This is a genomic window from uncultured Aliiroseovarius sp., from assembly GCF_947492455.1.
In the GTDB taxonomy this organism is placed as follows: Bacteria; Pseudomonadota; Alphaproteobacteria; order Rhodobacterales; family Rhodobacteraceae; genus Aliiroseovarius.
The window spans coordinates 575,469-632,463 of the sequence record NZ_CANLNB010000003.1 but is presented as its reverse complement, the minus strand read 5'-3'; the positions used below and the strand labels follow the sequence as shown (position 1 = coordinate 632,463).

At 59.9% G+C, this 56,995-nt stretch carries 54 protein-coding genes, 2 tRNA genes and 1 pseudogene (2 of these 57 only partly in view); 29 read left to right on the top strand and 28 right to left on the bottom strand.

Annotated features, from left to right (window positions below; genetic code table 11):
- The 8 genes from Q0677_RS09765 to Q0677_RS09730 form a co-directional block, all read right to left on the bottom strand.
- Nucleotides 1-824 carry the 5' portion of a thiamine pyrophosphate-dependent dehydrogenase E1 component subunit alpha gene (locus Q0677_RS09765; protein WP_298909047.1) on the bottom strand. The gene continues 103 nt to the left of window position 1, outside the view, so the window shows 824 of its 927 coding nt (coding positions 1-824); it begins with the start codon at nt 822-824; its stop codon lies beyond the left edge, outside the window.
- Between the two features lie 940 nt (nt 825-1,764).
- Nucleotides 1,765-3,603: a BCCT family transporter gene (locus tag Q0677_RS09760; protein ID WP_298909045.1), complete on the bottom strand. Its 1,839-nt coding sequence runs from the start codon at nt 3,601-3,603 to the stop codon at nt 1,765-1,767.
- Nucleotides 3,604-4,108: 505 nt separating this feature from the next.
- Nucleotides 4,109-5,116 (bottom strand): Ldh family oxidoreductase, encoded by a 1,008-nt coding sequence (locus Q0677_RS09755; protein WP_298909043.1) that lies wholly within the window; start codon nt 5,114-5,116, stop codon nt 4,109-4,111.
- A 61-nt stretch (nt 5,117-5,177) separates the two neighbouring features.
- The gene (locus Q0677_RS09750; protein WP_298909042.1) at nt 5,178-5,828 is read right to left on the bottom strand and encodes a DUF3726 domain-containing protein; all 651 of its coding nucleotides are present in this window, start codon (nt 5,826-5,828) and stop codon (nt 5,178-5,180) included.
- A complete protein-coding gene (locus Q0677_RS09745; protein ID WP_298909041.1) occupies nt 5,825-7,528 on the bottom strand; it encodes a hypothetical protein in 1,704 nt (567 codons plus the stop codon). Before Q0677_RS09745 ends, Q0677_RS09750 begins: the two co-directional genes overlap by 4 nt.
- Before the next feature lie 105 nt (nt 7,529-7,633).
- Nucleotides 7,634-9,178, bottom strand: a complete 1,545-nt coding sequence (locus tag Q0677_RS09740) for a BCCT family transporter (RefSeq protein ID WP_298909039.1) — start codon at nt 9,176-9,178, stop codon at nt 7,634-7,636.
- A 64-nt stretch (nt 9,179-9,242) separates the two neighbouring features.
- Complete coding sequence (locus Q0677_RS09735) at nt 9,243-10,223, bottom strand: membrane dipeptidase (RefSeq protein ID WP_298909038.1); 981 nt, start codon at nt 10,221-10,223, stop codon at nt 9,243-9,245.
- Nucleotides 10,223-11,671, bottom strand: coding sequence for an aldehyde dehydrogenase family protein (locus Q0677_RS09730; protein WP_298909037.1), 1,449 nt, complete (start codon nt 11,669-11,671; stop codon nt 10,223-10,225). The genes Q0677_RS09735 and Q0677_RS09730 overlap by 1 nt, the downstream gene beginning before the upstream one ends.
- Before the next feature lie 111 nt (nt 11,672-11,782).
- Here Q0677_RS09730 and Q0677_RS09725 point away from each other — a divergent pair, with 111 nt between their 5' ends.
- Together Q0677_RS09725 and Q0677_RS09720 are read left to right on the top strand one after the other, a co-directional pair.
- The gene (locus tag Q0677_RS09725; RefSeq protein ID WP_298909035.1) at nt 11,783-12,691 is read left to right on the top strand and encodes a LysR family transcriptional regulator; all 909 of its coding nucleotides are present in this window, start codon (nt 11,783-11,785) and stop codon (nt 12,689-12,691) included.
- Nucleotides 12,688-13,701, top strand: coding sequence for a helix-turn-helix domain-containing protein (locus Q0677_RS09720; RefSeq protein ID WP_298909032.1), 1,014 nt, complete (start codon nt 12,688-12,690; stop codon nt 13,699-13,701). The genes Q0677_RS09725 and Q0677_RS09720 overlap by 4 nt, the downstream gene beginning before the upstream one ends.
- A 10-nt stretch (nt 13,702-13,711) precedes the next feature.
- Here the strand turns inward: Q0677_RS09720 and Q0677_RS09715 are convergent, their stop codons facing one another.
- From Q0677_RS09715 to Q0677_RS09690, 6 genes are all read right to left on the bottom strand, one after another.
- A complete protein-coding gene (locus Q0677_RS09715) occupies nt 13,712-14,263 on the bottom strand; it encodes a sarcosine oxidase subunit gamma (RefSeq protein ID WP_298909029.1) in 552 nt (183 codons plus the stop codon).
- Complete coding sequence (locus Q0677_RS09710) at nt 14,256-17,210, bottom strand: sarcosine oxidase subunit alpha family protein (protein WP_298909026.1); 2,955 nt, start codon at nt 17,208-17,210, stop codon at nt 14,256-14,258. The genes Q0677_RS09715 and Q0677_RS09710 overlap by 8 nt, the downstream gene beginning before the upstream one ends.
- Entirely contained in the window at nt 17,207-17,503 is a 297-nt protein-coding gene (locus Q0677_RS09705; RefSeq protein WP_282064642.1) for a sarcosine oxidase subunit delta, read from the bottom strand. The genes Q0677_RS09710 and Q0677_RS09705 overlap by 4 nt, the downstream gene beginning before the upstream one ends.
- A 12-nt stretch (nt 17,504-17,515) precedes the next feature.
- Nucleotides 17,516-18,766 (bottom strand): sarcosine oxidase subunit beta family protein, encoded by a 1,251-nt coding sequence (locus tag Q0677_RS09700; RefSeq protein WP_298909021.1) that lies wholly within the window; start codon nt 18,764-18,766, stop codon nt 17,516-17,518.
- 223 nt (nt 18,767-18,989) lie between these two features.
- Nucleotides 18,990-19,781: a carbon-nitrogen hydrolase family protein gene (locus Q0677_RS09695; RefSeq protein ID WP_298909019.1), complete on the bottom strand. Its 792-nt coding sequence runs from the start codon at nt 19,779-19,781 to the stop codon at nt 18,990-18,992.
- Nucleotides 19,782-19,784: 3 nt separating this feature from the next.
- Nucleotides 19,785-20,942, bottom strand: a complete 1,158-nt coding sequence (locus Q0677_RS09690; RefSeq protein ID WP_298909016.1) for a Xaa-Pro peptidase family protein — start codon at nt 20,940-20,942, stop codon at nt 19,785-19,787.
- A 144-nt stretch (nt 20,943-21,086) separates the two neighbouring features.
- Between Q0677_RS09690 and Q0677_RS09685 the strand changes: the two genes are divergently transcribed.
- Nucleotides 21,087-21,830, top strand: a complete 744-nt coding sequence (locus Q0677_RS09685) for a GntR family transcriptional regulator (protein WP_298909013.1) — start codon at nt 21,087-21,089, stop codon at nt 21,828-21,830.
- 65 nt (nt 21,831-21,895) lie between these two features.
- A pseudogene (locus tag Q0677_RS09680) lies at nt 21,896-22,232 on the top strand (IS3 family transposase); the annotation flags it as partial.
- Between the two features lie 159 nt (nt 22,233-22,391).
- On the opposite strand, the gene Q0677_RS09675 reads toward Q0677_RS09680, so the two are convergent.
- A tRNA-Ser gene (locus tag Q0677_RS09675) sits at nt 22,392-22,481 on the bottom strand.
- A 198-nt stretch (nt 22,482-22,679) separates the two neighbouring features.
- On the opposite strand from Q0677_RS09675, the gene Q0677_RS09670 reads away from it, so the two are divergent.
- The 16 genes from Q0677_RS09670 to Q0677_RS09595 all read left to right on the top strand — a co-directional run bounded on the left by Q0677_RS09670 (nt 22,680) and on the right by Q0677_RS09595 (nt 37,790).
- Nucleotides 22,680-23,612: an SPOR domain-containing protein gene (locus Q0677_RS09670; RefSeq protein WP_298909010.1), complete on the top strand. Its 933-nt coding sequence runs from the start codon at nt 22,680-22,682 to the stop codon at nt 23,610-23,612.
- 61 nt (nt 23,613-23,673) lie between these two features.
- Nucleotides 23,674-24,873: a D-alanyl-D-alanine carboxypeptidase family protein gene (locus Q0677_RS09665; RefSeq protein WP_298909007.1), complete on the top strand. Its 1,200-nt coding sequence runs from the start codon at nt 23,674-23,676 to the stop codon at nt 24,871-24,873.
- 6 nt (nt 24,874-24,879) lie between these two features.
- A complete protein-coding gene (tmk, locus tag Q0677_RS09660; protein WP_298909004.1) occupies nt 24,880-25,509 on the top strand; it encodes a dTMP kinase in 630 nt (209 codons plus the stop codon).
- Nucleotides 25,506-26,633 carry a DNA polymerase III subunit delta' gene (locus Q0677_RS09655; protein WP_298909001.1) on the top strand — a complete coding sequence of 376 codons (1,128 nt, stop codon included), beginning with the start codon at nt 25,506-25,508 and terminating at the stop codon, nt 26,631-26,633. The genes tmk and Q0677_RS09655 overlap by 4 nt, the downstream gene beginning before the upstream one ends.
- A gap of 16 nt (nt 26,634-26,649) precedes the next feature.
- Entirely contained in the window at nt 26,650-27,453 is an 804-nt protein-coding gene (locus Q0677_RS09650; RefSeq protein WP_298908999.1) for a TatD family hydrolase, read from the top strand.
- Complete coding sequence (locus Q0677_RS09645) at nt 27,450-28,265, top strand: MBL fold metallo-hydrolase (protein ID WP_298908997.1); 816 nt, start codon at nt 27,450-27,452, stop codon at nt 28,263-28,265. Before Q0677_RS09650 ends, Q0677_RS09645 begins: the two co-directional genes overlap by 4 nt.
- Nucleotides 28,262-29,197, top strand: coding sequence for an AEC family transporter (locus Q0677_RS09640; protein WP_298908994.1), 936 nt, complete (start codon nt 28,262-28,264; stop codon nt 29,195-29,197). Before Q0677_RS09645 ends, Q0677_RS09640 begins: the two co-directional genes overlap by 4 nt.
- Nucleotides 29,198-29,374: 177 nt before the next feature.
- On the top strand, nt 29,375-30,577 hold the full coding sequence (gene pcaF, locus Q0677_RS09635; protein WP_298908991.1) for a 3-oxoadipyl-CoA thiolase: 1,203 nt from the start codon (nt 29,375-29,377) through the stop codon (nt 30,575-30,577).
- Between the two features lie 2 nt (nt 30,578-30,579).
- Nucleotides 30,580-31,557 (top strand): 1,2-phenylacetyl-CoA epoxidase subunit PaaA, encoded by a 978-nt coding sequence (paaA, locus tag Q0677_RS09630; RefSeq protein ID WP_133487937.1) that lies wholly within the window; start codon nt 30,580-30,582, stop codon nt 31,555-31,557.
- An 11-nt stretch (nt 31,558-31,568) separates the two neighbouring features.
- Nucleotides 31,569-31,853 carry a 1,2-phenylacetyl-CoA epoxidase subunit PaaB gene (paaB, locus tag Q0677_RS09625; RefSeq protein WP_108856777.1) on the top strand — a complete coding sequence of 95 codons (285 nt, stop codon included), beginning with the start codon at nt 31,569-31,571 and terminating at the stop codon, nt 31,851-31,853.
- Nucleotides 31,853-32,611, top strand: a complete 759-nt coding sequence (paaC, locus tag Q0677_RS09620; RefSeq protein ID WP_282182917.1) for a 1,2-phenylacetyl-CoA epoxidase subunit PaaC — start codon at nt 31,853-31,855, stop codon at nt 32,609-32,611. Before paaB ends, paaC begins: the two co-directional genes overlap by 1 nt.
- A 1-nt stretch (nt 32,612) precedes the next feature.
- Nucleotides 32,613-33,074: a 1,2-phenylacetyl-CoA epoxidase subunit PaaD gene (paaD, locus tag Q0677_RS09615; protein ID WP_298908985.1), complete on the top strand. Its 462-nt coding sequence runs from the start codon at nt 32,613-32,615 to the stop codon at nt 33,072-33,074.
- Nucleotides 33,075-33,093: 19 nt separating this feature from the next.
- Complete coding sequence (locus tag Q0677_RS09610) at nt 33,094-34,158, top strand: 2Fe-2S iron-sulfur cluster-binding protein (RefSeq protein ID WP_282182915.1); 1,065 nt, start codon at nt 33,094-33,096, stop codon at nt 34,156-34,158.
- A 10-nt stretch (nt 34,159-34,168) separates the two neighbouring features.
- On the top strand, nt 34,169-34,927 hold the full coding sequence (locus tag Q0677_RS09605; RefSeq protein ID WP_298908980.1) for a Phenylacetic acid catabolic protein: 759 nt from the start codon (nt 34,169-34,171) through the stop codon (nt 34,925-34,927).
- Nucleotides 34,928-34,963: 36 nt separating this feature from the next.
- A complete protein-coding gene (gene paaZ, locus Q0677_RS09600; protein WP_298908978.1) occupies nt 34,964-36,991 on the top strand; it encodes a phenylacetic acid degradation bifunctional protein PaaZ in 2,028 nt (675 codons plus the stop codon).
- Between the two features lie 7 nt (nt 36,992-36,998).
- Nucleotides 36,999-37,790, top strand: a complete 792-nt coding sequence (locus tag Q0677_RS09595) for a PaaX family transcriptional regulator (RefSeq protein WP_298908977.1) — start codon at nt 36,999-37,001, stop codon at nt 37,788-37,790.
- 55 nt (nt 37,791-37,845) lie between these two features.
- Here Q0677_RS09595 and rpoH read toward each other — a convergent pair whose 3' ends face one another.
- The 3 genes from rpoH to Q0677_RS09580 all read right to left on the bottom strand — a co-directional run bounded on the left by rpoH (nt 37,846) and on the right by Q0677_RS09580 (nt 41,436).
- The gene (gene rpoH / locus Q0677_RS09590; RefSeq protein ID WP_298908974.1) at nt 37,846-38,742 is read right to left on the bottom strand and encodes an RNA polymerase sigma factor RpoH; all 897 of its coding nucleotides are present in this window, start codon (nt 38,740-38,742) and stop codon (nt 37,846-37,848) included.
- Between the two features lie 182 nt (nt 38,743-38,924).
- Nucleotides 38,925-40,370, bottom strand: coding sequence for a cardiolipin synthase (cls, locus tag Q0677_RS09585; protein ID WP_298908971.1), 1,446 nt, complete (start codon nt 40,368-40,370; stop codon nt 38,925-38,927).
- Between the two features lie 31 nt (nt 40,371-40,401).
- A complete protein-coding gene (locus Q0677_RS09580; RefSeq protein ID WP_298908968.1) occupies nt 40,402-41,436 on the bottom strand; it encodes an RluA family pseudouridine synthase in 1,035 nt (344 codons plus the stop codon).
- Here Q0677_RS09580 and Q0677_RS09575 point away from each other — a divergent pair.
- A complete protein-coding gene (locus Q0677_RS09575; protein ID WP_298908965.1) occupies nt 41,435-41,764 on the top strand; it encodes a DUF6476 family protein in 330 nt (109 codons plus the stop codon). The genes Q0677_RS09580 and Q0677_RS09575 overlap by 2 nt on opposite strands.
- A gap of 25 nt (nt 41,765-41,789) precedes the next feature.
- Here the strand turns inward: Q0677_RS09575 and Q0677_RS09570 are convergent.
- Nucleotides 41,790-41,866: transfer RNA gene (locus Q0677_RS09570), tRNA-His, on the bottom strand.
- A gap of 106 nt (nt 41,867-41,972) precedes the next feature.
- Here Q0677_RS09570 and Q0677_RS09565 point away from each other — a divergent pair.
- The gene (locus Q0677_RS09565; protein ID WP_298908963.1) at nt 41,973-42,182 is read left to right on the top strand and encodes a DUF6324 family protein; all 210 of its coding nucleotides are present in this window, start codon (nt 41,973-41,975) and stop codon (nt 42,180-42,182) included.
- Nucleotides 42,183-42,188: 6 nt separating this feature from the next.
- On the opposite strand, the gene Q0677_RS09560 is transcribed toward Q0677_RS09565, so the two are convergent.
- The 4 genes from Q0677_RS09560 to Q0677_RS09545 form a co-directional block, all read right to left on the bottom strand.
- Nucleotides 42,189-42,647, bottom strand: coding sequence for an MmcB family DNA repair protein (locus Q0677_RS09560; RefSeq protein ID WP_298908960.1), 459 nt, complete (start codon nt 42,645-42,647; stop codon nt 42,189-42,191).
- A 292-nt stretch (nt 42,648-42,939) separates the two neighbouring features.
- Nucleotides 42,940-43,431, bottom strand: a complete 492-nt coding sequence (gene coaD / locus Q0677_RS09555; protein ID WP_298908957.1) for a pantetheine-phosphate adenylyltransferase — start codon at nt 43,429-43,431, stop codon at nt 42,940-42,942.
- A 205-nt stretch (nt 43,432-43,636) separates the two neighbouring features.
- Nucleotides 43,637-44,071 carry a CBS domain-containing protein gene (locus Q0677_RS09550; RefSeq protein ID WP_298908954.1) on the bottom strand — a complete coding sequence of 145 codons (435 nt, stop codon included), beginning with the start codon at nt 44,069-44,071 and terminating at the stop codon, nt 43,637-43,639.
- 92 nt (nt 44,072-44,163) lie between these two features.
- Nucleotides 44,164-45,084: a LysR family transcriptional regulator gene (locus Q0677_RS09545; RefSeq protein ID WP_298908953.1), complete on the bottom strand. Its 921-nt coding sequence runs from the start codon at nt 45,082-45,084 to the stop codon at nt 44,164-44,166.
- Between the two features lie 162 nt (nt 45,085-45,246).
- On the opposite strand from Q0677_RS09545, the gene Q0677_RS09540 reads away from it, so the two are divergent.
- The 7 genes from Q0677_RS09540 (at nt 45,247) to Q0677_RS09510 (ending at nt 52,175) form a co-directional block, all read left to right on the top strand.
- Nucleotides 45,247-46,746, top strand: a complete 1,500-nt coding sequence (locus Q0677_RS09540) for a CoA-acylating methylmalonate-semialdehyde dehydrogenase (RefSeq protein ID WP_133487965.1) — start codon at nt 45,247-45,249, stop codon at nt 46,744-46,746.
- Between the two features lie 133 nt (nt 46,747-46,879).
- The gene (locus Q0677_RS09535; RefSeq protein ID WP_298908946.1) at nt 46,880-48,013 is read left to right on the top strand and encodes a carboxylate-amine ligase; all 1,134 of its coding nucleotides are present in this window, start codon (nt 46,880-46,882) and stop codon (nt 48,011-48,013) included.
- A 141-nt stretch (nt 48,014-48,154) separates the two neighbouring features.
- Nucleotides 48,155-49,306, top strand: a complete 1,152-nt coding sequence (locus tag Q0677_RS09530; RefSeq protein ID WP_282182902.1) for an acyl-CoA dehydrogenase family protein — start codon at nt 48,155-48,157, stop codon at nt 49,304-49,306.
- Nucleotides 49,306-50,334: an enoyl-CoA hydratase/isomerase family protein gene (locus Q0677_RS09525; RefSeq protein WP_298908944.1), complete on the top strand. Its 1,029-nt coding sequence runs from the start codon at nt 49,306-49,308 to the stop codon at nt 50,332-50,334. The genes Q0677_RS09530 and Q0677_RS09525 overlap by 1 nt, the downstream gene beginning before the upstream one ends.
- Before the next feature lie 10 nt (nt 50,335-50,344).
- Nucleotides 50,345-51,217, top strand: a complete 873-nt coding sequence (gene mmsB / locus Q0677_RS09520) for a 3-hydroxyisobutyrate dehydrogenase (RefSeq protein ID WP_298908941.1) — start codon at nt 50,345-50,347, stop codon at nt 51,215-51,217.
- A gap of 25 nt (nt 51,218-51,242) precedes the next feature.
- Nucleotides 51,243-51,902 (top strand): Crp/Fnr family transcriptional regulator, encoded by a 660-nt coding sequence (locus tag Q0677_RS09515; protein ID WP_298908938.1) that lies wholly within the window; start codon nt 51,243-51,245, stop codon nt 51,900-51,902.
- A gap of 78 nt (nt 51,903-51,980) precedes the next feature.
- Complete coding sequence (locus Q0677_RS09510) at nt 51,981-52,175, top strand: DUF2892 domain-containing protein (protein ID WP_298908935.1); 195 nt, start codon at nt 51,981-51,983, stop codon at nt 52,173-52,175.
- Nucleotides 52,176-52,277: 102 nt separating this feature from the next.
- Here Q0677_RS09510 and Q0677_RS09505 read toward each other — a convergent pair whose 3' ends face one another.
- The 5 genes from Q0677_RS09505 to Q0677_RS09485 form a co-directional block, all read right to left on the bottom strand.
- The gene (locus tag Q0677_RS09505) at nt 52,278-53,687 is read right to left on the bottom strand and encodes a TRAP transporter large permease (protein WP_133487980.1); all 1,410 of its coding nucleotides are present in this window, start codon (nt 53,685-53,687) and stop codon (nt 52,278-52,280) included.
- On the bottom strand, nt 53,687-54,352 hold the full coding sequence (locus Q0677_RS09500; RefSeq protein ID WP_298908930.1) for a TRAP transporter small permease: 666 nt from the start codon (nt 54,350-54,352) through the stop codon (nt 53,687-53,689). The genes Q0677_RS09505 and Q0677_RS09500 overlap by 1 nt, the downstream gene beginning before the upstream one ends.
- A gap of 107 nt (nt 54,353-54,459) precedes the next feature.
- Entirely contained in the window at nt 54,460-55,461 is a 1,002-nt protein-coding gene (locus Q0677_RS09495; RefSeq protein WP_298908927.1) for a DctP family TRAP transporter solute-binding subunit, read from the bottom strand.
- Nucleotides 55,462-55,696: 235 nt separating this feature from the next.
- Complete coding sequence (locus Q0677_RS09490; RefSeq protein ID WP_298908924.1) at nt 55,697-56,938, bottom strand: sigma-54 dependent transcriptional regulator; 1,242 nt, start codon at nt 56,936-56,938, stop codon at nt 55,697-55,699.
- Nucleotides 56,935-56,995: the end of an ATP-binding protein gene (locus tag Q0677_RS09485; RefSeq protein ID WP_298908921.1), read on the bottom strand. It continues 1,682 nt past the right edge of the window; only the last 61 of its 1,743 coding nucleotides appear in the window; the start codon falls outside the window, past its right edge; the stop codon is at nt 56,935-56,937. The genes Q0677_RS09490 and Q0677_RS09485 overlap by 4 nt, the downstream gene beginning before the upstream one ends.

The window sequence follows — 56,995 nt, the reverse complement described above, 5'->3', positions numbered from 1 at the left end:
CGATACACGGTCAAGGGATCTCTTTTCTGCAGCTCGGCCACGAAATCCTCGTCGCGCGTGTCGTCTCCTTTGGAATGCGGGCCAAGGCGGACGGTTTCCAGATGCAGCCACGCCGGACGGCCGGTGGCGCGGATCTGGTCCACGATCGGGTTGACCGTTGCAAAGATCTCGTCCGCATCCGTGCTGGCCAGATGGTGACAGTCGATCCCAAAAGCCCGCGCTCGGTCAGTGATGGAACCCGCGACGCCCAGCTCTTTCGGAGTTGTTTGGGCAATGCCGTTGTCCTCGACCACAAAGAGGACGGGCGCCGACAAAAGCGAAGCGAAATTCAACGCCTCATAGACCGAGCCTTCGCCCATCGTGCCGTCGCCCATGAAGATGCAGCTGATCGCGCCCTTATCCTTTTCAGCGAGCGCCGCGCCAACAGCCGCCGCCGCGAAACCGCCCTGTATGCCGGAGGAGTAGAAGTTGCGCCAGTGCAGATGCTGTGAGCCACCACGGCCACCACAAGCCCCGGTGCGGCGGCCCAGAATTTCAGAAAACAGGCGATAGCTTTGGCCGCAATAGGACAGGAAATGCCCGTGACACCGGTGGTTGGACCAGACCATGTCGCGGTCCAGCTTCAGCGCTTCCATAATTGCCACCGCATTGGCTTCCTGCCCCTGCGAGGTATGGGTCGTGCCCGCCAGCATGTTGTTGGTAAACAGCTCTAACAATTTCTGTTCAAACCGGCGGATCAAATACAGCTGCCGGTAAAACCGATCTTCGCGCGACAAATCCGCGCCCAACACATCGGCATCAATTTCTTGTAAATCGTGACTCATCTCAAACCCCGCGCTCAACAGCACGGTCCACCTTTCCCAACTAACCCCCTCGCGGCCTGTAAAATCTAGCGGCCTGCGTTGTGTTCTCAAATGATGCAGGTGGCGCCGAAAACTGGCGTCAGCATCGTAAATCTAATCGATCCGAAAGGATCAGCCTTCAATTCCCTACCAATCAGGGCTTCCAATCCCTTGTTGCCTTGATCCTAGAGGTCTTCGACCTTTTCAGAAATCAGCCGACAAATAAAGGGCTGAGGCCGGATTGCCCGAACGCCGCTCTACGGCAACTCCAACGTCATTAGCTGATCTGCGGTGCGTTCAGCTTCGATCTGAAACGCGAGGTCATCGCATGAAACTGCTTCTCATCGTTGCATAAATTCATGGCATTAACGAACACTCCTAATATCAATCAATAAGTGCGTAGTACAAAATGCAACCGCAGAAACCGGCCAAATATGCGCCAGTTCATCAGCGTTGACCACGATTCACCACTATTCTGCGCCAAAAAGCAATTGAAACCTGCTTTTCAGCTGAAATCGCCGGTGTTTGGGGGAGATACAGTGAAACGCTGCTGCTAGACGGTCTCGAACAAGGCCGGTAGCACTGCCCTGTAGTCCATGTAGATACGAGGTCAAGCGGCAAGAGCCGAGGCGCGGTTCATCTCGAAACTTGGTCTGGCGTAGAAGCCGTGCTTAGAGTTGAAGGGGGTGTATCAGAAGCATGACCGCACCCTAAAATTATCACAGTCAGCTCAAATCAGTCCTTGCGAAACAGGAGCCGACCACACGGGATAAAGCCATACTTGAAAGGTGAGGGCTTAGTCATGGCGCGAGGCGAACGCACTATGTCAGGTCTTTTTCCTCTGACACAGCCATTTAGTCTTCCAGCGTCACCAGTACGGCAGCGGCGTTAATACACCGCTGCCGATATTTCCTTCTAGGGATTACTCCGCAGCTTGTTGTGCTGCGTGTTTGTCCCGTTTCCCATCGCGGTAAAGCGCTTTGGCCAGAGAGGCCATCATCAGGCCCATGACCATGGTGAAGGGAAGCGCCCCGATGATCATCGCGTTTTTCAGCGCATCCATCGGATTGTTGTCGCCCGCTGCCATCAGCAGTGTGCCGATTACGGCCGTCAGGATCACGCCCCAAACGATACGGTGCTTGATGCCAGTTTCCTGGCTACCACCCGACATGATGGTGTTCATGACAAGGATACCACTATCGGCCGAGGTGACCAGGAAGGTCATGATCAGTACGACACACATCACTGTCAAACCTGCCAGCAATGGACCGTCGATCATCTGGCCCAAGGTCACAAACAGCTTGGCTGTGTTTGAAGCACCGACAATGGCCCCTTCTGCTCCACCTGTCAGCTCCAGATCAATGGCTGTGCCGCCAAGGATGGTCATCCATGCAAAACAGACCAGCGACGGCGCAATTACGCAACCCACGATGAACTCGCGCACGGTGCGTCCGCGGGAAATGCGGGCCAGGAACAGGCCGACGAACGGCGAGAACGCAATCCACCAGGCCCAGTAGAAGGTGGTCCAACCGGCCTGCCAGCCAAACTGACGCCCCTGGTTTCCTACTTCGTAGACAGCTGCCAGCGTGGCATCATCCAACTCGGCGGCAGCTCCTTCCAGACCCGACTTGAAGGTCTCGAAACCATCCGATCCGGCCCATGCGCCCCAGGCGTTGGTTGCCCCCGAGAAGAGCTCATCCGCCAGCGGTTTGGCCGTTTCCGGGATCGCAGAGGCAAAATCGGCTGCCGACTGTGGACCCCAGGCCCCGAAGCTCAGGCTGACGAAGTGGATCAAGTAGTCAACCAAGGCCGAGGCATAGGTGCTCATCGCGAAGAAGAACGAACCGAAGGTGACAAAAGTCAAAAGCAGGATGATCGACAGAACCAGGTTCAGGTTCGACAGGTATTTCACCCCGCGACCCACGCCGGAAACGGCGGAAATGATCGACAGACCCATGATAGTGACTAGACCAGCAATCAATCCGACTTTACCCGGAGCCGGAGCATCACCGGACATATCCATCATCCATTCCATTCCGGAAATTGCGTAGACACCGTCGATGAACTGGCTGACGCCAAATCCAATCGTCACGGATACACCCAAGATGGTGGCGACAACACCTAGAACGTCAACCACGTGACCGAAGAAGCCGTTCACGAACTTACCAAACAGCGGTGTTAGGGCCGATCGGATCGTTAGCGGCATGTCCCGAGTATAGGCGTAGTAAGCCAGCGACAGGCCCGTCACCACATAGATCGCCCAAGCGTGAAAACCATAGTGCAGGAACGTATAGCGATAGCCCGACTGAACCGCGGCTTCAGTGTTACCGGCAACATCACCGGCCAGAACTACTGGATTGGATCCCCAAAGTCCAAGAGGCTCGGCAGTAGCGAAGACCATCAGGCCCACACCCAGACCAGCCCCGAACATCATCGAGAACCACGAAAAGTCCGAGAACTCCTTGCCTTCTCCCGGGCGTCCCATAACGCGTCTGCCGGTTTGCGGCAAAATGGCAATAACTGCCAGGAAAAAGGCAAAGAGTCCTACAATGACGATGTAGAAGCTGTTGAAGCTTTCCAAAAGTTTCCAGTTGAGGCTACCCAATGTAGAATTGGCATTGGCTGGCCAGACAAGAGCCCAAATAACCAAGAGCACCATGATGCCCTTACTGATCAGGGCAATGGGCAGGCTGTTGTCCTTATAGAACCCAGAATCCTGCGTCTTGATGTTGAGCTCCGTAAACGGAGGTTTGACAGACATATTTTTGTTCTCCCAGTTGGTTTCGTTTACTCACAGCAAACTTCTCCCCTGAAACCGCTAGATGCTCTGGTTCGCACCTTCTCCAACCAACAGTTCAAGGGTGCGTATCAGTCTGCCGCACCATACGGCTCTGAATGGTCTAAGTGCGACGCGGTTCCGGGCGTTTACGTCATGAAGCGCGCTTTCTAACGTCATCGAAAGAGGCCCAAGATACTCCCGTGTAATGCCAAGCAAACGCCACCCAGTTTCAGCTGCAACCGCAAGCCTGCATTCCTTCAAACTCACAAGGGTGGGCACCTCGCCTTCCCGTCTCCATTTCGGGCCAGCAGAAGCTTTTTGTATTGCTTGTCGGGACGCCAAGCGGCCTACACCAAACCACCCCCAACCCTGATCTACACAAACGTGGATACTCGCACCTCCTTCTAACAATTCCCTCTTGTCTCGTTTGAGCCAGTAGGAGAGGCAATCATCGAAAGACTGCCCCATCCTGCTCGGTGGCATTAGATCAGAGCAGCCCGCGCACTTTCTCAAGCAGCGCGGCGTTCACGGCCACGCCCTCTTTCGCGGCGCGGATGCGGGCGGCTTGACGGCCATCACCCGGCAGGCGCGCGCCGTCTTGGTCCCGGAACGAGGCGATCAGGTCTGCCAGTTTCTCTTGGAACAGACCGCCCGACGTCGCTTCTGGATCAATCGCGATGAAAAACTGACCTGTTTTGGGCGGACCACCCGCGGTGCCCGAGAACGGGCTGGCGACCGACCCCAACGTGGCGCCTGCCATGGCGGCGGCCATCAGTTCCACGGTCAGGGCAATGCCCACGCCTTTGTAACCGCCCGACGGTACCATCGAGCCCTTCAACCCGGCCTCGGGATCGGTGGTGGGCTGACCGTCTGCGTCCAGCACCCAGCCTTCCGGAACCGGTTTACCTTCGCGGGCGTGCTTCATAACTTCGCTTTTCGCAATCGTGCTGGCCGACTGGTCGATCAAGAGGGCCGCGTTGCCATCCGCATCCGGGGCCGAGATCGAGAACGGGTTGGTGCCAACAACCGGCTTCGCGCCACCCGAGGGTGCAATCGACGCAGGTGCGTTGGTGAAGCCGATGCCCATCAGGCCAGCCTGTGCCAGGCGCTGCGTGTGCACACCCAGAACGCCGCAGTTGTAGGAATTGTTCACAGCCAGAACCGCCACGCCCATCTCTTTCGCCAGCGGGATCAGCTTTTCAAAGCCAAGATCGATGGCGGTGTGGGCAAAGCCCGTTGCGGCGTCCACGGTCACCACGGCCGGGCGCGGCTGGTCAACGACGGGCTTGGCCTGTCCGTCCACTTTGCCGCATTCGACATGCTGAGCGTAGATCGGGATATAGGCCAGCCCGTGCGAGGCAACGCCGTCGGCCTCGGTCATCGCGGTGGCGACCGCCAAGGGGCGCGCGTTTTCTTCCGAGGTGCCAGCCTTGACCAGCGCGTCAAAAGCAAGGGTTTCGATTTCCGAGAGCGAGAGTGTTTCAGTGGCGGTCATCTTTGTTCTTTCTTTTCTATTGGTCGCGTGATGGGGGCAGCATTCTGCCCCCAAACAGATATCAATCGTTGTCGCTGACCCCGGCACCCGCACCGCGCAGGCGGCTTTCTTCGGTGGCGGGGGCGAAGGTGCGGTGGGCGAAGCTACCCAGCTGTTCCCAGCTGCTCTCACAGACCTCGGCACGCATCACCGGTTCGCGCTTGCCGGTCATTTCCGCCGGGGCCGAGAAGACCAACTGACTGGCGTGTTTGGCGCGCAGCGCGTCGGCTTCACCCTGAACGCACAGCTGTTTGCCATCGGTGGCAACCCGCGCTCCGTCCCATTCGGCAGCCACGGGCACGCCAAGACGCAGTGCGGCACCGCCCATGAAGGGCACGGCCAGCAAAGGTAGGCTGACGTTCTGCATGGTGATCGTGCCGCGTTCCAACAAACGCACGGCGCAATCGGACAGCGAGGCGCCTGCGATCAGCGGGCTCATCCGACGGGTCGGTGCGTGCCAGATATCGGCACTTAGCGATACGGGCGACACGTCAATTGGCGGGATCTGGTCGTTCATCTCGAGCAGTTCGGCTAGCATCTCTGTGCCGGGAAAGCCGAAGGCCGACAGCCAGCGCGTGCCTTTTGCAGCCTCTTCCGACAGCCCCCACGACAGCCCAGCACCGCGTGCGGCGCGTTTGCTCATGGCTTCGATTTCATTCAGCGAGTGGCTCATGCGACGCCCTCCTCAAGCTTGATTTCAGCGTCGGGGAAGACCCAGAAATCGGCATTGTCTTCGGTCAGTTCGGTGGGCAGCGGCGCGTTGCCATACATGCAGATCCGCACCCAGCGATCCGAGCGCGGGTCAAACTGTGTGGCCCCAAAGAAGGCCAGCTTGCAGCGCAGCATGTCGATGGGCAACACCTGATCCGAAATCGTGTTGTCGCGGATCTCTGCATAGGGTGCGCGGCCAACGATCTGGGCGCGGCGCAGCACGTGGCGGTGCTCGGGGTGACGCAGAAGGAAGTCGGCAACCTGTGCCTCGTCCGGCCAATGGGTCAAAGCGTTGAACAGTTGCGCGGCGTCCCGACCGGGGGCCAGCGGCTGCTCGTATTCCTCGATCGGCTCTTCGAAACGCTCACCCAGACGGGGTTCAAGCTTTTCTTCCGACACATACCACGCGCGGGCGCGGTTTTCCGGCGCCTGCCAGTTGGTGTCGATGGCCCAGGAATACACATCGGTCAGCAGCGCGCGCAGATCCCCCACGGTCATCGCGCCCGCAATGCGGAAGGTGGCGGTATTGTCGGCGGCCATATCTTGGGTGTAGCCATCCACCAGCGCACCGTAGGGTTCCAAGATCAGCGAGGCGATCCATTCCTGCCCTTCCAGCGACAGGTTCTCTTCCGCCCAGCGATACAACGCATCCCACGGCTGGTTCGCGGTCAGGTCGGCGCTGGCCAAATAGCCATCCACTTTGGCCACGTCGGCACGCAGATCCTTCAGCTTCTCGATCTGGATCGGATGCTCGGAATGCCACTGATCAATGGTGATCTTGCTGCGCGCGATCAGCGATTGAAACAGGGCGATCTCGTCTGCACTGGCCTTCACCAGCTTGCGCACCGCCTGAATGGCGTTTTCACGGGCGGCAACCCAGTTGTTGAACAGGACGGGATGGTTCAGCAGGAAGGGCGCCATGCCCAGACCGGTCGAGTTACCGATCCCCATCGCGCGTCCGATCTCGGGCGACAGTTGGGCAGCAGTGCCGCCGTTCGCTGCAGCGCGACGGTCGGCCATGTGCTGCACCAGATCCAGCACGAACCAGCGGGTCAGATAGACCGACAGCATCTCGACCTGGAAGGGCGCGCGGAATTCGGGGCGGTCGGCGATCATCTCGCGGTCGGCGGCACCCAGCTTGCCTGATCCGTAAACCGCAGTGGTGCGCATCAGGTATCCAACGGCCTTGATCTGGTCGATGTCGGGCTGGTTGCCCGCGGCAAGGCTGGACACCACGTGCTCCCACAGGCGCACCGAACGGTTGGCGCGCGACACGGACAGTTCTGTCCCGCTAACACGGCCCGCTTCCTGAACCGGGATGTTGTGCGACAGGCGTTCGATGTCGTCTGCGGTGGGCACGCCATCGAACAGCGTGAAAGTTGCATCCCATGCGTCGGCAATCACCCGGTCCGAGCGTTTCTCGGGCGGCAGGTCATGGGCATAGGCGATCAGCGAATAGGCGCGGTCGGGGCCATAGGCGGTATAGACCGCATGGCCTTCGCCTGCGTCGTTCACGTTGAAGGCGGTTTTCTCGAACCGCCAGCCTTCGCGGGCCAGACGGCGGGTCAGCACGCGCATGAAGGACAGGCGTGATTGGTGGATGGAACCGAGGCGCGCAAGGCGCATGACCAGTTCGGGATCACGGCGGTGTATCGTGTTCATTCTTTTGGCCTTTGCAGTCAGGACAATAGAGCATTTCGGGGCTTTCGTCGAACAGGGCCCGATAATGCGCGGGGGTCAGGGGCGCCCAAAGGCGCCCCGTCTTGCTTAGTTTTCTTTGCCTTTTGCCAGCGTGATGCGCAGGGCATCCCACAGCGATGGCAGCAGAAGCAGCGACACCGGAACGGCAGTCACAACGATGAAGCTTTGCAATTTGGATACGCCGCCCGAGCCGACCGAGATCAAAATCACGGCCATGACGCCCATCGCGATGCCCCAGAAGACGCGGACAAACACGGGCGGGTTGTCGCCGTCGCTCATCGTGGCCGAGATCACATAGCTCATCGAGTCTCCGGTCGTGGCCACGAAGATCGTGGTCAGGATCAGGAACAGAAGCGAGACAAGGAAGCCCAGCGGCAAGTTCGAGGTGATCGCCAGCAGGGCCGCCGGCAGGTTGAACCCTTCAAAGGCTTTCGAGATCGTGCCGGTTTCTGCCAGCTCCATCGAGATGCCGGTGCCGCCGATGATGGTGAACCAGAAGTTGGTCACGATCGGAGCAACAATCGACAGCATGATGATGATCGAGCGGATCGAACGGCCACGCGATACGCGGGCGATGAACATCGCCATCAGTGGGCCATAGCCCATGAACCAGCCCCAGAAGAACACGGTCCACCAGCCCAGCCAGCCGGGTGCTCCGAACAGACCAGCGTCACCACGATACAGTGCCATCTGGAAGAAGTTGCCGATGTAGGTGCCGAAACCCGAGAAGAACGAGCCGAAGATGAAGCCAGTCGGACCTGCAATCAGGACGAAGATCAGCAGCACAGCGGCCAAGATCACGTTGATCTTCGACAGCAGCTGAATACCACGCGACAGACCGGTCATGGCCGAGATCGTGTAGATGCCAACAAGACCTGCAATCACCAGAAACTGCGTGGCAAAGCCGTTCGGAATGCCGAAGAGGTCATCCAGACCGTAAGCAACCTGCAGACCCAGAAAGCCGATCGGGCCGACGGTACCAGCCACAACGGCGATGATCGACGACGCATCTGCGATCAGGCCAATTGGGCCGTGGATTTTGTCGCCAAAGACCGGATACAGCAGCGTGCGCGGGGCAAGTGGCAGACCTTTTTCATAGTGGTAATGCATCAGCATCACGGTCGACAGCGAGCCAAGGATGGCCCACGCCAAGAAGCCCCAGTGCATGAAGCTTTGTGCAATCGCACCGTTCACGGCATTGGCAGTTCCGCCTTCAGCGCCAAACAAGGGCGGCGAGGATAGGAAGTGCGCAATCGGCTCGCCTGCGGCCCAGAACACGCCACCACCGGCCAGAAGCGTACACATGATCATCGAGCCCCACTGGAACATGGTGAACTCGGGCGCAGCAAGGCCGCCCATGATCGCGCGGCCACCGGGCAGTACGCACAGCACAAGGCCGATCAGGAAGGTCGCCAGAAGCAGTACCTGCCAATAAAGGCCGAAATAAGTGGCCGAGACATTGAAGCCCCAGTCCACAGCTGCCGACAGCGCGTCAAGATTGACCAGTGCTGCCAGACAGAAAAGGGCGATGAACCCGCCCGAGATCAGGAACAACGGCTTGTTTACGCCGCTGCTTTTCTGATCTGTCACTCCCATAGATGCTTCAGACATCTATCTCTCCCTAAGATATGGCCCCTCCTGTTCGCTCGAGGCCAAGTTTCACTTCCCCGGCCCCTTAACGTCCTGTCTGAGGGCCAAAATTCTCTGCAAAAAAGCGGTACCAATTACGTCCCATGATGCCGGCAACCTCGCCGTCATTCATGCCCACGGCTTTCAAGCCGTTTTCGATGTTGCCGAAATGGCGGTTGTCTTCGAACCAGTTGGGCATCGGCGGGAAACCGGGCGCGGATTTGGAGCCCTCGCCATAGTCGATTTCCTTGGTCCAACGCCCCACGCGCATCCATTCAACGATGCTGTCGGGTTGGTCCTGACAAAGATCCGTGCCGATCCCCAGATGCTCGACCCCATAGGTGTCTGCCGTGCGGGCAATCATCTCGCAGAAGCTTTCCAGCGTGCAGTCGGATTTGTCTTTCAGGTGATGTGGATAGACCGAAAAGCCGAGCATCCCACCATTTTCGGTCACCGCACGGATCACCGCGTCGCGCTTGTTGCGCAGGGCGGGCGACCAGTCATACGGATTTGCGTGAGTGATGGCGATGGGACGCTCGGACAGCTCGGCGGCCTCGATGGTCGAGCGATCCGCTGAATGGCTCATATCGACCACAAGGCCCACGCGGTTCATCTCTTTGATGACCTGTTTGCCCATGCGGGTGATGCCCATGTCCTCGGCCTCGTAACAGCCGGTCGCCAGAAGCGACTGGTTGTTATAGGTCAACTGCATGAAGCGCGCGCCAAGGGTGTGGACGATCTCGACCAGACCGATGTCATCTTCGATCGGCGACGGATTCTGGAAGCCAAAGAACACCGCCGTGCGCCCGGTTTCGCGGGCCACGTCGATGTCGCTGGCCCAAAGGCCCTTCATGATCAGATCCGGATACTGTTCGAACCAGCGGTTCCACTTTTCAAAGTTCAGAACCGTTTCGCGAAAGTTCTCGTGGTACGAGATGGTGACGTGGATTGCATCCACGCCCCCTTCACGAAGTTGGCGAAAGATCTTCTCGGACCAGTTGGCGTATTGAAGACCGTCGATACGCATCAGACAGGGCCTGCGCTGATGTACGCGGTCTTGACGGTGGTATAGAACTCGGCGGCTGCCTTGCCCTGCTCACGCGGACCGTACGAGCTGTCGCCACGGCCGCCGAACGGCACGTGATAGTCGGTACCTGCGGTCGGCAGGTTCACGGTGACAACACCGGTCTGGGCGTTGCGGCGGAAATGCGTGGCGCGGGCCAGCGATTTCGTCACGATGCCCGAGGTCAGGCCGAAGTTGGTGTCGTTGACGGTGGCTAGGGCCTCGTCATAGCTGCCAACCTTGATGACGGCGGTCAGGGGCGCGAACATTTCTTCGCGGTTGATGCGCATGTCGTTGGTGGTGTTCAGGAACACGCCCGGCGACATGTAGAAACCTTGATGCGGCATCTCAAGACGCGCGCCACCGCAAGCCAGTTCAGCGCCTTCCGACTTGCCCAGATCCACATAGGCCAGGTTTTCGTTCAGCTGCTGCTCGCTGACAACGGGACCCATCTGGGTGCCCTCTTCCAGCGCGTGGCCGACTTTCATGGCCTGTGCACCGGCCACCAGCTTTTCAACGAAGGCGTCGTGGATGGCTTCGTGGACAACAAGGCGCGAGGACGCGGTGCATTTCTGACCGGTGCCACCGAAGGCGCCACCAAGGGCCAGCGTCACGGCCAGATCCAGATCGGCGTCGTCCATCACAGCCAAGGCGTTCTTCGAGCCCATCTCCATCTGAACCTTGGTCAGGTTCTGAATGGCAGCCGAGGCAATCCCCTTGCCCACCGGAACCGACCCGGTGAAGGAAATGGCGTTTACCTTCGGGCTTTCCACAAGACGCTGGCCGATTTCGCGACCTGCGCCCATGACCAAGCTGAACAGACCTTTCGGGATGTCCTGACGGTTGATGATTTCAGCCAGCGCAACAGCCGAGGCGGGCGTTACGTTGGCGGGTTTCCAGACCACGGCGTTGCCGTAGCACAGAGCAGGCGCGATTTTCCACGACGCGGTCGCAGTCGGGAAGTTCCAGGGCGAGATGATGGCGACGGTGCCGACAGCTTCGCGACGGACATCAATTTCAATGTCCGGACGAACCGAATCCGCGTTCTCGCCGATCTGACGCAGGCATTCGGCCGCGTAGTAGGTGAAGAATTGACCGGCGCGGTAGACCTCGCCTTTGCCTTCCGCGAAGGGCTTACCTTCTTCACGGGCCAGAAGCGTGCCCAGCTCTTCGCAGCGGGCAATCAGTTCGTTGCCGATGGCGTTCAGAACCGCCTGCTTGCGCTCCATGCCGTAAGCGGCCCATTCGCGCTGTGCCACTTTGGCTTGGTCCAGCGTGGCCTCCAGCTGGTCGCTGCTGGCCTGCGCAAACACGCCAACCAGATCGGTCAGGTCCGACGGGTTACGGTTTTCAATTTCGCTTACGCCTGTCAGCCATTCGCCAGCAATCAGGTTCTTTTGGATATCGGTCATGGAAGTGTCGCCTCACACAAAGTCAGTTTCCTTGGGTATGGACTTTTTAATTCACTTCAATCAAACTCAAATTCCTGAAGGTTATTTCAGGTCAATTGAAATGAGATCGCTATGGCGCTGAAAATTGAAATGCTGCGTGGCTTTGCCACCGTCGCCCGCAGCGGCAATCTAAGCGACGCGGCCCAGGCGCTGGGGCGCACGCCCTCGGCCGTGTCGATGATGTTGAAACAGCTAGAGACCCATCTGGGCGAGCCGCTGTTTGAAACCGACCGCAAAAGCAAACTGACCGCGCTGGGAAGCTTCGTCTTGGAACAAGCCGAGCGCGAACTTCAGCAGTTCGACAATACGGTGAAAGCGATCGAAGGCTTTGCCAAAGCCACCCACGGCCATGTGCGCATCGCCACTGTCCCTTCGGTTGCCGGCACGATTATCCCGCAGGTTTTTTCCCGCCATATCAACGACTACGGTAATGTAGACATCGAACTGCGGGATATGGATTCAAGCTCGATCCTGCACGAGCTGTCGCGTGACCGGATCGACATCGGCATCGCAACGATTGGCCAGCAAAGCGTAGGGCTGCACAGTCAGCACCTTCTGTCCGACACGTTTGGAGTCATCTGCGCGCCGTCCCATACCTTGGCGCAGGACACGGGCCCGGTCACGTGGGACGCGTTAGCGAACGAGCGTCTTATCGCGAACTCGCTTTCTGCCGGGATTAGCGCCGAAGCCTCGATCCTGCTGCATGAAAAGGCACTTCTCTCGGCGCACAACCTGACCTCGATCATGGCGATGGTGCAGGCCAATATTGGAATCACAATTCTACCCGAAATGGCGGTCAGAGCCTCAAATTCAGCCGGATTGATCTTCCGTCCGCTCGCCGAACCGCACGCAAAACGCGAAATTCACCTGCTGCGCCGGGCTGATTCGACCCAATCCCCCGCCGCACGCCTGCTGGAACGCCACATTTGTGAAATCGCTGCCGAGATCTCGCAAGATACAGTGATGGGAATACCCGCATGACCGATGCACCCACCTCCCAGCTGCCTCTGACGTTGGGCATTCTGATCTTTCCCGGCTTTCCGATGGCCTGCCTGACCTCGTGCATCGAACCCTTGCGCGCCGCCAATGAGATCTCGGGGCAAGAGGCGTTTCGCTGGAAGGTGATCGCCGAAGGCAGCGCCCCGGTCGACTCGTCAGCCGGCGTCAGTTTTGCCCCAGATTGCACACTGTCTGAAGCCGGAGAGCTGGATCTTCTGCTGTTCACCGCCGGCCCCAATGCCCGCTTTGCTGCACCATCGCGCGCCAATGCCGCCCTTCAACGGTACCAGCGCAGCAAAACACGGTTGGGAGCGATCAGTGGCGGGGTGTTCGCGCTGGCCCATACCGGCCTGACGCGTGATAACCCGCTGTCGGTGCATTGGTGCTACGAGGCTGCGTTTCAAGCCGAATTCCCAGACATCCCGGCGCAAAGCACGGTGATCTGCGAAGATGGGGACTATACAACCATTTCCGGCGCATCTGCTGCCTTCGACCACATGTTGTCGCTGATCGAGGCACGGCTGGGCGGCGACATCATGGCCGAGGTCGCCTGCTGGTTCCAGCACCCCTATATCCGCAGCGCCGCCGCCACGCAGAAGACACCGGCACACGATACGGCGAAAAGTCAGGACTTGCTGCCCAAACAGGTCGAACGCGCGATCGAGCATTTCGCCGAGCATATCGAAAGTCCGATCCAGATCAGCAGAGTGGCCGAAGCAGTGGGCGTTTCGACCCGCTCGCTGGAACGCAGCTTCAAGGAAGCTACGGGGCAGAGCCCGCTGAAGTACTACCGGAAAATGCGGATGAATCAGGCGCGCCAGCTGGTGCTGTATTCCAACACACCCGTGACCGAGGTCGCGTTCATGGTCGGCTATGCCACCCCCGGCGCGTTTCTGCGGCACTACCGCGAAAGCTTCGGGATGACACCGATTGCAGACCGGCGGGCGAAGAACTCGATGCGGGTCAAGGGCAGCGACGCGCTGCCCTCGTGATCTGTGTGACCTAGGCGATCGAACGGGCCGCCGCCACCAATGCATGATGCAATGACGCCGCCGACGAGCGCGGGGCGATCACGGCTATGCGGTCGTCCGCCAGTCGCCACAGGAAGGCGCCCAGATGTTCGACCGTTCCGCGGATGACGTCTCCGGGTGCCATTGTGCGTACCGGAGCGTTGGACAGACGTTCGAACAGGTCGCACAGCACCGCGCCCGACACGTCGAACCGGCACCAACCATCGGTCTGTTCTACGACCGATGCCGTGTCCCCGACCATCTGTTTCAGCTCAGTAGCCAGCAACTCGTACTCGTCGTGATTGGCCGAGATCATCCACTGATCCGGACCAGTCCAGAAGGCGGTGAAGTCGCCTTGGGTTGCGGACTTCCCGACGCTCGGCAAGCCCAGCGGCAAAGCTTTTTGTGCCGCCTCCAGCTGCCCCTCACGCGCAGCGACGGACGCCAACGCCTGATCCACAACCTCGGTGATGGTCAGCGTTCCGATCTGGTCTACACGCGGCGTATCCGCGCCCAGCGGGGTGATGGGTTTCAACTTATGCACGGAGCTTCTTTCCTTCCGGATCGACGAAATGCGGGCTGACGATTTCGACCAGAATTTCTTGACCTTCCAGTGGGTTAACCAACCGCAACTGCTCGCCCATCCGCTCAAAACCCGACTTCACAAAGCCAAGCCCAATCGAGCTTTCAAGGATCGGCGAATAGGCGGCCGAGGTGACATAGCCCTGATCGTGGGCTGCATCGACGGGCCCCGAAGCATTCATCAGATGCCCGCCCGCCGGAACAGTTTTCGACGCATCCACCGGGCGCAGACCCACAAGATTCAGCGCGTCCTCGGCGTTCATCCCATCGCGCCGCGACAGCACATTGCCGATGCAATCCTTTTTGGTCGACACCATGCGACCCAGCCCAAGGTTCAGCGCGGTGGTGGTGCCGTTCAACTCGTTCCCTGCCGCGTGACCCTTCTCGATCCGCATGACGCCCAGCGCCTCGGTGCCGTAAGGCACGACGTCGAACTCCTCGCCTGCCGCCATCATTTCGCGCATCAGCGCGTCGCCATAGCGGGTGGGGACGGCGATCTCATAGGCCAGCTCGCCCGAGAACGAGATCCGGAACAACCGCGCGCGGCAACCGCCACAGACGGTGATTTCCGCGCAGCCCATGAAGGGGAAGGCCTCGTTCGAGATGTCGAACTCGGGGTCCACGATCTTTTGCAACAGCTTGCGCGCATTGGGGCCAGCGACCGCGTATTGCGCCCAAGCTTCGGTGGTGGAGATCAATTGGACGTCCAGATCCGGCCACAGGCATTGGCGGGCAAATTCCATGTTGCGATAGACCAGAACCGCGTTGGCCGTTGTGGTGGTGACGACGAAGTGGTCCTCGGCCAGACGCGCGGCGGTACCGTCGTCATAGGCCACACCATCCTCGCGCAGCATCAGGCCATAACGCACCTTGCCTACGGGCAGTTTCGCAAAGCCATTGGCGTAGATCTTGTTCAGGAACTCGGCAGCATCCGCGCCCTGCACGTCGATCTTGCCCAGCGTGGTCACGTCGCAAATGCCCACGGAGTTACGCGTTGCCAGAACCTCGCGGTCGACGGATTGACGCCAGTGGGTTTCCCCCGCCTTTGGGAACCACTGCGCGCGCAGCCAGTTGCCGACTTCGACGAAGACGGCACCCTGTTCCTCGGCCCATTTATGGCTGGGGGTCAGGCGGGTCGGGTGGAACTCTTTCCCCACCGCCCGGCCTGCCAGTGCACCCATCGACACGGGCGTATAGGGCGGGCGGAAAATGGTGGTGCCAGTGTCGGGGATCGACTTGCCTGTCAGCTCGGCCATCACCGCCAGCGCGCCAACGTTCGAGGTCTTGCCCTGATCGGTCGCCATGCCCAGCGTGGTGTAACGTTTCAGGTGCTCCACGGATGTGAAGTTTTCCTGATGCGCCAGTTTCACGTCCTTGACGGTCACGTCGTTCTGGAAATCCAGCCACGCGCGTTTCGCGCCCGAAACATGCCAGAACGGGGTGAGCGATACGGGCGCGTCCTCGGCTTTGGGCAGGTCACCCACCTTGGCCTCGATGCCCAGTTCAGAGAGCACCTCAACCGCCTTCGCCGCCCCTCCGGTCAGAGCCGCATGGGTCGACATCTCGCCCATTGCAGAGCCAGCAACGCTTTGGCCCGAGGGCAAGCCCTGCCCCGGCACAAAGGCATGGATGTCATCATTCCAAACCGGGCGACCGCGCTGATGGCAGGTCAGGCCGAGGTTCGGGTTCCAACCGCCCGACATCGCAAGCGCACCACATTGGATCACGCGGGTCTGGCGATTTGCCAGACGAACGGTGACCGAGGTCAAACCCAGACGACCCTTGGTGTCGATGATTTGTGCGCCGGCCAGCACCTCGGTGCCGTCAATCGCGGGCGCATCGGGGCGGATATCCACCACGGCGGGCACCTCGACCCCTTTGGCGATCAGGTCGCGGGCGGTTTGGTGCGCGTCGTCATTGTTGGCAAAGATCACCACCGACTGCGCGGGCGTGGCCGCGTAGCGGTTGGCATAGGCGCGGGTGGCGCCTGCCAGCATCACGCCGGGGCGGTCATTGTTTTCAAACCCGATGGGGCGTTCGATTGCCCCGGTCGTGACCAGTGCGCGTTTGGAATAGATCCGCCAGAGCGTCTGGCGCGGCTTGTCTGCCTCCGGGGCGATCAGGTGATCCGCGTCGCGCTCGACCGCACCATAGACGCCGTGGTCATATGCCCCGAAGACGGTGGTGCGTGGCATCACACGAACGTTTGGCAGAGACGCCAGTTCCGCTTGCGCCTGACCGACCCATTCCGCACCGGACTGATCCGACAGCAACCCGGTTTCTGACAACAACCGCCCGCCCAGACGGAAATCCTCGTCCGCAAGGATCACCTGCGCGCCTGCACGGCCTGCGGTCAACGCGGCGGCCAAACCCGTAGGGCCAGCGCCGATCACCAGAAGGTCACAATGCAGGAAACCCTTGTCATAAGCGTCGGGGTCGCCCTCGCCTGTCAGGCTGCCAAGACCGGCGGCCTTGCGGATGATCGGCTCGTAGAGCTTTTCCCAGAACGCCCGCGGCCACATGAAGGTCTTGTAGTAAAACCCAGCGCTTAGGAAAGTCGAGAAGCGATCATTGATCGCCATCATATCGCGTTCCAGAGACGGCCAGCGGTTTTGCGAGTTGGCGACGAACCCGTCATAGATCTCGGCCACGGTGGCGCGGGTGTTGGGTTCCTGACGTCCACCCGAGCGCAACTCGACCAGCGCGTTGGGTTCCTCGGACCCGGCGGTCAGCACGCCGCGCGGGCGGTGATACTTGAACGAGCGCCCCATCAGGCGCACGCCATTTGCCAAGAGCGCCGAGGCCAGCGTGTCACCCGCATGGCCCTGATAGCTTTTGCCATCAAAACTGAAATTCAGCGTGGCGGACCGATCAATCAGCCCGCCGGAAAGGCGGTTTGCCTGTGTCATTGCATTACCTCGGCCGCCCGGTTTGCGCGGGCCACATCACGGGCCAATTCGACCTTGGTGATCTCATGCGTGGTGGTGTCGCGGGTGACGACCAGCCACGAGCGGTCGCCCTGTTCGTGGAACCACAGCTCGCGGTGCAGACCCGCCGGGTTGTCGCGCAGATGCAGATAGTCGTGGAATTCACGCAGGGCGTTTTCCGACAGCCAATAGGGACGGTTGATCAGGCCCGCGTCGCCCAGATAGGTGAACTCTTGCGCGTCGCGCGGCCCAAGAAGCGGATGGTTGATAATCATCGGTTCTGTTCCTCAGTGCAGGTTCGGTTGGGCGCCTTGGCCCTTTTCGTCGATCATGTGCCCGGTCATGAACCGGTCCAGCCGATAGGCTTTTGCGGTCTCATGCGGACGGTCGGTTTTCAGAAGATGGGCAAAGCAGAAGCCCGCAGCAGGCGTGGCTTTGAAACCGCCATAGCACCAGCCGCCGTTGAAATAGAGACCCTCGATATGGGTCTTGTCGATGAAGGGCGAGCCGTCCATCGACATGTCCATGATACCGCCCCAGCTGCGCAAAAGCCGCGCGCGTCCAAGGCCGGGGATCAGCGACATGCCGCTTTCGATCACGTCCTCGACCACCGGCAGGTTTCCGCGCTGGGCGTAGGAATTGTAGCCGTCGATATCGCCACCAAAGACCAGCCCGCCCTTGTCGGACTGACTGCAATAGAAATGCCCCGCGCCATAGGTAATCACGCCCGGAATGAAGGGCTTCAGCCCCTCGGACACGAAAGCCTGCAAGACGTGGCTTTCAATGGGCAAACGCATCCCCGCCATTGCCATCACGCGGCTAGAGCTGCCCGCGACCGAGACACCCACCTTCTTAGCGCCGATAAACCCGCGCGAGGTCTCGACGCCCAGCACTTTGCCGTTTTCGATACGGAATCCAGTGACTTCGCAATTCTGGATGATGTCTACGCCGCGCTGGTCCGCGCCGCGTGCATAGCCCCAAGCGACTGCATCATGGCGCACAGTGCCGCCACGCCGGTGCAACAACCCACCCTTGATCGGGAAGCGGGCATTGTCGAAATTCAGGAACGGATACATGGCGCGCACGCCATCCGTGTCCAGCAGCTCGGCATCTGACCCGTTCAGGATCATCGCATTCCCGCGCCGCCGCGCCGCATCCCGCTGCGCGTCCGTATGCACAAGGTTCAGAATGCCGCGCTGGCTGACCATCGCGTTATAGTTCAGGTCTTGCTCGAGACCCTCCCACAGCTTCAGCGAAAACTCATAGAACGGTTCGTTCCCATCCAGCAGATAGTTCGAACGGATGATGGTCGTATTCCGGCCCACATTGCCGCCACCAATCCAGCCTTTTTCCAGAACCGCGATCCGCGCGCCCTGAAACTCTTTCGCCAGATAATAGGCCGTGGCCAACCCATGCCCGCCGCCGCCAATGATCACATAGTCATAGGCTTCCTTTGGATCGGGATCACGCCATTGCGGCCCCCAACCTTTGTGCCCGGTCAGGCTTTCCTTGATCAGTCTCAAAGCAGAATAGCGCATGAGGGCTCCTGTTCTTCCTTCCCCTATGAAGGTCGAGAATGCCACCAAGCACCATTTCGTTTTTGGACAAGATTGACGCCAGAATCGACAAGGGGAGCCTCTTTTTCAGTATCGGCTTGGTTGGTGAGGCGAAATTGCGCGCTGCCAGACGAACTCGAACGCGTCTTAGCTGGGCCGGCAAGACTGTCTCTTATGCCGTACAGAGACAGCCTTTTCACCCAGGTCAGGCGACCCAGGGCAAACTGAGCCTGTCGGTATGATAGGGCAACCGTGCCCGAGCCATAGAAACGGCAGACTTGTTCAGCTGAGCATGCGCAAGCTTTGCTGATGGTCCGATGCGGGCGAGCTCACTGCCATCGGGTGCAATGATGCAGCTGCCCCCGAAGTAATCGACACCGTTTTCCTGCTCGCAGTAGTTCGCATAACAAAGATACACGCCGTTTTCGAAAGCGCGTGTCGGCACGACGCATTCCGACACGACGCCCCATTGCGCCGCAAGGGCCGTCGGCACCACAACAAGGTCCGCGCCAGACAATGCCACGTGGCGCAGGTTTTCAGGAAATTCGACGTCATAACAAACGAGGATCGCCAAAGTGAATGCGCCAAGTTGAAACAGTTCACAGCCCCTGCCCGGCGCAAAGTGATCCCCCTCGAAACCCGGTGGCAGTAAGAGTTTGCGATGCCGACCGATGGTGATCCCGTTCTTGTCGATGCACTGCGCCGAATTGAACAGGGTGTCGCCTTGGCGTTCCGCAAAACCATAAATAATTGAAGTACTATGCTGCTGCGCCAGATTTGCAATTGCCGTAGCAAATGACCCGTCTGGAGTTTCGGCACAGTCTGACACCCGGCGGCCAATATTATAACCGCACTGAAACAACTCTGGCAGGACAACCAGATCAAGCGGCACGCCGTCATGCTCGGCTAGGATGTCCGACAGCCACGACAGGCGCGCCTGCGGGCCATCCAGACCCGCCGGGCATTGGGCAACCGCAACTTCAAGAGCGTCAGACATCTCTCACGCCTTGCTTAGCAGGATTTCACGCGGGTAATTCGTAATATAGTCAGCGCCGGTTTCCGTCACGACAATGGAATCCCCGATCCGTCCCGCGGTGACGCCGTCGACCGAAATTCCACCATCCACGGCAAAGGTCATGCCGGGCTGCAGAGCCGTTTTGTCACCCTCTTTCAGCTCTGGCGCTTCCAGATATGCCACACCGATCGACCGCCCAGTACGATAGCCAGTCTGATAGCCCCGCCTGCGGTAAACATCGTTTGCAGCCGCAGCTACCTCCTCGGCCAGAACACCGGGACGGATGGCTGCAATCGCGGCTTGCTGCGCTTCGATTGCGGCCAGCTGCACCTTACGGTCTTCGTCTTTGACATCACCGATGTGGAACATCCGATCAAAGCCAAGCTTATATTGCTTGAACTGCGCCATGTTGCAGAAACAGAAATAGACGGGGTCGAATTTCTCGTATGCCTTCACACTGGCCCGACGGTGAACCATCGAAGCATCCTTTCCGCTTTGTAGAATCTGCAGATTGTGGATCATCGGCGACACGAAGCGATCCCAGCCTTTATCGGTCAGAAAACTGGCTGCTTTCCGAGATCCGGCCTCGATGACAGCAAGCGCGGATTCGTATTCCTGCGCCCCTTCGCTCAGGCTGTTATGCGCGGCTGCCATCATCGCCCCGGCAATCTGACCTGCTTCTTTCATGATACCAATCTCGAACGGTGTCTTGATGATGCGCATTGCGCCCAGGATCGGAGAGATGTCGTTGAGCTGTACGCCGGGATAGGTTTCATCAAGGTGATTGCGCACGATGGCGGGAATGCTGCCCTTTTCCACCCAGATTTCGGCGGGGTTGTCACCCAAAGCCCCGGCCAATGCGCGGCCCCATGTGCATTGGCCAATGTCTTCCCAGACACGGACGTCTTCTACCCACGTCATTTCAGAGACCATCTCAGATTCCATCAGCGGAGTAATGACAACGGGCGCGTCATCGGCATCAACCACGAGCATTGTCGGGCGCCCGAACTCGATCCCCAGATAGCCCCAGAACCCGGCCAGGTAGGCGATGGAGCTCTCATCGGTGAATACGGCTTTGACGATGCCTGTCTCCTTCATGCGGGCCTGAAGGGCGTGTGTGCGCATTTTGGCTTCTTCCAGCATCGGAACCTCCTGTTTTGACGATGTGCATCCTCGCTTCACCGTTTTACTCCTAGATCCGGTGCAGGGATGAATTCGAACTATGCTGTATATAGCTAAGCTGTCAATATTGTATTTGGTGGTGTTTTTTTTGAAATTATACCATACATGTATACAGGCATCGACATTCTGAGAGTCAACATGAGCGAACCCGTGTCACTTCCCCCCATCGAAAGCGAAGATGGGAAAACATCCGTTGAATCCATTCAGGACGAGGTTATCCGCAGGATATGCTTTCTGGATTACCCACCAGGCAGCCAGCTGAAAGAGGCCGAACTCGCAAAAGAGTTCGGGGTGAGCCGCACGCCTGTGCGCGACGCTATTAGCCGGATTAAGCATTTGGGATTGGTCGAGACGCGCAATGGGGTTGGGACGGTTGTCACAGCCCTACCGCGCGAGCAGATCGAGCACGTCTATGAAATGCGGCTGCAGCTGGCAACGCTGATAGGAACCATGTCTCCGCCACCTGTTACCGAGCACGACCTTACGCGGATCAAAGACTTGTTGAATGCCGCAATCGCTTTGGAGCATGAATTTGATGCGCGGAGATATGTCGAATTAAATGATCAGCTTCAAATCCTGATTGCCGATCTGATCGGAAACAGTCTTCTGCGATCCTTTTGGCGTCAGGCCTATTTTCAGGCCGCCAGCACCTGGTACAGCGTTGCATCGATGGCAGGCGCAGATGTGGCGACGTCTCTCGTGCAAGAGCTAAAGGAGATAAAAGCCGCTCTCGTTCAAGGAGACATGGCCGCCGTCGGGTTCATTCAGCGCGTCCAGATCGGGTATGGATATCAGCGGATCATGCAGCATCTGTTTTCGGACGAAGGAGACGCTTCTGACGGATCATAATGCAGTTCGTCGACAGGAATTGAACTGCTGTTCTGCAAGCAGACTTCGGCCACTACCTGCCATACATATACCAAACCACCTGTTATCGCTGGCGCAAGCACGACGGTGGAATGGGCGTGGATCAGTTGAAGGAGTTGAGCGGCTTCAGAAAGAGTATGATCGGCTGCGTCGCGCCGTGTCGGACCTGACGCTGGACAAGCCCATCCTTTCGGAAGCTGCACGGGGAAACTACTAAGCCCTTCGCGTCGTCGTGCCTGTATCGATCATGTCCGCAGCCAGTTCAGGGTATCGGAGCGGCGAGCCTGTCGCGCCCTAGGACAGCACCGGTCCACACAACGTCGTTTGCCGGTTGTCCGTGCTGACGAGGAGCGTCTAGTGCCTGATATGATCGAACTGACCCGCTGAAAGTAGGTTGTTCGAGTTGACTTGGTGCAATTGGAGTTGTTGCCGAGAATGCATTTCACTCCTTGCAAGCAAATGCACATATAGGGGCGCAAATAGGGACCGGACTACATTAAATGCCAATATCTCATTGATATTAAATGCGACTACTGGACAAAATGGCGGAGGAGGTGGGATTCGAACCCACGGTAGACTTTCACCTACGTCGGTTTTCAAGACCGGTGCATTCAACCACTCTGCCACTCCTCCGACAGGAAGACGCTTAACTTCCATCAAGCGATTCTGAAAGTGAAGATTTCACGCGAGAAGGTGCTCATGGGGGATGGATGTAATTGCCACTCTTTTCTCGCGCGGATGTTGTGTTTAGACTGCCTGCAAATCCGGGGGACACCCTGAACGAGCAGTCTGGATCCAAGGATCCCAAATCAAAGAACCTAGGGGCGTGAAATGTCGATAAAGACCACCGTGAAAGTGGCCGTGGCACTTGGAGGTGCCTTTCTTGTTGCTGCGTGCGACGACACCAACCTTCCCGGCTTCATGAAAAACGCCAATTCAGGCGCGGAGAGTGCGCAGGCGACCGCCCGTCAGGGGAAGGTTGTTGAACGCGATGTTGAAGCTCCAGATGTCTTCCAAGTGACCGAAAAAGGTCTTTGGGACGGACGCCCCAGCCTTGGCGGTGTTTGGGTGGCCCACCCTAACGCAACAGACCCGGAGCGCGTGATCATTCGCAACCTGTCGAACGGAAAAACCGCTGTCGCCGCTCTGTTCCGCCGCGAACGTGAAATTCCGGGGCCGCGATTGCAGGTCTCGTCCGAAGCGGCGGCCGAGCTTGGGATCCTGGCGGGTGCGCCGACGGAACTGTCCGTGACGGCCCTACGCAAGGAAAAGGTGCCTGTGGCGCCCCCGCCCGAAGCAAAACCGACACTGGAAGATCCCGCGAAAATTTCGCAATCGACGTTGGATGACCCGATTGCCGCCGCCGAGGCCGCATTGGACCGGACCGAAGCAACGACGCCAAAGGTGGGCACCCGCCCTGCCCCGAAACCGGCGACAAAACCCGCGGCGAAACCTGCTGCAGCCAAGCCGGCTGCGGCAACCAAACCCGCTATCGCCGCAGCACCCGAGGCCCCTGCCTCTGAGACCAAGCTCGCGAAGCCCTTCATCCAGATCGGCATCTTCTCGGTCGAACAGAACGCCAAAAACACCGCAGCCTCTCTGCGCGCCGCTGGGATCACGCCGACCATCAAACCGGGCGACTCGAACGGAAAGAAGTTCTGGCGCGTGGTTGCGGGACCGGCGACAAACAAGGCCGAGCTCGCAGCTTTGCTGAAGAAAATTGAAGGGCTTGGTTTCGTCGACGCCTATGCTGTCTCGAACTAATACCGGAACGCAGATATCGGGCCATAGGCCCTACAGAGCAACCAAAGGACACACCCTGACTATGCTTCGACGCCTGACCTTGCGCATTTCGACCCTTGTGGCGTTGGTTTTCCTTGCAGCACTGCCCGCGCACGCCTTCGACACGCGCGCCACCTCGGCCTATGTGTTGGATGTGACCACGGGCACCGTTTTGCTTGAGAAGAGCGCGGAAGTTCCCCTGCCGCCCGCGTCGATGTCAAAGCTGATGACGGTCAACATGCTGTTCGAAGCGCTGGCAGATGGCCGCGTGACGTTGTCGACCCCGTTTGGCGTGTCTGACCGGGCCGCCAATATGGGTGGCTCGACCATGTTCCTGACCCAGGGCGACCGCCCCACGGTCGAGGATCTGTTGCAGGGGATCATCGTGCAGTCGGGCAATGACGCCTGTGTGGCTGTTGCCGAAGGACTGGCAGGCACGGAAGACGCTTTTGCCCGTATGATGACCGACCGCGCCCGCAACATGGGGCTGGAAAACACCAGCTTCGGCAACGCCTCGGGCTGGCCGCATCCGATGCAGCGCATGTCGATGAAAGATCTGGCGCTTCTGGCGCGCCACCTGATTGTCGAGTTCCCGGATTACTACCGTTACTTCTCGCAGACTGAATATCATTACAAAGACCGCGCGCCGGACAACCGCTTCAACCGCAATCCGCTTCTGCGGCTTGGCATTGGTGCCGACGGCTTGAAGACCGGGCACACACAGGAAGCAGGCTATGGTCTGGTTGGGTCCGCGCGTCAGGGGGATCGCCGCATCGTCTTCGTGATCTCGGGCATGACCTCGGAAAAGGAACGCGCGGAAGAGGCCGAAGCCATCGTCAACTGGGCCTTCCGTCAATTCACCATGAAAACCACGGTCAAAGCCGGTCAGCGCGTGGCAGAAGCGCCCGTCTGGTTGGGCTCCAGCGCGACCGTTGGCTTGGTTCCGGCCGAGGATGTAAACATGCTGATCCCCGCAGGGCAGCGTGGCGACATGACCGCAACGGTCAGCTGGACCGGCCCGATCCCTGCGCCGATCGCACAGGGGCAAGAACTGGCCCAGATGGTCATCAGCCGCGATGGGTTAAGCGACACCGTCGTGCCCCTTTATGCCGAACACGGCGTCGGCAATGCGGGCTATACCAAGCGCCTGACCACTGCCGCCAGCAAGGTTCTGACGATGGTCATGGGTGGCGACGCCCCGCCCCCGCTGGCGCTTCCCGGCGCGTCGTCGACGACAAACTGATCTGACATGGGCGGGTTATTCATCAGCTTCGAGGGCATCGACGGCTCGGGTAAGTCGACGCAAGCGCGCCTGCTGGCCGCGGCTTTGCGCGATGCGGGTCACGATGTGGTCCTGACCCGTGAACCCGGCGGGTCCGCCGGGGCCGAGGAAATCCGCGCGCTTGTGCTGGAAGGTGACCCCGACCGCTGGTCGGCCGAGACCGAGCTTCTGCTCTTCACCGCCGCCCGCCGCGACCATTTGGAGCGACTGATCAATCCGGCCTTGGCCGAAGGCAAGATCGTCATCACCGACCGGTTCGCTGATAGCACGCGCATGTATCAAGGGACGCGCTCGGGCGACAAACGTGCACAGGTCGACGCGCTGCATGATCTGATGATCGGCTGCGAACCAGATGTGACCTTTCTGATCGACATGGACCCGGATCTGGGCCACGCCCGCGCCAAAGGCCGTGGCGGCACCGAAGAACGGTTCGAAGATTTCGGCGCCGAGTTGCAGCACAAAATGCGCGCTGGCTTTCTGGAGCTTGCCCAAGATCACCCCACCCGCTTTCGCGTGATCGACGGCACCCGCGACATTGATGTGGTCGCCGCCGATGTGCTGGCGACGGCACTGAACGACATCAAGGCGCACGCATGAGCACCGATCCCGACGACATCCCACAACCCGACCGGATCGAAGGCGCCCCGCATCCGCGAGAGGCAACCCGGCTGATCGGGCAGGACGCAGCAGAACAGGCGTTTCTGTCGGCCTACAATTCGGACCGGATGCACCACGGCTGGCTGATTTCCGGCCCGCGCGGCGTGGGCAAAGCGACATTGGCATGGCGCATCGCGCGCTTTCTGTTGGCCACGCCGCCGGATGATGGCGGCATGTTCGCCGCCCCCACCCCGGACACGCTGGACATTTCCCCCGACCACCCGGTCGCGCACCGGATTGCAGCCCTGTCCGAACCCGGCCTCTTCCTGCTGCGCCGTCCATGGGACGAAAAAGCCAAGCGCCTGAAAGGCGAGATTACCGTGGACGAGGTGCGTAAGCTGAAAAGCTTCTTTGCCCTGTCCTCGGCCGGTGGTGGTCGCCGCGTGGTCATCGTTGATGTGGCGGACGAAATGAACACCAACGCCGCAAATGCGCTGTTGAAACTGTTGGAAGAACCACCCGAAGGCGCTGTGCTCTTGCTGATCAGCCACCAACCCTCGCGCCTTCTGCCCACGATCCGCTCGCGCTGCCGCGAATTGCGCCTGCCCCCCTTGGCGCCGGATGCGCTGTCACAGGTCATGGCCGGGCTGGACGAAACGCCATCAGCGGACGAGGTTCTGCGTTTGAATGAACTGGCCGCTGGATCGGCAGGCGATGCCCTACGCCTTTTACACCTGAACGGTTTGGGCACCTATGGCGACTTGGTCCAGATCTTTCAAAACCGCGATTTCGACCGCCCCCGTGCGTTGAAACTGGCTGAAAGCGCGGCCGGCAAAGCCAATGCCGAGCGCTATGCGCTGATCCTGCATCTGTTTGACCTGTTTCTGGCCCGACTGGCCCGCCACGGGGCCGGGTTCCACCCAGCGGCCGAGGCCGCGCCGGGCGAAGCGGCCTGCCTTGCGCGCCTATCGCCCCACCCCAACGCCGCCCGCGCTTGGGCCAGCCTGCAACAGGAATTGTCGGCCCGCGCAAGCCATGGACGGGCGGTGAACCTTGACCCGGCTGCGCTCATCCTTGATATGGTTTTCAAGATCAACGACACGGCCGTGAAATTGGCGGCCTGAGGCAAGGACGCCCCCTATGAGCACGCCGAAAATCACCGACAGCCACTGCCATCTGGACTTCCCCGATTTCGAAGGGCGTCTGGACGAGGTGATTGCCAATGCCGCCGACGCAGGCGTGGCCCGCATGGTGACGATCTGCACCAAGATGGCAAATCTGCCGCAAGTGCAGCCCATTGCCGAAGCCCACGCGCCCATCTTCTTCGCCGCTGCCACCCACCCGATGAGCGTAGCGTCGGAACCAATGGTCTCGGTCGAGGAACTGGTGGCGCTGGCCGCTCATCCCAAATTCGTCGGCATTGGCGAAACCGGGCTCGACTATCACTATACCGCCGAAAGCCGCGACGCGCAGATTGAAAGCCTGCTGATCCATATCGAAGCCGCGCGCCAAACGGGTCTGCCGCTGATCATCCACTCGCGCGACGCCGATGACGACATGGCCCGCATCCTGACCGAGGAACATGGCAAAGGCGCGTTTGACTGTGTGATGCATTGCTTCAGCTCGGGGCCAGAGCTGGCCAAAGCCGCGCTGGAACTGGGGTTCTACCTGTCCATGTCCGGCATCGCCGCCTTCCCGCGCAGCAAAGAGGTACGCGAGATCTTCGCCGCCGCCCCGGTCGATCGCATTCTCGTCGAAACCGACGCGCCATATCTGGCCCCGCCGCCCCATCGCGGCAAGCGCAACGAACCCGCCTTCACCGTGCACACAGCCAAAGTGGGCGCCGAGCTGTATGGCCTGAGCTATGAAGACTTCGCCGCCCAGACCGAGGCGAATTTCGAGCGCCTCTTCGCCAAGGCCGCCGCGTATCAGGTGCCCGCATGACGGAGCGCGCGCCCGGCACCTACTTTACCATCCTTGGCTGCGGCTCCTCGGGCGGCGTACCGCGTTTGGGCGGCCAATGGGGCGATTGCGATCCCGAGAATCCCAAGAACCGCCGCACCCGCTGCTCGGCCCTTGTCACCCGCGTGGGCGACGATGGCGGCGTGACCCGCGTGCTGATCGATACCTCGCCCGACATGCGCAGCCAGCTTCTGGATGCGGGCGTCGGGGCGCTGGACGCGGTGGTGTATACCCACAGCCACGCGGACCATATGCACGGGATCGATGACCTGCGGATGATCGTCTATAACATGCGCAAGCGCGTGCCCGTCTGGGCCGACAGCCCGACGCAGACCGCGCTGATGTCGCGCTTTGGCTATGCATTTGTGCAGCCCGAAGGCTCGAGCTATCCGCCCATTTTGGATTTGCATTCCATTACCGGTGACGTGGTGATCGACGGCGAAGGTGGCCCGATCCGCATGACCCCGTTCGAGGTCCGTCACGGCAATATGGACTCGCTGGGCTTCCGCATCGGTGATCTGGCCTATCTGCCCGATGTTAGCGAGATCCCCGAGGACGTGACCCATGTGATCCAAGGGCTGCAGACCTTTGTCATCGACTCGCTACGCCGTGCGCCCCACCCAACCCATTTCAATCTGGATGATGCGCTGGAATGGATCAAACGCTCGGGCACCAAGCAGGGCGTGCTGACCAACATGCATATCGATCTGGACTATGAGACGGTTCTTGCGGAAACACCGGACAACGTGACCGTGGCCTATGACGGAATGGTTCTGCCCATTCGGCATTCATGAACGCGCTGATCGATATCGTCCTGCCAGTCTTTCTGGTGGTCGGTTTCGGCTATGTCGTGCGCTGGCGCAATGTCTTATCGGATGGCGCTGTTGATGGGCTGATGAAATTCGCCCAAAGCGTCGCGATCCCCTGCCTTCTGTTTCTGGCCATCGCCCGGCTGGACCTGAAATCCGAGTTCAACGCGCCCTTGCTGCTTAGCTTCTACGCGGGTGCTCTGACGGGGTTCTTCGCGGGGCTTCTTGGTGCTCGGTATCTGTTTGGCCGCCCGTGGCCCGACGCGGTGGCGTTCGGGTTCGTCTCGCTCTTCTCAAACTCGCTTTTACTGGGCCTTCCCATCACCGAACGCGCCTTCGGTCCTGATGCTCTGGCTGGGAACTACGCAATCATCGCGCTGCATGCCCCGTTTTGTTATGCGGTTGGCATCACCGCGATGGAGATCGCGCGCGCCCAAGGAAACGGCGCCCTGCAAACGCTGCGCCAAATTGGCCGGTCGATGTCACGCAACATCTTGGTCTTGGCCATCGCTGCTGGCTTTGTCGTGAACCTGACCGGCCTGCATCTGCCCGGCGTATTCGTCGAGGCCGTAGCCCTTGTTGGCCGCGCCGCCCTGCCGACGGCACTCTTTGCGCTTGGGGGCGTGCTGTATCTGTACCGGCCCGAGGGCGATCTGAAGATCGTGGCGTTCCTTTGCCTGATTTCGCTGGGCCTGCACCCCGCCATCACGTGGAGTTTGGGCAGCACCTTCGCCTTGGAAACCGACGCGTTCCGGTCCGCCATCCTGACCGCCGCCAGCGCCCCGGGCATCAACGCCTATGTGTTTGCGAACCTCTATGGCGTGGGCAAACGCGTGGCGGCCACGACGGTTCTGGTGGGCACGGCGCTGTCCATCTTTACGGTCTGGGGCTGGCTTGCCCTTTTGGGCGCTGCCTGACCCATTCCACACCCGCCTTCCTAGGTATTGTTACCAATAGAAGTGCGAGAATAATTTCTCGTAACATATCTATTGTGGCGAATCGTCATTCAGACTATATTCGACCAAACGGTCAGCAATACTCCAAGCCGCCGCAAGCTTATCCCGCGCCGCGCTTGGACATTCCGGGAGGGATATATGGAAGCTTTCATCTGCGACGCGGTGCGCACTCCGATCGGTCGATATGGCGGGGCGCTGTCCAGCGTTCGGGCCGACGATCTTGCCGCGCTGCCCATCGCCGCTTTGAAAGAGCGCAACCCAGATGTGGATTGGGCGTCGATTGATGACGTGATCTATGGCTCGGCCAACCAGGCGGGCGAAGACAACCGCAATGTGGCGCGCATGGCCGCCCTTCTGGCCGGTCTGCCGGTCGAGGTTCCGGGCACCACCATCAACCGCCTGTGCGCGTCCGGCATGGATGCCGTAGGCATGGCAGCGCGTGGGGTGAAAGCTGGCGACTATGACCTGTGTATCGCAGGCGGCGTCGAAAGCATGAGCCGCGCGCCCTTTGTGATGCCGAAAGCCACCAGCGCTTTCACCCGTGCCAATGCGGTCTACGACACCACCATCGGCTGGCGCTTCGTGAACCCGAAGATGGACAAACTGCACGGCACGCACTCCATGCCGCAAACCGCCGACAACGTGGCCGAGGACTATAACGTTAGCCGCGAAGACCAAGACGCGTTCGCCGCCCGCAGCCAAGCCCGCTGGGCTGCTGCACACGAGGCTGGCATGTTTGCGGATGAGATCATTCCGGTCACCATCCCGCAGCGCAAGGGCGATCCGGTCGTGGTTGACACCGACGAACACCCCCGCCCCGGCACCACGGCTGAAAAGCTGTCGGGCCTGCGCGGCGTGAACGGCCCGGACCTGACGGTCACCGCGGGCAATGCCTCGGGCGTGAACGACGGCGCAGCGGCGATGCTGATCGCCTCGGAAGCGGCCGCCAATGCCAACAACCTGAAGCCGATGGCCCGCGTCGTGGCCATGCAGGCAGCAGGTGTTGCGCCCCGCGTCATGGGCATCGGCCCGGTTCCGGCCAGCCGCAAGGCGCTGGATAAAGCTGGTCTGACCATCGACCAGATCGATGTGATAGAATTGAACGAAGCGTTCGCAAGCCAAGGCCTTGCCACGCTGCGCGAACTGAGTGTCGCGGATGATGATCCGCGCGTGAACCCGAATGGCGGTGCGATTGCACTGGGCCACCCGCTGGGCATGTCCGGCGCGCGCCTTGTGCTGACTGCCGCATATCAACTGCAACGCACCGGTGGGCGCTATGCGCTGTGCACTATGTGCGTAGGTGTGGGACAGGGCGTTGCCCTTATTCTGGAAAGGATCTGACGATGTATGCACAGATGATCACAGCCGAGGCCTCGGACGAGGATCCCAAGCTGCTTGAAGAATTTCAGGCGCGGATCGACCGCGATGAAAAGATCGAGCCGAAAGACTGGATGCCGATGGCGTATCGCAAGACGCTGATCCGCCAAATCGGCCAGCACGCGCACTCGGAAGTCGTGGGCCAGCTGCCGGAAGGCAACTGGATCACCCGTGCGCCCACGCTGGAACGTAAGGCGATCCTGCTGGCAAAAGTGCAGGACGAGGCCGGCCACGGTCTGTATCTCTACTCGGCCGCAGAAACGCTGGGTGTGTCGCGCGACGAGCTGGTCGAGCTCTTGCACGAAGGTAAGATGAAGTATTCGTCGATCTTCAACTACCCCACCCTGAACTGGGCCGATATCGGCGCCGTGGGCTGGCTGGTGGATGGCGCGGCCATCGTGAACCAGGTGGCGCTGCAGCGGACATCCTATGGTCCCTATAGCCGCGCGATGATCCGCATTTGTAAGGAAGAAAGCTTCCACGCACGTCAGGGCTATCACGCGATCATGCAGATGGCCTTTGGCACGCCTGCACAGAAAGCCATGGCACAAGACGCCGTGAACCGCCTGTGGTTCCCCGCGATCATGATGTTCGGCCCGTCGGACAGCGAAAGTGTCCACTCGGAGCAGTCGATGCAGTGGAAGATTAAAGTCCGCTCGAACGACGACCTGCGCCAGCAGTTTGTCGACCAGACCGTTCCGCAGATCGAGTATCTGGGTCTGGATCTGCCCGATCCCGGCATCAAATGGAACGAGGAACGCGGTCACTATGATTATTCGGACCCCGATTGGTCCGAGTTCTTCAACGTTATCAAAGGCAAAGGCCCCTGCAACGTGGACCGTCTGAACGACCGGACCAACGCTTGGGAAGACGGCGCATGGGTGCGCGACGGTCTTCTGGCCCATGGCCGCAAAAAAGCCGCTGCACGCACAGCCGCCGAATAAGGAGAGATCACATGTCGAAAGAATGGCCCCTCTGGGAAGTTTTCATCCGCGGCCAGCACGGCCTGAGCCACCGTCACGTGGGCAGCCTGCACGCGCCGGACGCTGAAATGGCAATCAAGAACGCCCGTGACGTGTACACCCGTCGCAACGAAGGCGTGTCGATCTGGGTTGTGGAAGCACAGCACATCGCGGCCTCAAGCCCCGAAGAAAAAGGTCCGCTCTACGAGCCCTCGAATTCGAAGGTCTATCGTCACCCGACCTTCTTCGACATCCCCGAAGAAGTGGGGCATATGTAATGGCTGACAACGCACTCTTTCAATTTCTGCTGCGGATGGGCGACAACAGCCTGATCCTCGGCCACCGCGTCAGCGAGTGGTGTGGCCACTCGCCGGTGCTGGAAGAAGATATCGCGCTGGCCAACACTGCGCTGGACCTGATCGGTCAGACACAGTTCTGGCTGGGCCTTGCCGGCGAAGTCGAAGGCAAAGGCCGCACGGCTGACGATCTGGCGTTCCTGCGCGACGCTTGGGATTACCGCAACGTCCTTCTGTGCGAGCTGCCCAACGGTGACTTCGGTCAGACCCTGATGCGCCAGTTCCTCTATGACGCATGGGCGTCGGTGATGATGGGCCGTCTGATGACCTCGTCCGACGAACGCGTGGCCGCGATTGCAGCCAAAGCGTCGAAGGAAGTGGCCTATCACGTCGAACGCTCGGGCGACACGGTGGTTGGTCTTGGCGACGGGACCGAAGAAAGCCACGCCCGCATGCAAGCCGCGCTCGATTACCTCTGGCCCTATGTGGGCGAGATGTTTGACAGTGACGAGGTTGATGCAGCCATGGTCAAGGCCGGTATTGCCCCTGACCCCGCGTCCCTGCGTGAAGAATACGACGCGCTGGTGGGCAAGGTCCTGGGCCAAGCAACCCTGACCATCCCGACCGACACGTTCCACCACAAGGGCGGGCGCACGGGCTATATGCATACCGAGCATCTGGGGCACCTTCTGTGCACCATGCAATGGCTGCAGCGCGCTTATCCGGGCGCGACCTGGTAAGATGGGTCAGCCGTCAGTAGATACGATCTGGGACTGGCTGGACCAGGTGCCCGACCCCGAGATCCCCGTGATCTCGCTGGTCGATCTGGGCATCATCCGGGATGTGAAGTGGGAAGGCGACACCTTGAAGGTCGCCGTCACCCCCACCTATTCCGGCTGTCCGGCCACGTCCGTGATCAATTTCGATATCGAAACCGCGTTGCGCGACCGCGGGATCGAGAAGCTGACCCTGACACAGCAGCTGTCCCCCCCGTGGACCACCGACTGGCTGTCGAACAAGGGCAAGGCGAAGCTTGAGGAATACGGCATCGCCCCACCCTCGCCCAAAGGCGAACCAGACCGCTGCCCCAATTGCGGCGGGCACAATCTGGAACGCACCAGCCAGTTCGGCTCGACCCCATGCAAGGCGCTCTGGCGATGCCGCGACTGCCTTGAACCCTTTGACTATTTCAAGTGCATCTAAGGCACTGAGGAGACCCACTATGGCGCGCTTCCACAATCTTACTGTGACCGATATCCAGAAAACCATCCGCGACGCGGTGGTGGTAACGCTCACCCCTGACGACCCCGAAGCCTTTGACTTCACCCAAGGCCAATACATCACCTTCCGTCGCGACTTTGACGGGCAGGAACTGCGCCGCTCCTACTCGATCTGCTCGGGTCTGGACGACGGCAAGCTGCAGGTGGGCATCAAACGTGTCGATGGCGGCGCGTTCTCGACCTGGGCCAATGAAGAGCTGACCCAAGGCGCGACCATCGAAGCTATGCCGCCGATGGGCAACTTCCACATCCCGCTGGATGCCGCCACCAACCGCCACTATCTGGGCTTTGCCGGTGGGTCAGGCATCACGCCGGTTCTGTCGATCATCAAGACCACGCTGGCCCGCGAGCCGCAGTCGGAATTCACGCTGGTTTACGCCAACAAGGCCGTGACCACGATCATGTTCCGCGAGGAACTGGAAGACCTGAAGAACCGCTATATGGGCCGCTTCAACGTGATCCATATTCTGGAAAGCGACGCGCAGGAAATCGACCTGTTCACCGGTCTGGTGGACGAGGCAAAATGCGCCGCGCTGTTCAAGAACTGGATCGACATCAAATCCGTCGACACCGCCTTCATCTGTGGCCCTGAGCCGATGATGCTGGGCATCGCCAAGGCGCTGCGCGATCATGGGCTGGACGACGCACAGATCAAGTTCGAACTGTTTGCATCCAGCCAACCGGGTCGTGCGGCCAAGAAAGCCGCCAGCTCGACCGCTGCAACCGGCGACGGCATCGAGGCGGTGATCGCGATGGACGGCGCCAGCCGCACCATCACCATGGATGGCGAGACCTCGATCCTTGATGCAGCCCTCGCCAACGACATGGACGCCCCTTACGCCTGTAAGGCCGGTGTCTGCTCGACCTGCCGCTGTAAGGTTCTGGAAGGCGACGTGGACATGATCACCAACCACGCGCTGGAAGATTACGAGGTCGAGAAAGGCTATGTCCTCTCGTGCCAGACCTTCGCGCGCTCGGGCAAAATCGTCGTCGATTTCGACCAGTAAGGAGACCCCAATGTCTGATATGAGCATCACCGATTATCTGGCTCAGGGCGGTGTCCTGAGCAATCCCGAAAACGTCCCCGCGCGCTATCGCGCCGAACTGATGCGCCTGATGGCCACCTTTGTGGACTCTGCGCTGGCGGGTGCTGCCGGCTTTGCCGACATCATCAATGACGGCCCGGGCATCAAGGAACGCATCGCCGCCGCCAAGATCGTCTTGGAAAAGACCGACAATGCCGACAAGGTGCTGTCGATCATGGGCGATTTCGGCGCCAACACCGCGCGCTATGCCAACCACCACCCGTGGACGGATCGTCTGGCCCGCGACGCCGACATCGGCACCTCGCGCACTGACACGGACATGCGCCTGTCCGTCTTCAACTATCCCATGCAGGGCTGGTCGGATGCCGTGGTCATGAACCTTCTGATGGGTTTGGCCGTGGGCGTGCAGATGAGCGAATTCAAGCGCGTCTCGTATGCGCCGCTCGCCGAAGCCTTCCGCGCCGTCGGCCCGGTCGAGGCCCGTCACGCCGAACTGGCCGCCGAAGGCATCGAACGTCTGGTCGAAACCGGCACCAGCACCTCGGACCTGCAAGCCAGCGTCGACTATTGGTGGCCCCGTGTGGCGGCAAGCTTTGGCAAGGACGTGTCGACCCGCGCCAGCCAATTGCAAGCCTTCGGCCTGCGCCATTCGTCGAACGCAGAACTGCGCGAGGAATGGGAAGCTGCTGCGGCCGCTCAACTTGAAAAACTGGGGCTGAGCGCGCCTTAAGCGCCGCCCCGACCGCATACGAACAGAGGACAGAGAATGACCCTGATGAAAGTCTCCAGCTTCGCGGCTGGTCAATGGATTGCACCGGGTGCCAATGCCCGCCCCATCGCCTCGGCCATCACCGGGCTGCCGCTTGCCGAAGCGGGTGGCGCGGATCTGGATATGCAGAAGATGATCGACTATGCGCGCAATGTGGGCGGCCCTGCCCTGCGCGAGATGGGCTTTCACGACCGCGCCAAGATGCTGAAGGCGCTGGCGATGCATCTGGGGAGCCATAAGCAGGAACTCTACGACCTCAGCTTCGATACCGGCGCCACACAGTCCGACCACATGATCGACATCGATGGCGGCGTGGGCACCATGTTCGTCTTCGCCTCCAAGGGGCGTCGCGAGATGCCCGATGGCAAGGTCTACATCGATGGCGAGATCGAGCAGCTGTCGCGCAATGGCACCTTTCTGGGCATGCACATCGCGACGCCCTTGCAAGGTGTGGCCGTGCATATCAACGCGTTCAACTTCCCGGTTTGGGGGATGCTGGAAAAACTCGCCCCGACGCTGCTGGCCGGTGTCCCTGCCATTGTGAAACCGGCGACCGCGACGTCCTATGTGACCGAAGCCGCCGTGCGCATCATGTTGGACAGTGGCATCCTGCCTGAAGGCGCATTGCAGCTGATCTCGGGCGGCACAGGCGACCTTCTGGACCGTCTTGGCCCGCAGGATATCGTCAGCTTCACCGGCTCGGCTCAGACCGCGTCGATGCTGCGCTCGAACCCGAATATCCTGAAGAACTCGGTGCGGTTTGTCGCTGAACAGGACAGCCTGAACGCGTCCATTCTGGGGCCGGACGTGACGCCGGGCACCCCCGAATTTGACCTCTTTATCAAAGAGGTACATCGCGAGATGACCACGAAAGCCGGCCAGAAATGTACCGCCATCCGTCGCATCATCGCGCCGGAAGCGCAGGTGCAGAATGTGATCGAGGCGCTGTCGGCCCGTCTGGACAAAACCGTGATCGGTGACCCGCGTGCCGAAGGCGTGCGCATGGGGGCTCTGGTCTCGGCTGGGCAAAAAGCTGACGTGTTGGAGAAAGCCGCCGCGATCGGGTCAGAAAGCAAGCTTGTCTACGGCAACCCCGATGACAATGACTTCGCCGGAGACGTGGATGCAGGCGCTTTCGTAAAGCCGATGCTGTTCCACTGCGAAACCCCTGACACCGCCACCATCGTCCATGAATGCGAGGCGTTCGGCCCTGTGTCGACCATCATGGGATATCGCGACATTGCCCACGCCATCGAACTTGTGAACAAGGGCGAAGGCTCTCTGGTGGCCTCGGTCATCACCGGGTCGGGCGACGTCGCCCGCGAGGTCGCCATGGGCGCCGGTGCCTTCCACGGGCGCCTTTACTTCAACAACGCGACGTCGATGAAGGAATCGACCGGTCACGGCTCGCCCCTGCCCCACATGGTGCATGGTGGCCCCGGTCGTGCCGGCGGCGGCGAGGAAATGGGCGGCGTGCGTGGCGTGCTGCACTACATGCAGCGGACCGCCATTCAGGGCAGCCCCGACATCCTGACGTCCATCGGCAATCGCTGGGTGCCCGGCGCGACCGAGATCGAAGGCCCGGCCCATCCGTTCACCCGCAAATATGGCGAGCTGTCGATTGGCGAGACGCTGCACACCAAGTCGCGCGAGATCACGTTGGATGATATCGAGCATTTCGCCCATTTCACCGGTGACACCTTCTATGCCCATATGGACAGCGATGCGGCCAAGCGGAACCCGTTCTTCCCAGATCGCGTGGCGCACGGCTATCTGCTGCTGTCCTTCGCCGCTGGCCTGTTTGTCGAGCCCAACGAAGGCCCCGTTCTGGCCAATACCGGACTTGACAACCTGCGGTTTATGAAGCCGGTTGAAGCTGGTGACAGCATGAAAGTGCGCCTGACCGTGAAGGCCAAAACGCGCCGCACGGACGAGTATGGCGAAGTGCGCTGGCATGTCACTCTGACCAACCAGGATGACGAACTGGTGGCAGAATACGAGCTGCTGACAATGAACGCCTATTGAGGACCCGATGACACTGACCGACCCGCTTCAAGACACTCTGGCGCAGTTGCGCGACAGCAGTGATCTGCGCGTCTGGTCGGTGATCGTCACCTTGATGGGGGATCTGACCGTTATGGGCACGCCGGATGCAGATGCGTCCGGCGTTTCCGGTCAGGCCTTGGGCAAGGTCATGTCCGCCCTTGGCATTCGCCCCGAAGCCACCCGCGTAGCGCTACATCGTCTGCGCAAGGATGGCTGGATAGAAAGCACCCGACACGGGCGCCGGTCGGTCTATCACCTGACACCGGACGGGCTGGCCCAGACCAAGGCCGTGGCGGATCGCATCTATGGCCCCGCCCGCCCCACGCCTGACCAATGGCACCTGCTGGTCCTGCCGCCGCAGGCCGAGGATGATGGCTGCTTTGACAGCCTGATCGCCGAAGGCTTTAGTGAGCTGACCCCCGGCGTATTCCTGGGCACATCTGCCCCGCAAACCACGCCCGACGCCCTGCATCTTTCTGATCCGAATACCGAGTTGCCCCGTTGGGTCATCGCAACGCTCGCGCCGTCAAAGTTGCAAATAGATTCGAAGCAGTTGCGTAACGCAATTGATCGTCTGCCCCTTGATGCATTGCACGACTTACCTGCGCTGGATCGCGCCGCGCTCCGGTTGGTTTTGCTGCATGAATGGCGCCGTATTGCCCTTCGTTTGCCCGACCTTCCCGTCGAGGCGATCTGCCCCGCGCTTCAAGTGCGCGGTTTGGTGCAAGAGGCACTGACCGCACTGGGGCCTCTACCGATAGACAAGCTGACCCCCTAAACGAAAACGGCCCCGCGCGATCTGCACAGGGCCGTTCTATCATTTGCCGTCAAGATCAGGCGTGTTCCAGCAGGCCCTTCTCAGAAGCAAGCTCTTGCATGCGCTTTTGCAGCTTTTCGAACGCGCGCACCTCGATCTGGCGAATGCGTTCGCGGCTGACGTCATAGACGCCCGACAAGTCCTCTAGTGTGACCGGCTTGTCCTGTAAACGGCGCTGGGTCAGAATGTCTTTTTCGCGGTCGTTCAGAACGTCCATGGCTTGTGCCAGCAGCTCACGACGGACGTTCATCTCGTCGGTTTCTGCATAGTCGCCTGCCTGGTCGGCATCTTCGTCTTCCAACCAGTCCTGCCACTGCATCGCGCCTTCGCCGTCGTTGGACACCGTCGCGTTCAGCGACGCATCCCCGCCCGACAGACGACGGTTCATGGAAATCACCTCTTCCTCGGTCACGTTCAGATCTTCAGCGATTTTCTGCACGTTCTCAGGACGCAGGTCACCTTCCTCCAGCGCACCAATGCGCGCCTTCGCCTTGCGCAGATTAAAGAACAGCTTTTTCTGGGCCGAGGTCGTGCCAAGTTTCACCAGCGACCACGAGCGCAGGATGTATTCCTGTATCGAGGCACGGATCCACCACATGGCATAAGTCGCCAGACGGAAGCCCTTTTCCGGGTCAAACCGCTTCACGGCCTGCATCAAGCCCACATTAGCTTCGGAAATCACTTCGGCCTGCGGCAGACCATAGCCGCGATAGCCCATGGCAATCTTGGCCGCTAGACGCAGGTGCGAGTTCACCATCTGGTGCGCCGCATCACGATCTTCGTGATCCGCCCAGCGTTTGGCCAGCATATATTCCTCTTCCGGCTCCAGCATCGGGAACTTCCGAATCTCCTGAAGGTAGCGGTTCAAACCGCCTTCGGGCGTCGGGGCCGGTAAATTCTTATAGTTGCTCATTGGCGCAAACTTCTCCTGTCCGTTACCCTCATGTTTAAGGGCTTAACATCGAGATAAGCCTTACAACACTGTTTTCAAGAGGGTGTCGTCGAATTTCGTTACCAGAGTATGAACCTATTAGGGCAATTGTAAGAGGATGACACATTGCCTCACGGATTCGTGCAGAAAGTTGCAAATGCAAATTATAGCAGCGGAGCCATCATTCCAACCCCGTTGATCAGAACCCGTCTGGTAATGGACCAGCTTTCAACCTTCTTGCGCGACACGGGCAGCGAGGCGTTCAGGAAAAGCTCTTGCTTGGCCACAATCGCGCCAACCGTGTCCGGATCTGCCAGCATCATGCAATTCTCATAGTTCAGATCAAAACTGCGCCGGTCCAGATTGGGCGAGCCGATCAGAGCCACCTGCCCGTCCACGGTCAAGATCTTCGCGTGCAACAGGCCGGGTTGGAATTCGTGAATCTCGACACCTGCCTTCAACAGTGCGCGATAGAAGCTGCGCGAGGCGAAACCGACGAAGTGACTGTCATTGTTGGCAGGCACGTTCAGCCGCACCCGCACCCCGCGCACGGCGGTGGCGCAAATCTGCTGCTGCAGCGCCTCGGACGGCACGTAATAAGGCGTGGTAATCACCACCTCGTCCTGTGCCGAGGCCAGAAGCATCTGCGCCATATCCGGCACGCCCTGCACGCTGATATTGGGGCCAGTGCCCGCGACAACGGCTGGAAACCCACCGTCCGGCACTGGGGTTTCGCGCTGCAGCACGGACGAGATGTCCGCCCCGCCATTCACCATCCAATCCGAGACAAACAGCCGTTGTGACTGCCACGCCAACGGGCCCGTGATGCGCATCATAATGTCGACCCAGGGCGCGAATTTCTTCTTCACCAGAAACGCCGCGTCGGCGCAGTTCTGGCTGCCCACATAGGTCGTATCATGGTCGATCACGATGATTTTGCGGTGGTTGCGAATATCAAGGCGGCGGAAGAAGGCGGCGAACAGGGCGAAGCGGAAGGCGAAGGCCACGACGGTCTCGACCCCGGCCTCTTTCATTCTCTTCCACAGGGGATTGGCCAGCAACCCGCGCGACCCCAGCCCGTCGACGATGACCCGACAGGTCACACCCCGTTCAGCGGCCCGCATCATGGCCTCGGCCACGCGAGTCCCGTTGCGGTCCGTCAGCCAGATATAGAAGAGCAGATGCACGTGATCTTGGGCCGCGTCGATATCTGCAATCAGCCAATCAATACTCTCGTCGCTATTTGTCGTGACCTTGGCGTGATTGCCCGCCACCGGTTGAAACCCGTTGACCGACGCCGCACGCGCAAAGGACTGACGATACAGCAAGGGCAGTTCGGGCTGTGGCAGCTCTCCTTGTGGTCGCTTGGGAAGCTCGCGTCGCAAGTCTTTGAGTTTTTTGTCAGACCGTCGATCCGAGCTTGTATCCCCAAGGAAAAAATAGGCGATAACCCCCACCAGCGGCACAGACAGAATCACAACGACCCACGCCAGACGTGACGCGGCCGAGCGGTGCTCGCGCGTAACGGCGCGCGCAATGGTCCCGATGTCCAGCAGCACCAAAACCACGGCCCAGATACCGCCCCAGGATGCCCAGGAAAGCTCGGTCATGCTCGCTCTGCCTCACGCGTTTGCGTGCAGTTCAGCCCGCACGCAGGGTTTCAATTAACTCTAGCATATCGTCAGGAATGGGTGCTTCAAAGCTGAGTTTTTCGCCCGAGACCGGATGCACAAATCCCAATGTCGCGGCATGCAGGGCTTGGCGTGGGAAGGCGCGTGCGGCCTCGACCGCGTCGGGGCCGATCACCTTCACGTTCAGCTTGCGCCGCCCGCCATAGGTGGGGTCTCCGATCAGCCCGTGGCCCGCATGGGCCATATGCACACGAATCTGATGGGTCCGGCCGGTTTCCAGCCAGCATTCGATCAGCGCGGCCTGCGCGGGCGTTCCGAAACTTTCCAGAATCCGCGCCCGCGTCACCGCGTGGCGTCCGCCCGAAAACAGCACCGCTTGCTTCTGACGGTCTGTCTTGTGACGCGCCAGCTGGGTGGTGATCTTTAGGATATTGCCCTTCTCAAAGCTCGTTCCCTTGATCCCGCCCAGACGCGGATCCGCCTGATCCGGCGCGCCGTGGGTGACGGCCAGATAGTGCCGCTCGGCCGAGTGGGCTTCAAACTGCTTAGCCAGCCCGTGATGCGCTGCGTCCGATTTGGCGACCACCAGTAGCCCAGACGTATCCTTGTCGATACGGTGCACGATGCCAGGGCGCTTTTCGCCGCCGACACCGGACAGGTTGCCGCCGAAGTGATGCAGCAGAGCATTCACCAGCGTGCCCGTGGGCGTGCCCGGCGCGGGGTGTACCACCATGCCCGCAGGCTTGTTCACCACGATCAGGTCATCGTCCTCGTAAACGATATCCAACGGGATATCCTCGGGGCCGATATGACTTTCATTGGCCTCGGGTACGCGGATCTCCAGCTCGTCCCCTTCTGCCAGTTTCGCGCGCGGATCATCCATCACTTGCCCGCCCATCGTGACCGCGCCTTCGGCAATCAGCTTGGCCAAGCGGGACCGCGACAGGTTTGCTTCCTCTGGCACATCGCGCGCAATCGCCTTATCAAGACGCTTGGGCGGGTTCTCGGCTATGATGACCCGGACAAGCCGGTGCGAGGTAGACATGGACAAAACTCCTGAACAGGAACTGGACGCAGCCCTAGAGGACAGCGTGGGCCTTGGCACCGTGCGCTATCTGAAAACGATTGTCACGGCAATGACGGTGGCAACGATTCTGGGAATGATCGTGCTGATCACCGTTGTGGTGCTGCGATTCTCTCAGACCTCGCCCGAGGCAACATCCCTGCCCTTACCAGATCAGATCACCCTGCCTGAAGGCATCACTGCCGAGGCTGTCACATTGGGCCGCGACTGGATCGGCGTCGTGTCGGGCGATGAAATATTGATCTACGAGACAGACGGACAGCTGCGAAAACGCATCAACCTGCGCTGAACTAGTCTGTCTTGAGGGAGGGGGATGGTACCGACACCCCGGCTCGAACGGGGGACCTCTTGATCCACAATCAAGCGCTCTAACCTACTGAGCTATGTCGGCACGCTGGATGCGTTTACCCCCACCCGCGGGGCATTGCAAGAGGTCCCGGCTTGAAAAATGCACGAAAGCGCACTAACCCGATCAGATGAAATTCAGGAGGCCACACATGGGCATCAACGACGAAAGCGACATCGACGCAAACCTTCAGATCGGGCCGACCTCGATGGGAATGGTGCGCCTTTATGTAGAAGGTGGCGGCGTGGAACTGCCGATGGATTTCGAACCGGAAGAGGCCGAAGAAATCGCGGAAGAGATGCTGGCCGCCGCCAAACAGGCCCGCGCCTTGGCAGACAGCGCCAAATCGAAGAAAAAGTAACGTTTTCTAGACGTTGACCAAAGCCGCCACGCCGGGATCACGGAACCCCTGCAACCGGCGTGCGGCATGGGTTGCGAATTTCTGCACCATCACTTTGCGCCGCGCTGGCGCCAGCTTGTCCTCGGGCCCCATGCGCAAAATCTCGGCATCATAGCTGTCTGCGATGATCAGCCCGGTGTGCTCTGGCAAAAGCTCGGTCGGAAAGTCGGAATCAACGGCCCAGAAATAACGGTCGCACCATTCCAGATAGCCTTCCCATTTATTGTCCGAGGTGAAATCCGTGCGCGAGGATTTGCATTCAATCACCCAGACTTCGCCCTTTGGCCCCAAGGCCATCACGTCGACCCGCAGGCCGCGTGTTGGCACCAGTTCTTCCACGGTGACAAACCCGTGGCTCAACATGTGGCGGCATACGCCGCGCGCCAGCAATTGTCCGGGCATCAAGGTTTGCGATGGACTGTCCATGCCCTCACACGAACATTTAGTGAACAAAATGTCAATGCAGCGTGCGTAGCGGTCCACCCCCTTGCGTGCACCCTTGCACATGGGCCGCCCCGCGCCTATCTAGGCCGAGGCGGCTTCTGCCCTTCGCGTCACATGCGGGTAAAATTCCGGTGGCCTTAAGCAATTCCGAGGGAGCTGGCTCTGTTTGGGCCGTGGTCCACTTACCCGGCGCCCACCTGTATATACAGGTCCTCGGGAATTCAGACCCCGACGGTCGCGGTGGGGCCGCCACTTCCCCCCAATACATCCGCGCTTATTTGATCTTGTCCAGAAGCTGACCGCGCACATCCTCGGGGACGAACTTGCTGACATCGCCGCCCAGCTTGGCGATCTCTTTCACCAGTTTCGACGCAATCGCCTGATAGCGCGCTTCAGCCATCAGGAACACGGTCTCGACGCTGTCATCCATCGCACGGTTCATGCCAACCATCTGATATTCATACTCAAAATCCGTCACAGCCCGCAGGCCGCGGATGATAATCTGCGCGCCAACATCATGGGCACAGTCGATCAGAAGGTTCTGGAACGGATGCGCAACGATCTCTGTCCCGGTTTCGGCGGACAGTTTCGCGCATTCGCTTTCGACCATCGCCACGCGCTCTTCCAAGGAAAACAGAGGCCCCTTGCCCGTGTTGATGGCAACGCCAATCACCAGCCGATCCACCAGCGCACAGGCACGACGAATGATGTCCGTGTGCCCCAAGGTGATCGGGTCAAAAGTTCCGGGATACAATCCAATGCGCATGATATGATCTCCTTGCAGTGGGCGCACGCAACATTATGGCGCGCCCAAATGCAAGCTTTTTCCGCAGCGCAGCGTATTCCTACGTAAAGCATTTCGAAGCAAACTTGGGTCTCAAGTTTGTTTCGAAACGCCCGCCACACGGAAATCTGGCACTGCGCTTCGGCTTTTCCCTTCTCAGGTCAAACCCCAAACGCTTTTATTGGCCTTAGTAGCCCATGATCATGTTTTTCAGGGCATCCGCCTGCTGCGACAGCTCTTGCAGGCGCGCCTTGACCACGTCACCGATGGACACCAGACCGACCATCTCGTCGCCTTCCATCACCGGCATGTGGCGGAAGCGGCCTTCGGTCATGGTCTGCAGTACTTGAATGGCGCGGTCGCCCGGCGAACAGGTGATCAGCTTCGCAGTCATCAAGTCATCTACCGGCTGATCCAGACAGCCCGTGCCGACCTTGCCCAGCTCGGACACAATATCGCGCTCGGATAGAATACCCGCGGGATGCACACCGTCATTGGACACGATGACCGCACCGATTTTCTTCTCAGACAAAAGCTGTGCCGCATCTGCCACCTTGCTGCCTGGCTTGACCGTAGCAACGCCCTCGATGTTCTTATCTTTGAGGATCTGGTGAATGAGCATGGGCGCCCTCCTGACTGTATGTATTGTATTTTTCTGTCCCCAGCGTCACCCTTTGCGCAACAAAATGTCAAGCGCTCTTTGCAGCTGCAGCACTAAACTTCTACCATTTCTTCTAGACGGGCCACTTCGTCGCGAATGCCGCGCAACAGCTCTTCGCCGACACGGGCAAACCGTTCCATGCGGGCGTCGCCTTCGTGACGCACCAGATAGAAGGACCGTTTGATCGACAACTCGTCCGTCAACACGCGTTTCAGTTCTGGTGTCGAGGGCAAGATGAAGTCATGCGTGACCCCAATTCCGCCGCCCTGCTTCACCAGCCCCAGCTGCACCGACACCAGATTCGACGCCAGCGCCGTCTTCTCAACCCCGAGGTCTTCAAGGAAATCCAACTCGGGGTACGAGATCATGTCCTGAATATACCCGACCACCGGATGATTGCGTAGATCCGCCAAACCGTCCAAGGGCGCGGCCTGTGCCAGATAGCTGTGCGCGGCCGCCAAATGCAGATGGTAATCCGTGATCTTCTGCACCGTGATCCGCCCCGTTTGCGGCGGAGACACCGTAATCGCCATATCCGCCTCGCGTTTGGACAGGTTGATCACACGCGGAAGGGCAACGATCTGCAACTCCAACTCTGGATGATCGCGCTGAATGGCAGCGCAGACCTGCGGCAAGATGAAACTGGCCACCCCATCCGTTGCGCCGATCCGCACCTGCCCGGATAGTTGCCCTGACTGCCCTGCCAGCTCGTCCACCCCAGACATCACCGCCTGCTCGGCCCGTTCGGCATGGGCCATCAGACGCAGCCCCGCATCTGTCAGCGCATACCCTTGCGGAGACTTCGTGAACAAAGGCAGCCCCAGATCCGCCTCGAGCTTCGACACCCGCCGCCCGACCGTGGCCGCATCTCGCTTCAACACCCGCCCAGCACGCGACAGGCTTTCCCCGCGCGCCACCGCCAAAAACACTTTCAGATCATCCCAATCCACCGCGACCGCCCCTTCCTCTTGCATCAAATACCTTGGGGTGAGGCCGTCAGGCCGAGGGGCAAAGCCCCTAACCATTCCCGCACCACACCCGCACTATTGCAAAAATGCAAAACGCTTTTGGAAAACTACCCCTTTTCCCGGCAATTCTGCAAGACTATCCTGCGCTGGAAATTTGGGAGATTTACCATGCAGAAACTTGGACACTGGATCAACGGCCAGATGGTCGAAGGTACGTCGGGCCGCTACGCCGACGTCTACAACCCCGCCACCGGCGAAGTGCAGGCACAGGTTGCTCTGGCCACCAAGGCCGAGCTGGACGACGCTGTCGCCAAAGCCGCCGAAGCTCAGAAAGCCTGGGGCGCAACCAACCCGCAGAAGCGCGGCCGCGTGATGATGGCTCTGGTTGGCCTTCTGAACCGCGACATGGACAAGCTGGCAGAAGCCCTGTCGCGCGAGCATGGTAAAACCATCCCCGACGCAAAAGGCGACGTTCAGCGTGGTCTGGAAGTGATCGAATACTGCATCGGCGCTGCCCAGATGATGAAGGGCGAGTTCACCGACAGCGCGGGCCCCGGCATCGATATGTACTCGATGCGTCAGCCGCTGGGTGTTGTGGCCTCGATCACGCCGTTCAACTTCCCCGCCATGATCCCGCTCTGGGGTATGGGCCCGGCTCTGGCCGCGGGTAACGCGATGATCCTGAAACCGTCCGAGCGTGACCCCTCGGTGCCGCTGATGCTGGCTGAGCTGTGCAAAGAAGCTGGCCTGCCCGATGGTGTGCTGCAGGTTGTGAACGGCGACAAAGACTCGGTTGACGCCATTCTGGACAACGAAACCGTTCAGGGCGTGGCCTTCGTTGGCTCGACCCCGATCGCGCACTACATCTACTCGCGCGCAACCGCCAACGGCAAACGTGCGCAGTGCTTCGGCGGCGCGAAAAACCACATGATCATCATGCCCGACGCGGATATGGAGCAAGCTGCTGACGCTCTGGTCGGCGCAGGCTTTGGTGCGGCTGGCGAACGTTGCATGGCGATCTCGGTTGCTGTTCCGGTTGGCAATGAGACCGCAGACAAGCTGCGCGACGCGCTGGTCCCGCGCATCGAGAAGCTGAAAGTGGCACCTTACACTGCAGGCGACGACGTGGACTATGGCCCGGTTGTGACCGCAGCCGCCAAGGAAAACATCCTGCGTCTGATCAACTCGGGTGTGGAACAGGGTGCAGATCTGGTTGTCGACAACCGCGACTTCACGCTGCAAGGCTACGAAGACGGTTTCTTTGTTGGCCCGCACCTGTTTGACAACGTCACCACCGACATGGACATCTACAAGCAGGAAATCTTTGGCCCTGTTCTGTCGATGGTCCGCGCCGAGACCTATGAAGAAGCCATCGGCCACGCCATGGATCACGAGTACGGCAACGGCACCGCGATCTTTACCCGTGACGGTGACACTGCCCGTGACTTTGCCAACCGCATCAACATCGGCATGGTCGGCATCAACGTTCCGATCCCGGTTCCGCTGGCCTATCACACCTTTGGCGGCTGGAAGAAGTCGGGCTTTGGTGACCTGAACCAGCACGGCCCGGACGCGTTCAAGTTCTACACGCGTACCAAGACCGTGACCCAGCGCTGGCCGTCGGGCATCAAAGAAGGTGGCGAGTTCAACTTCAAAGCCATGGACTAAACCCACACGCGGTTTACACGAAACGCCCCGGTCACTGGCCGGGGCGTTTTGCGTTTCATGGTCCCTGCCTGCTTGTCCCTTCGGCATTCTCTTGTCAAAGTGGACCCGCGCGACGCAGACAGGAGGACAGGCCATGGCCCGACAAGCCCCCACATTCTCGATCGGGATCGAGGAAGAATACCTTCTGGTGGATCGCGACAGCCTTGCCCTACGCGAAGCCCCCGACGAAATGATGGAGGCCTGCCGCGCAGAGCTCGAAGGCCAAGTCAGCCCCGAATACCTGCAATGCCAGATCGAAATTGGCACCCGCGTCTGTGCCAATGTGACCGAGGCGCGCGATGACCTGAAACGCTTGCGCGCCAGCGTCGCGAAGAACGCGAAAGATTACGGACTGGCCCCGATTGCGGCGTCCTGCCATCCGTTTGCCAGCTGGAAAGACCAGCACCACGTCAACAAAGACCGCTATAACGATCTGCGCCGCGATCTTGCGGGCGTTGTGCGCCGGATGCTGATCTGTGGGATGCACGTGCATGTGGGCATCCCCGATCCCGACACGCGCATCGACCTTGTGAATCAACTGTCCTATTTCCTGCCACACCTTCTGGCGCTATCGGCCAGCTCGCCTTTCTGGCAGGGCGAGGATACGGGGCTGGCGTCCTATCGCCTGACCGTTTTCGACAACCTGCCCCGCACCGGGCTGCCGCCGCAGTTGGGCAGTTGGTCGGAATATGAGCGATCCGTTCAGGCGCTGGTGGATATCGGCGTGATCGAGGACAGCTCGAAAATCTGGTGGGACCTGCGCCCGTCGGCCCGCTTCCCGACGATCGAGGCACGCATTTGCGATGTACAACCCCGGTTGGAAGACACGCTGTCTTTGGCAGCATTGATCCAATGTCTGACCCGGATGCTGTGGCGCCTGAAGGCCAAGAACCAGCGCTGGCGGCTCTATGACAACTTCCTGGTCGGTGAAAACCGCTGGCGCGCCCAGCGCTATGGCGTTTCAGGCGGGCTGATCGACTTCGGCCAAGGCGAGATCGTAGAGTTTGACGCGCTGCTGGAAGAAATGATCGAGTTGACCGCCGAAGACGCCCAGTTCCTAGGCTGCCAGGCCGAGGTCGAACACGCCCGTACCATCCTGTCCGGCGGTGTTGCTGCAGACCGGCAGCGCGCTGTCTTTCAAGACAGCATTCAGGCCGAAAAACCGAAAGAGGAAGCCCTGCGCGACGTGGTCCGCCATTTGGTCGACAGTTTTCACGAAGGGCTATAGCGCCTCGCGATTTCTACGTGAGTTTTCTGATGGTTAGCCTTGGCAGCACCTTGTCTCGCGGTGCAACAGTGACAGGGCTTGAAAAACTCCTGTAAGGATTGCCTCATAAGCTCCGTGCAAACACGTGGACGGGAGGACCAGATGGATTTCGCGCTGACCGAAGAGCAGACCCTTATCTTCGACATGGCCAAAAGCTTTGGCGAAGAAAACATTGCACCAAATTCCGAGAAGTGGGAGGCCGACGGCACCATCCCACGCGAGCTGTGGCCGCAACTGGCCGAGCTGGGTTTTGGCGGCGTTTATGTGTCGGAAGAATACGGTGGATCGGGCCTGTCGCGCCTTGATGCCACGCTGATTTTCGAAGCTTTGGCGATGGCCGATCCGTCGGTTGGCTCGTTCCTGTCGATCCACAACATGTGTGGCGGCATGATCGACAAGTTCGGCAAGGAAGAAGACAAGCAGAAATGGCTGCCTGCGCTCTGCTCGATGGAGAAAGTTTTCTCGTACTGCCTGACCGAACCCGGATCGGGCTCGGATGCGGCGGCCCTGAAAACCCGCGCGGAAAAGACCGACGCGGGCTATGTGATGAACGGCAACAAAGCGTTCATCTCGGGCGGCAACTATTCTGACGTCTACGTCACCATGTGCCGCACCGGCGACGATGGCCCCAAAGGTATCTCGACCGTTGTGGTGGAAAACGGCACGCCGGGCCTGAGCTTTGGCGCCAACGAACGCAAGATGGGCTGGAAAGCGCAGCCGACCTCTCAGGTGCAATTCGACGATTGCCTTGTCCCGCATGAAAACCTGCTGGGCGAAGAGGGCAAAGGCTTCACCTATGCGATGGCCGGTCTGGACGGTGGACGTCTGAACATCTCGGCCGGGGCTTTGGGTGGCGCCCAAAAGGCATTGGATCTGACCCTGCAATATATGGGCGAGCGCAAGGCGTTCGGCAAAACCATCGACCAGTTCCAGGCACTGCAGTTCCGTCTGGCCGAGTACGAGACCAAGCTGCAAGCCGCCCGCACCTTCCTGCGTCAGGCGGCGTGGAAGCTGGATAACGGAGCGCATGATGCCTCGAAGTTCTGCGCCATGGCCAAGCTGATGGTGACGGATGTGTCTTTCGAGGTTGCAAACGGCTGCCTGCAGCTGCATGGCGGTTATGGCTACTTGTCGGATTACGGCATCGAAAAGATCGTCCGTGACCTGCGTGTCCACCAGATCCTTGAAGGCACCAACGAAATCATGCGCCTGATCGTCGGGCGGCAGTTGTTGGCAGAACGCGACCGCGGCTAATGGCAGACATTCATATTCGAAAAGAAGGCAAGGCTGGGCGGATCACATTGACCCGCCCCGAGGCGCTGAATGCGCTTAGCTATGACATGTGCCTTGAAATTGACGCGGCCCTGATCAAATGGGCCGATGATGACGACGTGGCGCTGATCCTGATCGACGCCGAGGGCGACCGCGCCTTCTGTGCCGGTGGTGACATCCGCGAAATTTACGAGATTGGTCTGTCGGGCGATCACACCCGCGCGCAAGAATTCTGGCGCGACGAATATCGCATGAACGCGCGCCTGTTTGAATTCCCCAAACCCGTGGTCAGCTTCATGCAGGGCTTCACCATGGGCGGCGGCGTCGGCGTGGGCTGTCACGGCTCGCACCGGATTATGGCGCGCTCGTCGCGGATGGCGATGCCGGAATGCGGGATTGGCTTGGTGCCAGATGTGGGTGGGTCAATGATCCTGGCCCACGCACCGGGACGGTTGGGCGAGTATATCGGCATGACCGGTGCACGCCTCGCCCCGGGCGATGCAATCCATGCAGGCTTTGCTGACTACGTGATCCGTCAGGCCGAATGGGACGCGCTGAAAGCGGATCTGATCCGTACTGGCGACCCTAGCCATATTGACGAAGCCGCGATCCCGCCGATCCCCGGCAACCTGTCAGCCATGCAGCCGATGATCGACGCGCATTTTGGCGGCGGCAGCCTAGGCGAGATCGTTGCGTCCTTGCGCGCTGAAGATAGCCAGTTTGCTGAAAACACGTTGGAGCTTTTGGGCCGAAACTCGCCCCTTTCGATGGCCTGCACGGTCGAGATGCTGCACCGCATGGCGGGTACCCGTGACGTGCGGGCGTCGCTGGAACTGGAATACCGCTTCGTCTACCGCGCGCTGGAACACTCCGATCTGGTGGAAGGCATCCGCGCCGCCGTGATCGACAAAGATCGCAACCCGAACTGGGAATACGACATGGAAAACCTGCCGAAAGAGGCAGTCGAACATATGCTCGCCCCTCTGGGCGACAACAAACTGACATTCTAGGGAGAACCTCATGAAAATCGGATTTATCGGACTGGGCAACATGGGTGGCCCGATGGCGACGAACTTGGCCAAGGCCGGTCACGAGGTCACCGGCTTTGACATGGCCCCGGTCGACATCGAAGGTGTGGCGCTGGCCGCGTCAGGTGCCGAGGCTGCCGCAGGCAAAGATGTGGTTGTAACCATGCTGCCCAACGGCCAGATCCTGCGCGCCGTGGCCAACGAAATCGTGCCCGCGATGGACAAGGGCACCGGGTTCGTCGATTGCTCGACCGTGGACGTGGAAAGCGCGCGTGCGGTGGCGGAACAGGCCGCGGCAGCCGGCATGCTGCCCGTAGACGCCCCCGTGTCGGGCGGTGTTGGCGGCGCGGCCGGTGGCACACTGACCTTTATGGCAGGTGGTTCGGAAGAAGCCTTTGCCAAGGCCGAGCCCCTCTTTGACATCATGGGTCAGAAAGCCGTGCATTGCGGTGACAGTGGCGCGGGTCAGGCCGCCAAGATCTGCAACAACATGATCCTTGGCATCACCATGATCGGCACCTGCGAAGCCTTCGCGCTGGCCGACAAGCTGGGTCTGGATCGCCAGAAGATGTTCGACGTCGTGTCGACCTCGTCGGGCTATAGCTGGACGATGAACGCCTATTGCCCCGCACCGGGTGTTGGTCCTCAGTCGCCCGCGGATAACGACTATCAGCCGGGCTTTGCCGCTGAGCTGATGCTGAAAGACCTGCGTCTGAGCCAGCAAGCCGCGGAAGCCGCAGATGCCGACACCCCGATGGGTCAGGCCGCGACCGAACTGTATACGCAGTTCGTCGAAAACGAAGACGGTCTGGGCATGGATTTCTCGGCCATGTTGCCGCGCTTTGAAAAACGCGGTCGCAGCTAAGACGCGTTCGGTCTAGCTTATGGGTATGAGTTGGACCGAACACACTGACCAGATCGCCGGGCTGGACGCGCCAGCCCGCGCGCTTCTGGATACGCTTTCCCCGATGGAGGTGCCCGAAGGCGCCGTTCTGTTTTGCCCCGGCGAAGCCGTGAAAGGCTATGTCGTCATGCTGTCCGGGCAGGTCGACGTGAACCTGATCGGCCCCAATGGGCGCGATATTCTGCTTTACCGCGTGGCGCCGGGCCAAAGCTGCATCCAGTCGACGCTGGGTCTGTTGGGTGGCGACGATTATACCGCCGAAGCAACCGCCGAGACCCCTGCCCGTCTGGTCCTGATCCCGCGCGACGTGTTCTTTGCACTTCTCGACAGCTCACCTGGCTTTCGACGTCTGGTCTTCGGTGCCTTTGCCGAACGCATGCAATCCATGATGCAACTGATCGAGAACGTGTCCTTCATGAGCGTCGAGGCGCGGCTGGCCGCCCTCATTCTGGACCGCTCTGGTCCAGACGGAGCGTTGCACATGACGCAAGCCGAAATGGCCACCGCGATTGGCACTGCCCGCGAGGTCATCTCGCGCCGATTGGACAAGATGGCCCATTCTGGATCGGTGGCGCATGAACGCGGGGTGGTGACCATTCTAGATCGCAAGGCGCTGAACGCAATTGTCAGCGGGACAGCTTTTTGATCGCCTTGTGTGACCACGTCACATGCCTTTCCCGTAACGCCTTGCTAAAAAGGGTTCAGATAAGGAAAGGAGTTCATCATGCTCAAGAAAAACGAAGATAATCTGGATCGTATCCTGCGCGTTGTTGCAGGTCTTGCACTGTTGGGGTGGTACTTTTTCGCAGGCGGCCCGGTCTGGGCTTTGATCGGTGTGGTTCCGCTGGCCACCGGTGCGCTGGGATCCTGCCCGCTTTACACCGTCTTCGGGATCAACACCTGCAAGCTTAAGAATTAAGTCAGGTTTTCTTCAGAAAATCGCAACGCTCGTCCGCTAGACAGGTCGACGTAGCGAGTGGAAAAGTTTGCGCCGGACCTTTTGGGGCCCGGCGCTGTTCTTTTATTTGGTTATGATTTCCGGCCCCATGAAGGTGTTGGGCAGGAAGGTCGATAGCCACGGTATGTACGTGATCATGATCAGGAAGACGAAGAGCACGGCCAAGAAGGGCAGTGCTGCACGCACCACTGACATCATCGGCATACCGGCGACACCACTGGTCACGAAGAGGTTCAGACCCACCGGTGGCGTAATCATCCCGATCTCCATGTTCACCACCATGATGATGCCCAGATGGATCGGGTCGATGCCCAGTTCGATGGCAATCGGAAACACCAAGGGTGCCACGATGACCAGCAGACCCGAGGGTTCCATGAACTGACCACCGATCAGAAGGATCACGTTGACGACGATCAGGAACATGACCGGACCGAAGCCTGCGTTCAGCATGGCACCTGCGATCTGCTGCGGCACCTGTTGCTCGGTCAGCACGTGCTTCAGGATCAGCGCATTGGCAATCACGAACAACAGAGTAACGGTCAGCTTACCCGCCTCAAACAGCGTGTGCTTTGTGTCCGGGTGGAAGAGCGACGTGATCAGCGCCTGCGGCTTCTTAAACAGGCTGACCTTCTCACCGGTCGATGCCTCGAGGTTGCCAGCCGACACCCCAGCTGCGGCCCCAGCGAGCGGGCCCATATCCTTGTAGACAAAGGTTGCAATCAGGAAGGCATAGACAGCGGCGACAGCGGCGGCTTCGGTCGGGGTAAAGATACCGCCATAGATACCGCCCAGGATGATGACAATCAGGAACAGACCCCAACCGGCTTCTCGACCGGACTCGATGATCTCGCCCCAGCCTTTCCATTCGCCCTTGGGCAGGTTTTTGACCTTCGCGATGACATAGATCGTCACCATCAGCATGAAGCCCGCCAGAAGGCCCGGGATCACACCAGCCAAGAACATCCGGCCAACCGACACCTCAACCGAGGCAGCATAGACCACCATCACGATCGACGGCGGGATCAGGATGCCCAGCGTACCTGCGTTACAGATCACACCTGCGGCAAACTCCTTGGAATAACCCACTTGGCGCATGCCTGCGATCACGATCGAGCCGATGGCGACCACGGTTGCGGGCGACGAGCCCGACAGGGCTGCGAACATCATACAGGCGAACACACCCGCAATCGCCAGACCGCCCGGAAGGTGGCCAACACACGCGATCGAGAAGCGGATGATCCGGCGCGCCACACCACCCGTCGACATGAAGCTTGAGGCTAGGATGAAGAACGGGATGGCCAGCAGGGTGAAGTGCCCCTCAAAGGCTTCGAACAGCGTGCCTGCGACCGATGCCAGCGTGGCGTCCGAATAGAACAGCAGAAACAGGATCGAACTGAGGCCCAGGCTGACTGCGATCGGCACACCGATCAGCAGAAGGCCGATCACCATTGCAAAAAGAATTACGACGTCCATCAGTCATGCTCCCCCAATTGCTCACGAACTTCCTGGATCTCGTCCTCGACTTCGTGGCTTGCGACCAGACGGTCAGTTTTTCCGCTCCAGATCGCAAGCGACGCCTGCAGGAATCTAAAGAGCAACAGCATCATCGAGATCGGCAGAACAATGTAAGGCACGACTTTCGGAAGCTTTTCATAGCTTTCGCCGTAGTTGATCAGGTCTTCCAGAAACGCAAAGAGCCCAATCATCGGCACGTCCTGTACCTCGTAGAAGGATTGCGAGCGGAACTTGTCGACAAACCCCGTCGGGAACCAACGACCCGAGGTGGGCGGCAGGTCGGCGAAAACGGCCCAGTAGTCATACGCGCCCTTCACCATGAAAATGGAGAACAGGACACAGGCGGCCGCTGCAATCAGTCCCAGAACACGCGCAACCGCGGGCGGAACCATGTTGACGATCGCATCAACGCCCAAGTGGCTATGTTTCTTCACCGCATATGAAGCGCCCAGCAGCACCAGCCACCCGAACAGGAACACGGTCAGTTCCAGCGCCCACAGAATATTTGAATTGAACCCGAAACGGGCAATGACGTTTGCGAAGGTAATCGCCGTCATCAACCCAAGGAGCGTCGCGATAAGCGTCTCCTCGATTCGGTCCACGAAGGTGTGCTTGTGTTGCATGTCCTCGTCCCCGCAGAATTTTTGCTAAAGATGCGGGCCCGATGGGGCACCGCGACACCAGTGGTGTTCCGGGACGCTGATGCGCGTCCCGGAGAGTTTTGAATGGCTTACGAGCCTGCGTTGATGGCTTGTGCCGCGTCGATGTTTTCCTGACCTACATCGTCCGAGAACTGCGCCCAAACCGGCTTCATCGCATCGACCCATGCCTGACGCTGTGCGGCGTCCAGCTGGCGGACTTCACCACCGGCGTCGATGATCGACTGCTTGGCAGCTTCGTTCACGGCGGTCGATTCCGCGTTACGTGCGGTGGTCACTTCCGACAGGATGGTCAGGAACTGATCGCGTACATCGGCATCAAGGCTTTCCAGCCAGTCGATGTTGGTCACAACCAGATAGTCGATCACACCGTGGTTGGTTTCGGTGATGCCGTCCTGAACTTCGAAGAACTTCTTACCGTAGATATTCGACCAGGTGTTTTCCTGACCGTCCACAACACCCTGCTGCAGGCCGCCATACACTTCCGAGAAGGCCATTTTCTGCGGGCTACCGCCGATGGCTTCCATCTGGGCAACCAGCACGTCCGACGACTGCACGCGGAACTTCAGGCCGGCAGCATCAGTCGGCAGAACCAGCGGCTTGTTGGCCGACATCTGCTTCATACCGTTGTGCCAGTATGCCAGCCCTTGCAGGCCGCGGCGCTGCATGCTGTCCAGAAGGGCCTGTCCGCTTTCCGAAGCCTGGAAGGCGTCGACCGCGTTGATGTCATTGAACATGAACGGCAGGTCAAAGATGCGGAATTTCTTGGTGAACTTTTCGAATTTCGACAGCGACGGTGCAGCCAACTGAACGTCGCCCTGCAGCATGGCTTCCAGAACTTTGTTGTCGTTGTAGAGCGTCGAGTTCGGGAAAACCTCCATACAGGCTTTGCCGTTCATCTCGTCGTTGACACGCTGTTCCAGAAGCGACGCAGCGATCCCTTTCGGGTGCTTGTCGGTGTTGGTGACGTGGCTGAACTTGATCACGATCTCGCCGTCGTCACAGGCCGCCTGTGCGGTGGTGACAGAGGCTGCAATGGCCAGGGCCGAAGCCGCAATGGTCAGGAATTTCATGTGGTGTCCTCCCAGACAGATAGAGTAAGCGCCGCAAAAATGGGCAACTGCTCTATAGGCTCACGGCTTCGTGACGCCGCCAAGGGGAACCAGAAAAAACTCAAGAAATGTTGGGTTTTTCGTTTGTTTACGGCAGGTTGTCGCGCCTAAAGCTGAGGGCATAGCGGACTTGTAGCTGCAGCATGGGCGGAAAGTCACACAGGTGATTGTGGGATTTGTGCGGAAATCCGCACAGTCAGCCGCGAAATGCCTCGGGCCGAATCCCGTGCCGTGCCAGCTTATCATAGAAGGTTTTGCGCGGCAGTTTCAGCTCTTTCGCCGCCGCGCTTGCCCCGCCGCCGTGACGTTTCAGGGCATCCATCAACAGTGACCGTTCGACCTGCGCCAACTGCTCGGCCAAGCCCAACCCCGTGTCATCCTGAGGGCTGTCCATCTGCCCCAAACCAAGCCCCATCGCAAAGCGCATCGCTGCATTCATCAAGGCCCGCGCGTTGCCCGGCCAGTCTTGCGCCATCAGCTGCGCGATCGCATCCTGCCCGATCTCGGGCGGGGTCAACGCCGCTTGTTCGGACGAGATCGAGACATAATGTCGGAACAGCAGCGGGATGTCCTCTTTCCGCTCGCGCAGGGCCGGGATGCGGATCCGGAAGAGATCCAGTTTATAATAGAGGTCCGCATTGAAGCGGCCCGTCTGATGCTCGGCTTCCAGATCGCGATAGCTTCCGGCCACCATGCGCCAGTTGCCGGGCTGTTCGAGCAGATCCAGCAGTTGGTATTGTATGGCCGCGTCCAATGCGCCGACTTCGTCCAAAAACAGCGTGCCGCCTTCTGCCCGATCCACACCGGACAGAAGATCCTCTGCGGACAACCCGGCCGACGCCAGCTTGACGAAAGGCCGCGTGGCATCGCCGGACAGCAGGTGCAAAACCTCGGCCACCTTGGACGTACCCGAGCCGGGTTCGCCGCAAATCAAGACCTCGGCAGTGGTGGCAGCAGCCGCGCGGATTTGCGCCCTCAGCTCCTCGGCCAGCGTGCTTTCCCCGATCAATAGACGCGCTGCCGCGTCACCGGTCTGCGCCTTGGCGCGCAGGGCACGGTTTTCCAACACCAGCGTCCGGGTCTGCAGCGCCCGCCCAATCACTGAAAGCAGCGTATTCGGGTCACAGGGTTTCTCGAGAAAATCAAAAGCCCCCTCGGTCATCCCGCGCACGGCGGTCGGAATGTCTCCCTCGCCCGTCAACAGGATGACAGGCAAATCAGGATCAACCTCTTGCGCCTGCTGCAACAGCGCAAAGCCATCCTTTCCGGGCATGCGAATGTCCGACAGTATGACGCCCGGGAAATCGGGCCGGATGTGATCCTTGGCTTCGACATAGCTGCCCGCCGCGATCACCGTCAGACCGTTCAGCTCTAAGGTCTGGCCCAGCGCCTCGCGCACCATCATGTCGTCATCGACCAACAACACCGTCTGTGTCATTCCGCGTCCTTCCAATAGGGCAGCTCGACCGTGAACATCGCCCCGTTTTCGCAATTG

Coding starts and splice junctions, on each gene's coding strand:
- Q0677_RS09760 (WP_298909045.1), bottom strand. CDS start 3,603: ATGTCTGTCAAACCTCCGTTTACGGAGCTCAACATCAAGACGCAGGAT.
- Q0677_RS09755 (WP_298909043.1), bottom strand. CDS start 5,116: ATGACCGCCACTGAAACACTCTCGCTCTCGGAAATCGAAACCCTTGCT.
- Q0677_RS09750 (WP_298909042.1), bottom strand. CDS start 5,828: ATGAGCCACTCGCTGAATGAAATCGAAGCCATGAGCAAACGCGCCGCA.
- Q0677_RS09745 (WP_298909041.1), bottom strand. CDS start 7,528: ATGAACACGATACACCGCCGTGATCCCGAACTGGTCATGCGCCTTGCG.
- Q0677_RS09740 (WP_298909039.1), bottom strand. CDS start 9,178: ATGTCTGAAGCATCTATGGGAGTGACAGATCAGAAAAGCAGCGGCGTA.
- Q0677_RS09735 (WP_298909038.1), bottom strand. CDS start 10,223: ATGCGTATCGACGGTCTTCAATACGCCAACTGGTCCGAGAAGATCTTT.
- Q0677_RS09730 (WP_298909037.1), bottom strand. CDS start 11,671: ATGACCGATATCCAAAAGAACCTGATTGCTGGCGAATGGCTGACAGGC.
- Q0677_RS09725 (WP_298909035.1), top strand. CDS start 11,783: ATGGCGCTGAAAATTGAAATGCTGCGTGGCTTTGCCACCGTCGCCCGC.
- Q0677_RS09720 (WP_298909032.1), top strand. CDS start 12,688: ATGACCGATGCACCCACCTCCCAGCTGCCTCTGACGTTGGGCATTCTG.
- Q0677_RS09710 (WP_298909026.1), bottom strand. CDS start 17,210: ATGACACAGGCAAACCGCCTTTCCGGCGGGCTGATTGATCGGTCCGCC.
- Q0677_RS09705 (WP_282064642.1), bottom strand. CDS start 17,503: ATGATTATCAACCATCCGCTTCTTGGGCCGCGCGACGCGCAAGAGTTC.
- Q0677_RS09700 (WP_298909021.1), bottom strand. CDS start 18,766: ATGCGCTATTCTGCTTTGAGACTGATCAAGGAAAGCCTGACCGGGCAC.
- Q0677_RS09695 (WP_298909019.1), bottom strand. CDS start 19,781: ATGTCTGACGCTCTTGAAGTTGCGGTTGCCCAATGCCCGGCGGGTCTG.
- Q0677_RS09690 (WP_298909016.1), bottom strand. CDS start 20,942: ATGCTGGAAGAAGCCAAAATGCGCACACACGCCCTTCAGGCCCGCATG.
- Q0677_RS09685 (WP_298909013.1), top strand. CDS start 21,087: ATGTATACAGGCATCGACATTCTGAGAGTCAACATGAGCGAACCCGTG.
- Q0677_RS09670 (WP_298909010.1), top strand. CDS start 22,680: ATGTCGATAAAGACCACCGTGAAAGTGGCCGTGGCACTTGGAGGTGCC.
- Q0677_RS09665 (WP_298909007.1), top strand. CDS start 23,674: ATGCTTCGACGCCTGACCTTGCGCATTTCGACCCTTGTGGCGTTGGTT.
- tmk (WP_298909004.1), top strand. CDS start 24,880: ATGGGCGGGTTATTCATCAGCTTCGAGGGCATCGACGGCTCGGGTAAG.
- Q0677_RS09655 (WP_298909001.1), top strand. CDS start 25,506: ATGAGCACCGATCCCGACGACATCCCACAACCCGACCGGATCGAAGGC.
- Q0677_RS09650 (WP_298908999.1), top strand. CDS start 26,650: ATGAGCACGCCGAAAATCACCGACAGCCACTGCCATCTGGACTTCCCC.
- Q0677_RS09645 (WP_298908997.1), top strand. CDS start 27,450: ATGACGGAGCGCGCGCCCGGCACCTACTTTACCATCCTTGGCTGCGGC.
- Q0677_RS09640 (WP_298908994.1), top strand. CDS start 28,262: ATGAACGCGCTGATCGATATCGTCCTGCCAGTCTTTCTGGTGGTCGGT.
- pcaF (WP_298908991.1), top strand. CDS start 29,375: ATGGAAGCTTTCATCTGCGACGCGGTGCGCACTCCGATCGGTCGATAT.
- paaA (WP_133487937.1), top strand. CDS start 30,580: ATGTATGCACAGATGATCACAGCCGAGGCCTCGGACGAGGATCCCAAG.
- paaB (WP_108856777.1), top strand. CDS start 31,569: ATGTCGAAAGAATGGCCCCTCTGGGAAGTTTTCATCCGCGGCCAGCAC.
- paaC (WP_282182917.1), top strand. CDS start 31,853: ATGGCTGACAACGCACTCTTTCAATTTCTGCTGCGGATGGGCGACAAC.
- paaD (WP_298908985.1), top strand. CDS start 32,613: ATGGGTCAGCCGTCAGTAGATACGATCTGGGACTGGCTGGACCAGGTG.
- Q0677_RS09610 (WP_282182915.1), top strand. CDS start 33,094: ATGGCGCGCTTCCACAATCTTACTGTGACCGATATCCAGAAAACCATC.
- Q0677_RS09605 (WP_298908980.1), top strand. CDS start 34,169: ATGTCTGATATGAGCATCACCGATTATCTGGCTCAGGGCGGTGTCCTG.
- paaZ (WP_298908978.1), top strand. CDS start 34,964: ATGACCCTGATGAAAGTCTCCAGCTTCGCGGCTGGTCAATGGATTGCA.
- Q0677_RS09595 (WP_298908977.1), top strand. CDS start 36,999: ATGACACTGACCGACCCGCTTCAAGACACTCTGGCGCAGTTGCGCGAC.
- rpoH (WP_298908974.1), bottom strand. CDS start 38,742: ATGAGCAACTATAAGAATTTACCGGCCCCGACGCCCGAAGGCGGTTTG.
- cls (WP_298908971.1), bottom strand. CDS start 40,370: ATGACCGAGCTTTCCTGGGCATCCTGGGGCGGTATCTGGGCCGTGGTT.
- Q0677_RS09575 (WP_298908965.1), top strand. CDS start 41,435: ATGGACAAAACTCCTGAACAGGAACTGGACGCAGCCCTAGAGGACAGC.
- Q0677_RS09580 (WP_298908968.1), bottom strand. CDS start 41,436: ATGTCTACCTCGCACCGGCTTGTCCGGGTCATCATAGCCGAGAACCCG.
- Q0677_RS09565 (WP_298908963.1), top strand. CDS start 41,973: ATGGGCATCAACGACGAAAGCGACATCGACGCAAACCTTCAGATCGGG.
- Q0677_RS09560 (WP_298908960.1), bottom strand. CDS start 42,647: ATGGACAGTCCATCGCAAACCTTGATGCCCGGACAATTGCTGGCGCGC.
- coaD (WP_298908957.1), bottom strand. CDS start 43,431: ATGCGCATTGGATTGTATCCCGGAACTTTTGACCCGATCACCTTGGGG.
- Q0677_RS09550 (WP_298908954.1), bottom strand. CDS start 44,071: ATGCTCATTCACCAGATCCTCAAAGATAAGAACATCGAGGGCGTTGCT.
- Q0677_RS09545 (WP_298908953.1), bottom strand. CDS start 45,084: ATGCAAGAGGAAGGGGCGGTCGCGGTGGATTGGGATGATCTGAAAGTG.
- Q0677_RS09540 (WP_133487965.1), top strand. CDS start 45,247: ATGCAGAAACTTGGACACTGGATCAACGGCCAGATGGTCGAAGGTACG.
- Q0677_RS09535 (WP_298908946.1), top strand. CDS start 46,880: ATGGCCCGACAAGCCCCCACATTCTCGATCGGGATCGAGGAAGAATAC.
- Q0677_RS09530 (WP_282182902.1), top strand. CDS start 48,155: ATGGATTTCGCGCTGACCGAAGAGCAGACCCTTATCTTCGACATGGCC.
- Q0677_RS09525 (WP_298908944.1), top strand. CDS start 49,306: ATGGCAGACATTCATATTCGAAAAGAAGGCAAGGCTGGGCGGATCACA.
- mmsB (WP_298908941.1), top strand. CDS start 50,345: ATGAAAATCGGATTTATCGGACTGGGCAACATGGGTGGCCCGATGGCG.
- Q0677_RS09515 (WP_298908938.1), top strand. CDS start 51,243: ATGAGTTGGACCGAACACACTGACCAGATCGCCGGGCTGGACGCGCCA.
- Q0677_RS09510 (WP_298908935.1), top strand. CDS start 51,981: ATGCTCAAGAAAAACGAAGATAATCTGGATCGTATCCTGCGCGTTGTT.
- Q0677_RS09505 (WP_133487980.1), bottom strand. CDS start 53,687: ATGGACGTCGTAATTCTTTTTGCAATGGTGATCGGCCTTCTGCTGATC.
- Q0677_RS09500 (WP_298908930.1), bottom strand. CDS start 54,352: ATGCAACACAAGCACACCTTCGTGGACCGAATCGAGGAGACGCTTATC.
- Q0677_RS09495 (WP_298908927.1), bottom strand. CDS start 55,461: ATGAAATTCCTGACCATTGCGGCTTCGGCCCTGGCCATTGCAGCCTCT.
- Q0677_RS09490 (WP_298908924.1), bottom strand. CDS start 56,938: ATGACACAGACGGTGTTGTTGGTCGATGACGACATGATGGTGCGCGAG.